This window comes from Sunxiuqinia sp. sy24 (assembly GCF_052677165.1).
Genome location: NZ_JBQYLH010000014.1, coordinates 1 through 57671, shown reverse-complemented (window position 1 = coordinate 57671; position 57671 = coordinate 1). Strand labels below are relative to the sequence as shown.

General features: G+C 43.3%; 40 protein-coding genes (1 of these 40 running past the window's edge). 10 read left to right on the top strand and 30 right to left on the bottom strand.

Annotated elements, in window-relative coordinates:
- From cas6 (ACUNWA_RS12885) to ACUNWA_RS12850, 8 genes are all read right to left on the bottom strand, one after another.
- Positions 1-292, bottom strand: partial view of a CRISPR-associated endoribonuclease Cas6 gene (gene cas6, locus ACUNWA_RS12885; protein ID WP_445592331.1) — the start only. Its footprint begins 365 nt before the window's first position; only the first 292 of its 657 coding nucleotides appear in the window; its start codon is at positions 290-292; its stop codon lies off the left edge, out of view.
- A 146-nt stretch (positions 293-438) separates the two neighbouring features.
- Entirely contained in the window at positions 439-1074 is a 636-nt protein-coding gene (locus tag ACUNWA_RS12880) for a transposase (protein WP_445592330.1), read from the bottom strand.
- Between the two features lie 68 nt (positions 1075-1142).
- A complete protein-coding gene (locus ACUNWA_RS12875) occupies positions 1143-1790 on the bottom strand; it encodes a hypothetical protein (protein ID WP_445592329.1) in 648 nt (215 codons plus the stop codon).
- Between the two features lie 131 nt (positions 1791-1921).
- Positions 1922-2797 (bottom strand): CRISPR-associated endoribonuclease Cas6, encoded by an 876-nt coding sequence (gene cas6, locus ACUNWA_RS12870; protein ID WP_445592328.1) that lies wholly within the window; start codon positions 2795-2797, stop codon positions 1922-1924.
- Between the two features lie 35 nt (positions 2798-2832).
- Entirely contained in the window at positions 2833-3156 is a 324-nt protein-coding gene (locus ACUNWA_RS12865; RefSeq protein ID WP_445592327.1) for an HIRAN domain-containing protein, read from the bottom strand.
- A 43-nt stretch (positions 3157-3199) separates the two neighbouring features.
- On the bottom strand, positions 3200-4111 hold the full coding sequence (locus ACUNWA_RS12860) for a helix-turn-helix transcriptional regulator (RefSeq protein ID WP_445592326.1): 912 nt from the start codon (positions 4109-4111) through the stop codon (positions 3200-3202).
- Between the two features lie 420 nt (positions 4112-4531).
- Positions 4532-4912, bottom strand: coding sequence for a hypothetical protein (locus ACUNWA_RS12855; protein ID WP_445592325.1), 381 nt, complete (start codon positions 4910-4912; stop codon positions 4532-4534).
- An 88-nt stretch (positions 4913-5000) separates the two neighbouring features.
- On the bottom strand, positions 5001-5870 hold the full coding sequence (locus ACUNWA_RS12850; RefSeq protein ID WP_445592324.1) for a LytR/AlgR family response regulator transcription factor: 870 nt from the start codon (positions 5868-5870) through the stop codon (positions 5001-5003).
- A 270-nt stretch (positions 5871-6140) separates the two neighbouring features.
- Between ACUNWA_RS12850 and ACUNWA_RS12845 the strand changes: the two genes are divergently transcribed.
- A complete protein-coding gene (locus ACUNWA_RS12845) occupies positions 6141-8927 on the top strand; it encodes an NPCBM/NEW2 domain-containing protein (RefSeq protein ID WP_445592323.1) in 2787 nt (928 codons plus the stop codon).
- A 152-nt stretch (positions 8928-9079) separates the two neighbouring features.
- Here ACUNWA_RS12845 and ACUNWA_RS12840 read toward each other — a convergent pair whose 3' ends face one another.
- The 18 genes from ACUNWA_RS12840 to ACUNWA_RS12755 all read right to left on the bottom strand — a co-directional run bounded on the left by ACUNWA_RS12840 (position 9080) and on the right by ACUNWA_RS12755 (position 40785).
- Positions 9080-11494: a PDZ domain-containing protein gene (locus tag ACUNWA_RS12840; protein WP_445592322.1), complete on the bottom strand. Its 2415-nt coding sequence runs from the start codon at positions 11492-11494 to the stop codon at positions 9080-9082.
- Between the two features lie 175 nt (positions 11495-11669).
- On the bottom strand, positions 11670-13157 hold the full coding sequence (locus ACUNWA_RS12835; protein WP_445592321.1) for a Gfo/Idh/MocA family protein: 1488 nt from the start codon (positions 13155-13157) through the stop codon (positions 11670-11672).
- Between the two features lie 5 nt (positions 13158-13162).
- The gene (locus ACUNWA_RS12830; protein WP_445592320.1) at positions 13163-14590 is read right to left on the bottom strand and encodes a sulfatase family protein; all 1428 of its coding nucleotides are present in this window, start codon (positions 14588-14590) and stop codon (positions 13163-13165) included.
- Positions 14591-14663: 73 nt separating this feature from the next.
- Positions 14664-16949 (bottom strand): glycoside hydrolase domain-containing protein, encoded by a 2286-nt coding sequence (locus tag ACUNWA_RS12825; RefSeq protein WP_445592319.1) that lies wholly within the window; start codon positions 16947-16949, stop codon positions 14664-14666.
- Positions 16950-17040: 91 nt separating this feature from the next.
- Positions 17041-18582, bottom strand: a complete 1542-nt coding sequence (locus tag ACUNWA_RS12820) for a sulfatase (RefSeq protein ID WP_445592318.1) — start codon at positions 18580-18582, stop codon at positions 17041-17043.
- A 125-nt stretch (positions 18583-18707) separates the two neighbouring features.
- Positions 18708-19760, bottom strand: a complete 1053-nt coding sequence (locus tag ACUNWA_RS12815) for an endonuclease/exonuclease/phosphatase family protein (RefSeq protein ID WP_445592317.1) — start codon at positions 19758-19760, stop codon at positions 18708-18710.
- A gap of 30 nt (positions 19761-19790) precedes the next feature.
- Entirely contained in the window at positions 19791-22022 is a 2232-nt protein-coding gene (locus ACUNWA_RS12810; protein WP_445592316.1) for an alpha-L-fucosidase, read from the bottom strand.
- A gap of 63 nt (positions 22023-22085) precedes the next feature.
- Entirely contained in the window at positions 22086-22991 is a 906-nt protein-coding gene (locus tag ACUNWA_RS12805; RefSeq protein WP_445592315.1) for an alkaline phosphatase family protein, read from the bottom strand.
- A gap of 20 nt (positions 22992-23011) precedes the next feature.
- Positions 23012-23968, bottom strand: a complete 957-nt coding sequence (locus tag ACUNWA_RS12800) for a metallophosphoesterase family protein (RefSeq protein WP_445592314.1) — start codon at positions 23966-23968, stop codon at positions 23012-23014.
- 139 nt (positions 23969-24107) lie between these two features.
- A complete protein-coding gene (locus ACUNWA_RS12795) occupies positions 24108-25688 on the bottom strand; it encodes an endonuclease/exonuclease/phosphatase family protein (RefSeq protein WP_445592313.1) in 1581 nt (526 codons plus the stop codon).
- Between the two features lie 153 nt (positions 25689-25841).
- A complete protein-coding gene (locus tag ACUNWA_RS12790) occupies positions 25842-28337 on the bottom strand; it encodes an outer membrane protein assembly factor BamB family protein (protein WP_445592312.1) in 2496 nt (831 codons plus the stop codon).
- A 105-nt stretch (positions 28338-28442) separates the two neighbouring features.
- The gene (locus ACUNWA_RS12785; RefSeq protein ID WP_445592311.1) at positions 28443-30209 is read right to left on the bottom strand and encodes a glycoside hydrolase domain-containing protein; all 1767 of its coding nucleotides are present in this window, start codon (positions 30207-30209) and stop codon (positions 28443-28445) included.
- Between the two features lie 34 nt (positions 30210-30243).
- Positions 30244-31788, bottom strand: coding sequence for an arylsulfatase (locus ACUNWA_RS12780; protein WP_445592310.1), 1545 nt, complete (start codon positions 31786-31788; stop codon positions 30244-30246).
- A 90-nt stretch (positions 31789-31878) separates the two neighbouring features.
- A complete protein-coding gene (locus ACUNWA_RS12775) occupies positions 31879-33516 on the bottom strand; it encodes a beta-N-acetylhexosaminidase (RefSeq protein WP_445592309.1) in 1638 nt (545 codons plus the stop codon).
- Positions 33517-33735: 219 nt separating this feature from the next.
- The gene (locus ACUNWA_RS12770; protein ID WP_445592308.1) at positions 33736-35481 is read right to left on the bottom strand and encodes a RagB/SusD family nutrient uptake outer membrane protein; all 1746 of its coding nucleotides are present in this window, start codon (positions 35479-35481) and stop codon (positions 33736-33738) included.
- Positions 35482-35501: 20 nt separating this feature from the next.
- Positions 35502-38876, bottom strand: a complete 3375-nt coding sequence (locus tag ACUNWA_RS12765) for a TonB-dependent receptor (protein WP_445592307.1) — start codon at positions 38874-38876, stop codon at positions 35502-35504.
- A 218-nt stretch (positions 38877-39094) separates the two neighbouring features.
- Positions 39095-40108 carry a FecR family protein gene (locus tag ACUNWA_RS12760; protein WP_445592306.1) on the bottom strand — a complete coding sequence of 338 codons (1014 nt, stop codon included), beginning with the start codon at positions 40106-40108 and terminating at the stop codon, positions 39095-39097.
- A gap of 119 nt (positions 40109-40227) precedes the next feature.
- On the bottom strand, positions 40228-40785 hold the full coding sequence (locus tag ACUNWA_RS12755) for a sigma-70 family RNA polymerase sigma factor (RefSeq protein WP_445592305.1): 558 nt from the start codon (positions 40783-40785) through the stop codon (positions 40228-40230).
- Between the two features lie 543 nt (positions 40786-41328).
- Between ACUNWA_RS12755 and ACUNWA_RS12750 the strand changes: the two genes are divergently transcribed.
- The gene (locus ACUNWA_RS12750) at positions 41329-42693 is read left to right on the top strand and encodes an NAD(P)/FAD-dependent oxidoreductase (protein WP_445592304.1); all 1365 of its coding nucleotides are present in this window, start codon (positions 41329-41331) and stop codon (positions 42691-42693) included.
- A gap of 334 nt (positions 42694-43027) precedes the next feature.
- Entirely contained in the window at positions 43028-43714 is a 687-nt protein-coding gene (gene gpmA / locus ACUNWA_RS12745) for a 2,3-diphosphoglycerate-dependent phosphoglycerate mutase (protein WP_445592303.1), read from the top strand.
- A 51-nt stretch (positions 43715-43765) separates the two neighbouring features.
- Here gpmA and ACUNWA_RS12740 read toward each other — a convergent pair whose 3' ends face one another.
- Complete coding sequence (locus tag ACUNWA_RS12740; RefSeq protein WP_445592302.1) at positions 43766-44620, bottom strand: formate/nitrite transporter family protein; 855 nt, start codon at positions 44618-44620, stop codon at positions 43766-43768.
- 402 nt (positions 44621-45022) lie between these two features.
- Here ACUNWA_RS12740 and ACUNWA_RS12735 point away from each other — a divergent pair, with 402 nt between their 5' ends.
- The 4 genes from ACUNWA_RS12735 to rplI all read left to right on the top strand — a co-directional run bounded on the left by ACUNWA_RS12735 (position 45023) and on the right by rplI (position 46963).
- Positions 45023-45730, top strand: a complete 708-nt coding sequence (locus ACUNWA_RS12735) for an SDR family NAD(P)-dependent oxidoreductase (protein WP_445592301.1) — start codon at positions 45023-45025, stop codon at positions 45728-45730.
- Positions 45731-45866: 136 nt separating this feature from the next.
- The gene (rpsF, locus tag ACUNWA_RS12730; protein WP_445592300.1) at positions 45867-46223 is read left to right on the top strand and encodes a 30S ribosomal protein S6; all 357 of its coding nucleotides are present in this window, start codon (positions 45867-45869) and stop codon (positions 46221-46223) included.
- Between the two features lie 3 nt (positions 46224-46226).
- Positions 46227-46496: a 30S ribosomal protein S18 gene (gene rpsR, locus ACUNWA_RS12725; RefSeq protein ID WP_299577335.1), complete on the top strand. Its 270-nt coding sequence runs from the start codon at positions 46227-46229 to the stop codon at positions 46494-46496.
- Between the two features lie 17 nt (positions 46497-46513).
- The gene (gene rplI, locus ACUNWA_RS12720; RefSeq protein WP_445592299.1) at positions 46514-46963 is read left to right on the top strand and encodes a 50S ribosomal protein L9; all 450 of its coding nucleotides are present in this window, start codon (positions 46514-46516) and stop codon (positions 46961-46963) included.
- 111 nt (positions 46964-47074) lie between these two features.
- On the opposite strand, the gene ACUNWA_RS12715 is transcribed toward rplI, so the two are convergent.
- Complete coding sequence (locus tag ACUNWA_RS12715) at positions 47075-47794, bottom strand: cytidylate kinase-like family protein (RefSeq protein WP_445592298.1); 720 nt, start codon at positions 47792-47794, stop codon at positions 47075-47077.
- Between the two features lie 162 nt (positions 47795-47956).
- On the opposite strand from ACUNWA_RS12715, the gene ACUNWA_RS12710 reads away from it, so the two are divergent.
- Positions 47957-49003, top strand: a complete 1047-nt coding sequence (locus ACUNWA_RS12710; protein WP_445592297.1) for a Gfo/Idh/MocA family oxidoreductase — start codon at positions 47957-47959, stop codon at positions 49001-49003.
- 7 nt (positions 49004-49010) lie between these two features.
- Here ACUNWA_RS12710 and ACUNWA_RS12705 read toward each other — a convergent pair whose 3' ends face one another.
- Positions 49011-49940: a DUF6807 family protein gene (locus ACUNWA_RS12705; protein WP_445592296.1), complete on the bottom strand. Its 930-nt coding sequence runs from the start codon at positions 49938-49940 to the stop codon at positions 49011-49013.
- 123 nt (positions 49941-50063) lie between these two features.
- The gene (locus tag ACUNWA_RS12700; RefSeq protein ID WP_445592295.1) at positions 50064-52052 is read right to left on the bottom strand and encodes a peptidase U32 family protein; all 1989 of its coding nucleotides are present in this window, start codon (positions 52050-52052) and stop codon (positions 50064-50066) included.
- Positions 52053-52237: 185 nt separating this feature from the next.
- On the opposite strand from ACUNWA_RS12700, the gene ACUNWA_RS12695 reads away from it, so the two are divergent.
- Positions 52238-53413, top strand: a complete 1176-nt coding sequence (locus tag ACUNWA_RS12695; RefSeq protein ID WP_445592294.1) for an AAA family ATPase — start codon at positions 52238-52240, stop codon at positions 53411-53413.
- Between the two features lie 82 nt (positions 53414-53495).
- Positions 53496-57056 (top strand): pyruvate:ferredoxin (flavodoxin) oxidoreductase, encoded by a 3561-nt coding sequence (nifJ, locus tag ACUNWA_RS12690; protein WP_445592293.1) that lies wholly within the window; start codon positions 53496-53498, stop codon positions 57054-57056.
- The last annotated feature ends 615 nt before the right edge of the window (positions 57057-57671 follow it).

Genomic DNA, 57671 nt, shown 5'->3' with positions numbered 1-57671 from the left:
TAATTTCCTCTACCTGCAGGCCATGAAACAAGCTTGAATCTTTCTGGATTCCTGCAATGAGCTTTTTAATCAATTCTTGTTCATGAGAACTAAAGAAAAATGAAGTTCCTTTTTCGAATTTCAAACCATCAGAAGTCGCTCTTCCTCTTTCGAGCCTTGAAAATGAGTATAGTGAAACACGTCCATGTTCTTTATTCCATCCCAACCACTTATGGATAGCTCCAGTTAGCAAAGGCTGATGATCAAATGGAATGAGCTCGCCTGTAGTCTTAATTTTTAAATGTATCCTCATATTTTTTCATTTTTGTTTTTTGCGCTGAAAACACATCGCCTGTTGGCCTCGTCAGCCAGTTATAGTCAATCGTCTTGTAATTTTGTTTCATATTGTTTCGCTATTAATCCCGTCAGGTTTTAGAAAGCTGTTAGGATTAGGTGTTATTAAATTTCCAGCCATTTTTCCATTTCAAATACGTCCACCTTTTGGTTATGCATTGTTTTAAAGTTCGCCTTATCATCAAACCACCCGATTACAGCTTTGCGGTGCAATTTGCTTGGTTTCATGGAAATACAGCTTAGGTAGCTGCTCCAAGGGTATTCGACCGGATGTTCGCAAAAGCCATGGTGAACGGGATTGTTGTGGATGTAAAGAATGATGTCGCGCAGGTAGGCTTTATTGTCGATAAGTTTTCGTTTAAAAGGCCTTTCGAACAGGGCTCCGCGCGTTTTATGGTATTTATTGTAAGCCTGGGCGTAGGCATTAAATAATTTCGAAAACTGTTGCGAAGGAGTACCTATTTTCAAGGAGTTGTCGTTTTTATCCCTGATAGGGTTCAGAACCCTGTCAGGGGTAGGAGAAGCAACAACTTCCTCTTCCTCTTTTATCCGCACCAATAAGTGAAAATGGTTTTTCATCAACACCCAGGCATAAGTCCGGGCTATTGGCGAAATGTATTTATCGTACAAGGCCAAAAAATAGTCGTAGTTGTTGCTATCCCGAAACAGGTCGCGCCCGCCTACCCCATGGCTGTAAATGTGATAAATCCCTCGGTGTTTAAGTTGTTCAAACTGTTGCATCGTTTCCTTTTTATCCTCTCCTTTTTAATCCTGACAGGTTTCCTAAACCTGTCAGGATTGCAATAAACCTAATAATCCACCACAATGCGGGCTTTCTCGTAGCCGGCGTAGAGTGCCGGGTCGCGCCGTTTAAAGATTTTCATGAGGTTGTCGAGCTGGTTGGTCAGCAAGTTGCTGGCTTCCGAAAACAGCTCTTCGAGGGTGAGGGTAGCCACGCCCGATTTAATCTGGTACTCGCGGGGCAGCCCACTCATTTCCAGAAAGCGGTCGTAATCGGCCTGCAGGTCGGCAAGTTGTTCGGCGGTAAGTCCATAGCCATCGGTAAGAGCCTGCTGGTGCTCGGTAGCTGCATCTATAATCAGTTTAATCTGCCGCAGCATGTCGTCGTTCTTCATCTTAAACAGGTCGGAGGCACTTTGCCCCATAGTTTGCTCCAGGGCCTTGTCACCGGTCATTACAGCAAACACCTCAACCATGTCGTTCAGAATATCGCCTTTCTGACTGATGGTGCGTTTCAGTTCGGTTTTCATCTTCCCGGCGTTTACCTGTGCCTTTAGCTGCTCGGCTGCGGCCACATCAATGGCCTGGTTTACTTCACTCAGCTTGTTTTTTACTTCGCCAATTTTGGCAACGCTCTGCCATAGCGGCGATTTTTCGTCGAGGTAGCTTAAAGTTGCCTCAATCATGTTCTTACGATTAATCTGCGTTTGTTTCATAGTCTATCATTTTAATTAGTAATTCACCGAATTCCGGCCTTTCGATCCGGTTAGCGGCTATTTCGGTTTTATCATCAGGCGTTTCGGTGCAGTCCGCACGAATTTCCATTCAATCCGCAAGCATTTCCATATCATTCGCTGGTATTTCGGATCGATCCGACAGTATTTCCGTGCAATTCGGATTCATTTCGGTGCCAATCGCGGCCATTTCGGTTCGAGCCGGGCAAAAAGTCGGTAGGAACAGTTTCGACCCACCCAAAACCACTCGAACTTTTTTCGCTCACCCCGGCATTCCATATCATTTGGTGAAGCTCGACCGGAGCCGTTAGTTGAAAGTCGAACAGGTTGCCCACCACACGCGTCTCGCGGTGTTGACCATTCTTTATTTTGAATCCACCTCGCTTGTACTTTTCCGAGGGTTTAAAATGTAGTTGATCCAAGTCAATCAACTTGTTGCGTGTGTTTTTAAATTTTTCAACCAGGTGCTTTACTGAATAATATATGAATTCATTATCAACTGGCGATAGGTACTTCGGATGCTTACGCCCTTCCATTTTCAGGCTAACCACCCAAGGCGTTTGCAAACGGTAGTGGATGGTTTCAGTAAAATCCGGCTCGGGTAAAGCCTCCACGCCTGTCACTTTAAAATCGATGCCATTGAATTTATCACCCAGATAAAATTCCTGACTCATAAATAAGCCTTTTATAAAATGAGTGGCTGCCTCCGTAGTATCGAAACTAATTTGCAGGGTAATTTCCTGTTTCCTGAGTTCAAACAGTTTCTTTTCTTTCCATAAAATGGGGCTTCCAAAATTCAGCCACGAAAAACAAAACAGTTTATATAGCTTTGTTTCACTGGCTCCGTAGCCTTTTTCGTGCAAAAAACCAGCGAAATCCCTATCCGCTTGATGAAGTACTTTGTAGATCCAGGCACTGATGTAATACTGATAATCCATGGGCAACATGCGCTGCTTGCTGGTGCGGTTAATGGTAATTTGAAATCTCATACTGATGCGATTATTAAGTTTATTGTTTATGTCGATTACTGTTTTTCCAGCTGTTTTAAAAATACCACCACGCCCAACTGATCTTCAGGCGTAGCTGTTTGGTCAATGTATTGAACCCTCGTTTCGAAGATATGGTGTCCGGCCTCCAGCAACTTGGCCAGCGAATAATTGGACGAACGAGGGACGTACCCAAGTTTGTAACCACCATAATAAATGGCTACAGCCAGCGGATCGTATTTATTGTCCGGCTCCGCTTTCAGCTCCAGTTCAGTACCAATTTTCAGTTTGTCAAAAATCAATACTCCTTCGTAGTAGCTAAATCCTGCTACCGCAAAATGTTTGTAATGTATCCGTTCCATAGGCTTATTTTTTGTTTCTACTCAAATTTCGCCCAAGAAACTGTCAACTCATGTCATTAGCTATTTTTTCAACCCGCTTTTTTAAAAAGAGCCTGAACTCCTGTGGTTCAAGCACCTCCACCTCATTGCCAAGTCCTAATACAAAACGGCCAACCCCTTCGAAACTACAAACAGGCGCTTCAAACAAAAATTGATGCTCATTTAGTGCCTGGATGTATTCTTCAGCTAAAGGGTATTCTTCTTTCAATAATTCGCAAGCCCGAATGGAAAGCATCAGCTTCACCTCCACTTGCTGGTTTGAGCTTATCCGAAAAACATCCATGGGCAGCTTTCGATGGTTCGATTCATTTTCCCAGGGTTCATTCAGTACCTGCACCGAGGTAATTCGTGTGTTTTTGAAGGTTTTACAAGTATTATCTTCCAAGTCATAAGCCCAGGTAGCCACATAGCTAGTCGTAAACTCAAAAGGCTCCACCAGGCGGTCTTTTTTATCGCTGCTATTGGCCGAGTAATAATCGTGAAGGATCACCTTCTTTCGGGTTTTTATGGCTTGCATGAGGTGGTGGATGTTTTCTGAATTTTCTTTCTTAACGATGGTGTCTGCTACACGGTCGAAATCGTACAAGGCATACAATTTTCGAATCAGATTTTGTTTCAGTAGGTTTTCATCGCTAATGGAATGAATGGCTTTTTGAAGAATGTAAGCCTCTTCTTTCGAAAAATGAAGCAATTCGCTGATCTCGCAAAAATACGGCGAATCTTTATCAATATAATAATAGCCATCAATCGGTTTGGGAATAATAAAGCCAGCCTCCCTAAAGCTTTGAATGTATCGAAAAGCTGTTCGTTCGGAGATAGTAAACCGATCAGATATTTCAGAAAGTCGGCGTCGGATTCCACTGGAAAGGAAAATCATCATCTCCAACATTCGTTGTAATTTATGCTGATCACTCATTGCTTTTATGTTTTCAGGTCAGACACTTACTGCCTTGAAAACATAAATATACTAATTTTCACTATCGACATATGCCCAATATCGGCAAAACGTACTATGTTTAGTAACAGTTTTCCAGAGCGTACCGTACTTTAACCGATTGTTTTATTGGCTTAACGCATAACGACCGCTGAAACCTTCCAGGACGCAGCAGCAAACCAATCATAACGTATTGACATGAAAAAGTATTTAATTTGATGGTTATCCATGCAAACTGCATTCAAACCACCTTCACAATCTATAATTGATAAACTGACTGACTATAGTGTACGCCAGAACTTCAACCCATGAATGGCATAAAAATAAAAATTCTTCCTAGCCGCGACTAGGAAGAATTTTTATAAACTAAAATACGAGTACCGTTTTGTACTTAAGACCAGCTTACTCTTTCGCTTTTACTTTTGTTGCAGCCAGGTCCATATCACCTTCAGACGATTTTACGGTTCCTGTCATTTTTTGGTCTTTAACTTTTACACTAAGATTGATATATTCATAATCCACGTACAATCCGCATTTAAAAACCCCATCAGTAAACGTCAAATCTTTCAGTTGAATTTTGTACCCATCAGCAAACTTAACTTCTCCAGCTAGTTTATCTTCCTTTTCGGAGATAATTATAGTACCTTTTTCGTAGCCATAAGGAGCCGAAGGAACCTGGAAAGCCCATTCGCCAATTACCTCTTTAGCGGAGGTAGTTCCTAAACTTTTTCCTGACATAGGAATAATCGCAATCATAAAAATAAACACCAATAACTTTTTCATTCTATTTGATTTAAAAGATTAACTGATGCAAAAGTGATTGAGATTTTTCTTTTATCAAAAATTTAGGGTTTAAGCCCGCTATTTGGGGCTAAACAGACTCTTGCTGGGATAAAAAGTCTAAAAACAGGGATGAATATTTCTCAGAAACAGGTATTATTTTATCATGATGACTTAGTTTGAGCTGTAATTTTTTCCCATTTAGCTGAACCATCTCAATTTGATTCCAGTTCACAATAAACGAACGATGACAACGAACCACCCTGTTTTTAGCGAGCATCTCTTCCACCCTCTTGAGCGAGTTCCTCAGAAGTTTCCGCTGTACTTTCGCTTCAGCCCAATAATACACCGAAATATAATTATCGGTCGATTCCAGAAAGAGCACATCTTGTGTTCGGAGTGAGAATTTTATCCGGTTATATTCATCTTTAAAAACCAGCATCTCCTTTTTTTCCGGATTACCTATTTTATCTTTCAGCATTCTGATTTCTGCACGTTGATTTTTATAATAAATAATAAACAGAGAGAACGAATAAGGCAGCAGAATTCCGAGCAAGGTGTACTTTAACGAAAAAACAAAATCATTGATAAAATTACCTATCGGGTTTCCGTACAGAAAAATGTAGACCAGGCTAATCAATAAGATTTCAATAAGAAGCCAAATGACATAACTTTTTATACTGAAAGCATTCACCTTAAACAATTTCCGCAAAGGAAACTGGGTAAACAAAAGCACTAAAGACACAATCAGTCCGTAACTTGAAAGTCGAATGAATTGAATAAAGCCCGAATCGGAAAACCAACGATTAATATTAAACGGGACAAACACATTGATATACAACACACTGAATAACAAGCAGATTAAAATCAAAAGGTATCGATCCGACTTTTGATCAAGAAGTGTAAACCTTTTATTTAAAAAATTGAAACGCAAAAAAGTCAAGTCCATTGAATTTGTCATAAAAAGAGAGTAATGACTAAATATAGATAAAAAATCGCCCACCAAACAACGATAATCCCATTTCGCACAAATTTAAAACGAAACAAACGCCAAAAACCAATACGCATTTAGCATCCGCTCTTTTATCAAATCGCCAAACACGTTCCTATCTGACAGGAAAAGCCTAAGCAGACCGACTTTCTACTGACTATATGTGGACAGAAATACCAACAAAGTAATTATCTTTAACGGCTTCAATTAATAACAAACTACGTATTAACTCAACCTACCATGACAATAAAACGATTTGTTTCTCTATTAATCCTCTTTGTCACATTCCTAAGCACGCCAAGTGCCCAGGAAGTCGTAAATCTAAACAAGCTCGACATCACCAAAGCACAACAGACCTACAGTGCTCCATCCAAAAATCTGTCGGTTACCGGAGAGCAATTATCGATTGCCGGCGAAAAATTCAAAGAAGGCATTGGCGTTCATTCGCGCTCTGTGATCAAGTTAAAAATGAACAATGGCAGTCGTTTTACAGCTAAGGTTGGCGTAAACGATTCGCAGATTAATTACCAGGCAAAAACCATTGAAACAATTCCCTTAGCCGATGGGAAACGGGTATTTTACAACATTACAAATAACCAAAAGCAGTTTATAGGCATTGAAGGGAAAGACGGACAGGTGGATCAGGGCAGCGTTGTGTTTAAGCTCATTCATAATGGAAAAGAAATATACAACAGCGGCATTATGCGAAAAGGTGACCATGCAAAAGAAATCGATTTGCCGGTCAAAAGAGGCATCCTTGAGCTGGTCGTTGACGACGCCGGAGATAGCGAAAGTGGCGACCATGCCGTGTGGATCAATCCTCAAATCGAATACTTTGAAATTGCACCAACCATTGCAGAAGCCGATTATGTTGAGAACATTGAACAAGACGGAGCAACAAAAAGACAGCTGGAAAAACAGATCAGCCAATTGCCAGAAATGAACTATCCACTGTCTCAACCGGGGTACGACTGGCTAATCGATAATTCGAAAGCCAGAGCTGGAGTTTTCCGCGCAAACGACAATAAAGACCTGGTGCTTTCCAATGGCCTGGTAGCCCGTGTATTTCGTCTTTCGCCCAACCTGGCCACCATCGACTACATGAACCAAATGACAGGGGAAAGCATGCTGCGGGCGGTGTCCAACGAAGGTACGCTTACCATTGATGGGAAAACCCACACTATCGGTGGACTTAGTTCGCAACCAGAATATGCTTACACCCTGATGAGCTGGGTTGATCAGCTTGCAGCTACTCCAAATGCTTTTCAGGTTCATGCGTTTGAAGTGAACGATTTGGAAGACCGCATGCCGTGGAAGCGGGTGCGCTGGGCTGCCAACGATCAAATGCCTACCGGGAAAGAGCTGGTATTTACCCTGACAAAAAACGACATTGTTGTTAAAGTGCACTTCGCCCTTTACGATGGTATTCCAACCATCAGCAAATGGGTTGAAGTGATTAATAATGGTAACTTGCTGGTTCAGCTCAATCAATTCAAGCTTGAGCAACTGGCAATGGTTGAAGGAGAAAGTCTGGTTGGCATACCCGAAGAGTGGATCAAACCCAACATTCACATCGAAACAGATTATGCTTTTGGCGGAATGCAGCAGCGAAATTCTGATGTTACCACTTACTGGCAACCGGATCCGAACTACACCTCACAAGCCAACTATCCGCTGCAAACACCGTGTTTGCTCGAAGTAAAGCCACCTCTGGGCCCGGAAACCGCTGTTTTGCCGGGAGAGTCGCTAACAACCTTCAGGGTTTGGGAAACGCTTATGGATACGCGCGATCGGGAAAGACAAGGGTTGTTTATCCGAAAAATGTACCGCACTATTTCTCCTTGGACTACCGAAAATCCTATCTTTTTACACCTGACTAATTCGAAAGAAGAAGTGGTTAAAAAAGCCATTGACCAATGCGCTGAAGTAGGCTACGAAATGGTGATTTTGAGTTTCGGAAGCGGAGTGAACATGGAAGATGAGTCGGGAAAAAACTATGCTTACTTCCGAAAATTAGTTGAGTATGCCAACGCCAAAGGGATTGAGTTGGGCGGTTACTCTTTGCTGTCGAGCCGTTGGATCAGCGATGAGGTGGATGTGATCAACCCAAAAACGGGAAAACGTGGAGGAATGATTTTCGGTTCATCACCTTGCCTGAGCAGCGAGTGGGGCTACAACTACTTTCGAAAAATCAAGAAGTTCTACGAGAATACCGGCATGAGCGTTTTTGAAAACGATGGTTCTTATCCGGGGAATGTGTGTGCCTCAACCAAGCATGCCTATCACAACGGGCTGGGTGATTCGCAATGGAAACAATATGCTCAAATTCAGGGCTTGTACCAATGGATGCGCAGCGAAGGCGTTTACATGAATATACCCGATTTTTACGTCAACGCAGGATCGAATAAAACAGGCATTGGCTATCGGGAAGTGAACTGGTCGTTGCCGCGCGAACGACAGCTAATGTTGGGACGCCAGAATATTTACGATGGTTTGTGGGATCGAATCCCAAGCATGTGCTGGACGTTCACCCCACTCACTCAGTATCACGGCGGAGGTGCAGCCGCTACCATTGAGCCTTTGAAAGATCACCTGGATGCTTACGAAAACCAGATGATGCAAAACTATGGTTCAGGAGTTCAATCGTGCTACCGGGGACCACGTTTGTACGATGCTCCCGAAACCAAAGAGCTTGTTGAGAGTGTAATTGATTGGTATAAAAAATACCGTCATATTCTGAACAGTGACCTGATCCACCTGCGTCGCCCGTCAGGAAAAGACTGGGATGGCTTTCTGCATGTCAACCCTCAGCTGAAAGAAAAAGGGCTGGCCATGTTTTTCAATCCAACCAATGAAGATATGGTGCGTGAAATAACCTTACCGCTTTACTATACCGGCTTGACAAAAACAGCCACAATTAGGAAAAAGGAAGGGAAAGCCCGTCAATATAAATTAACCCGGGAATACGAAGTGAAACTAAATATTACCATTCCGGCGAATTCATACAATTGGTTGGTGATTGAGTAAACACCTTCCACTTTGTTTTCACAAAAAGAAATCCCCATCCTCTTTAAAAATCAAGAAGATGGGGATTTTATATTGATTCAAACCCACGGGAAAAGGATATCAGTGTTAGCCGATAAGATCTCCCCGCTAAAAAATTACTCTCCGCTCCATCGTTAGAAGCTAAGCACCATCTTTTTCATCTGCTGATTGCGCATCACCGAAACCTCTAGTCTTTGCCCATCCCTATTTTCTTTAATTACACGAAGTAACTCTTCAAAATTTTTAATACTTTTTCCTTCGCAAGCAACAATTACATCGCTGGCTTTAAACCCTTTTTCAGCCAATTCTGAATCCGCCGGTACTTCCAGCAACAACACGCCACTCATGGATGAAAGCCCGTTTGCTGACTGCTCGCCCAGCGTTTCAATATTCTTTACTTTACCGCCTAACCAGCTATCGATTTTCCCGATCATGCTGTTTTCGGAAATAACAATCCGAGGTGTTTCAGGGGTTTTGGCTATTTTCTTCAGTTTTTCAGAAACGACCCCAAACTGATCCATCTCAAAGTTCTGAAATCCAATTTTCAATGCAGGCGAATTTTCTTTCACCTTGAAATTTCCTTCAGCAGAATTCACAAACATGGGATCACCAACCATTGAATTCTGATCGCAACCATTGACCTGAAATTTCTCCAGATCTTCCTGAGTTGTCGCAAACAGGTTATAGTCTAGCTCTTGCCCCCACTTTCCATCGGCTGCAATGGCTCGTTGCATAACTGCCGGGCGATAGGCTCCAAACACAATGTTGTGCTTAAATACATCGCCACTTTCAGGGTACCAAACATGCGGATGTAAACTGTTATTAAGAATGATGTTATTGGTGGCAGTCCGATGATAGCCTTCACGCATTTTCAATCCGCCATTCAGCAAAAGGTTATTGTAAAGCTTGTACCACGAAGAGCCATCATCCAAATCAATATCCCACCCATGATCGCAACGCCAACGGCTATTTCGAATGATGTTTGGGGCAAGCATATCAAGCTTGTAAACTGTGGAATCTTTCTCCATTTCAGCATCAGTTTCCCGAATATCAGGTGTCCAGAAACGGTCGCGGCCCCACGAGTTAAAACTACCATGATCGCCGGTTTCCAGTACGGTATTGAAAACATCGCAATATTCAATGATGTGTCCACCAAAGGTGCCTTCGCTGATGTTTATTCCGGCACGCGGAACATCATAAATGGAACAATGCCGAACGGTAATTTTATGTGACATCGAAATCTGCACTGGTGATGTTTGTTTTTCATCGCGTCCGGTCATGGTAATCAGGCAATCTTCTACCAAACAATCTTCAGGAAAGTTATCCCCTTTTGGGCCAGGCGTACGATCTATCTTTTCAAAATCTTGTTTGCCATAACGGAACAACGGGCTTCTCACCATCGCCGGATCGCCAACAAAGGCAATTCCGTTTGCTCCTCCATGATGGATATAACAAGTTTTAAAGCTTAGGCGGCGATTATAATTATTCACGAAAATACTGTTGCCCCCAAGCTGGTCGAACTCACAATCAGAAACAGAGCAATCCTCGGCTCCATTAAAAACGAGTCCACCACCACGGTATACCGTCCAGTCGCTTCGCAATAACTGCTCTTTGTTCTCCATAAAACTGCGGGCAGCATGCTTGAACGTAAGACCCTGCAAATTGATAAAGCGTACGGGCTTTTCCTTGCTCCCCTGAAACTCAATTAAATGTTTTAATCTGACAATCTCAACGGTTGCCGAAGAAAGATTTACTTCACTCTGAGGATAATAATAGAGCAGTCTTTCCTTTTGATTGAAAAACCACTCACCCGGAACATCCAGTTCCTCAAAAACATTCTCAACCATCCGGTAACGTGGATGCATGGGCGAAGGACGGTTGTTCTGCCAACCACCTTCCAATACCAGTGTGCCATCATCATTCTTTCCTTTGACCAGCCAATGCATATCGCCCCACAAAGCAGTGTGCATCGCATGAACATAAGCTCCCTGAGGATTGCTCCACTGAGCCACTTTTTGGGGTGCCAGCGGGTCATTATCAATATCGGGTTCATGAGTGTGAATGAGCTCCCAAGTGTCAAAAACGTTTTTACCTTCAACGGCATTCGGAAAACGTGCCATCCGCTGGCGTTTTCCATTCACATAAAGCTGATCAATGCTTATATTTTCATTTACTTTGGCGCGATAAATGCCATCCTGATAAGGCTCCCAAGTCAGCATCAATGGTTTTCCACCACTGATCACGGCTTTCCCTTCGTGGGCAGCCAAATAAGTTACGGGGTATTTTTCTGAACCTGAATCTTCCGGAGTAAAGACCAAGGTTTCACTCAGGTAGTAGATACCATCCCCCAGAATGACGTTTACTTTTTGCTTACCAGCATAAGAAGCAGCTATTTCTTCTGCTTTTTGTAAAGATTGTATTGGTTGTTCTTTGGACCCAGATTGATGGTCATCTCCCCAAGGTGAGACATGGATCGTGATCGCTTCCTGCTGACAGGAAAGCAGGCCCATAAATGTAAAGACGACGAATAAGCGTACGAGTAGTTGCATTGTTTTATGGTTTAGGTTTTATCGTTTAGTCAGTGACCTTTTAAACCGAAAGAAAAACGTGCAAGGTCTAACACAAGAGGTAAGATGTTCCCAAAAAGCTTCCGAAGTGCATAACACTCAGAAGCTTCTTTGGAACAAAAGGGTTGATCATTATTTCACGATTTCTGAAAACTCATTAATGAACGTTCAACTGTCCTTTAGAGTCAGCATCTTTCAGGTTGCGAACACCAGTTGTGCCACCTCCGTTCAAGGTAACATCTAAAGGCTTGTTGGTTTTCCATGCGCCACGCGTAAAGTCAGGAATGTCAATTGGTTTTGAACCATTAGCAATTGACCATTCACTCAAGGGAGTAATACAGCTCCAGGCGGCTGCGTCATACACATCCATGTCCATAGGCAGACCGTTACGCAGACAGTCGATCAAACGCCAGTCCATCATAAAGTCCATTCCACCATGACCACCGACTTGTTTGGCCATTTCCCCTACTCTGCGCACAATTTCCGGTTGGTATTTTTCCTGAAGCTCTTTCATTTTAGCTTCATCAGCTACATTGTGACCGAATGCAATGTGTTGTAAAGGCCATTTTTGAGCAAAACACTTGGTTCCGCTTAACATGTGAATACGCGAATATGGACGAGGCGAGCTGATGTCGTGCTGAATCATAATGGTGCGTCCTTTCACGGTACGAATCATCTGCATATCCATGTTACCACGCATCTCCTTACCAACAAATTGTTTTAAATCGGGACGATCCGGAGCCAGTTCGTTGATACGATTAGCCAAGGTGAAGTCATCCGACATCATGGCAGTCAGGTAGTCCAAACGATCACCACGGTTAATGTCCATCGCCTGACAAATCGGTCCTAAGCCGTGCGTTGGGTACACATTAGCTTTACGGGTATTTTCGTGCAAACGCCACAACTTGTCATAAGCGCCATCACCACCTGGCTTATCATCCTTCGGCTTATTGAAATGCCAGTAATCCAGATCATGAATGTAGGCGCCTTCACCATGAATCAAGTCACCAAAAGCCCCTTGACGAACCATGTTCAAAGTCAACAGTTCGAAAAAGTCATAGCAACAGTTCTCCAAAATGACACAGTGCTTGCGTGTACGTTCAGAAGTTTCCACCATTTCCCAGCATTCATCCATGGTTTTAGCGGTTGACACTTCAATAGCTGTGTGCGCACCTGCATTCATAGCAGCCAGCCCAACAGGCACGTGCCATTCCCAAGGAGTAGCCGTGTATACCAAGTCTACCAATCCACTCTCACACAGATCCTTGAAAGCCGTATCACTTCCTGTAAATTCCTTCGCTTTAGGCAAACCTGCTTTTGCTAATTTCGCTTGAGCTCCATCTAAAGCAGCTTGACGGGTATCGCAGATAGCCGTAATCTCAACTCCTTCGATATAAGTCATGCGTTCCACGGCACCAATACCACGGTCACCAATACCAACAAAGCCGACCCTTACTGTATCCAGTTTAGGAGCTGCATACCCACACATATTGAATTTCATGGCAGGCACACGTTCTGCCGACTTCCGAATATGCTTCACTTCTTCTTTTGCTGCAGGAGACGTTGCCGACATCAGCGACGTAGCTGCTACTGCGCCTGATCCTAGGGCAATATTCTTTAAAAAATCTCTTCTGTTATTGCTCATTATCTCTATATTAATGGTTGATTATTTGCGATTGCTGTTTTGGCCTCTTCAGCCAGTTTTAAAATTTGTTTCACCACATCCGGATGTTCCGGTGCCACATTGTTTCTTTCTCCCATGTCAGTATTCAGATCATACAGTTGCGGTGCATCAAAGTTACCTGTCCAATGTTTTCCTCCCAAAATTAATTTCCAGTTTTTATACCGAACACTCATCAATTTTCCGTTGGCGGTAAAACCATACACCGCTTTATGAGGCGATTTGGCTCCCTTTTCTCCAAACATCAAACTTCGGATGTCTTTACCATCAATTACCCGGTCGGTTGGAATCTCGGCCCCGGCAATGTGTGCAAAGGTGGTAAACAAATCCATGCCGGTTATCGGTTCATCCGATTCGCTGGCTGCCGGAATATGCCCGGGCCATTTCATGATGCACGAAACTTTAATTCCACCTTCAAAACGTTCCTGGTACTTTCCTTCACGAAGTACATGTTCCCGCTCAGGATCCGTAAAGCCAAAGCGACCGTAGCAGTTCTCCAGCTCTTCGTCGCGATGCACCAACGGACCATTGTCCGAAGTGAAAACAATGATGGTATTGTCTTCAATTTTTAATCGCTTCAGTGTATTCAGAATAATGCCAACTGACCGATCCAGGTATTCAACTGCATCGCCATAGGCAGCTGCCTGGCTTTGGTTTTCGAACCCTTTAGGCACAAACCAAGGCGTGTGTGTTTCAATGTTGGCATATTGCAGGTAGAATGGTTTATCATCCTGCACCGACCGATAGATAAACTTGCAGGCTTCGCGCGTAAAAAGTGCCGGAAGCTCTGCGATATCATTGTTGTCGCATCGCTTAATAACCTGTGCCTGCTCAATCAAAGGAATCGCCGGATCGCTAATTCCATTAGGACGCCAACCTGAATTTCCAATACGCTCGGGTCCGTGGTCATTCGGATAAGGAATTCCCAAGAACTCATCAAAGCCATGCACACATGGCAGGTATTGTGGCAAGTGTCCCAAGTGCCATTTCCCGTACAAGCCCGTAGTGTAGCCCTGCTCTTTCAGCAACTCCGTGATGGATACTTCCAACTCATCTTCCAACCCATGCTTGGAATGAGGGAAAAGCACATACAAGCCAGTGTTGTTATTAACACGCGGGGCATATCGCCCTGTCAGAAGGGATGCCCGTGAAGGAGTGCAGGTACCATGCGGCGCATAAAAACTGGTGAATTTAATGCCACTTTCAGCCAGTGCATCCAGGTTGGGTGTGCGAATATCCTTTGAACCAAAACAGCTCAAATCATCATAGCCCACATCATCGGCTACAATGTGAATGATATTCGGTTTTGACTGCGTTTGTGCCGTGCCCGAAAAGCCCATGGCTGTAAGCGCAAAAACGCTTAGTGTCGCTTTCGTAAATTGTCGTGTAGTAGTCATGTAGTTTTATCGTGTTAGGTTGATAATATGTTCTTTTTCAGCTCTTACATCATTCTGCTCATTTATTGGCTCCTCAATTCACCTGAAGCAATTCAATATACCGAGCCAGCTTTCTGCGGTATTCCAACAAATCTTTCGGATTTTTAGAATAAGTCTTCTCGTCAGAAATGATTCCGACAGGAAGTTCCAATAGTTGCTCCGCCTCTTTAGCCAGCTTCTTCCTTTTTCCCGAAGCTTGCTCAATGGCCTTTTTCAACAAAACCAGGTAATCGTAATCTTCCAATCCATCCCGCAAGATTTCCAAGCGTAACGATGGAACTGGCCCTTCGATCCAGGCTTCACTTTTTACATTTGGTTGTTTGTTGGGCGGATAGAAAAATCTTCCGTCACCATTTCCCCAAATCGTTTGCTTTCCTTGTGGCCAGCCGTAACCGGTTACAAAAGACATCGGTTCATCCCATGGATTCTGCAAATAATCTTTCGGCGATGCTGATCGGGAGTTCCAGAAATTGGTTGACCAAATCAAGATACCTTTGAATTGAAACTTCCAGGAAGCCCAAACCCACATTCTCAGGTTAACAGCGTCATGGTCAATGAATTCAGAAATCCACGGCGACTTTGGCCAGCAACACAGATAAGTCCAGTACTCCAGTCCCCGTTCATTTAACTTACGCGCCTTTTCATGATCCAGCTTATGCCAAATGGTACAACTAATGTCCGTCACATCCGAAAGATCTTGCCCTGCCACATGTTCTGTAAGAAAAGTCGTTAGTTTGGGCGCATACTTTTTGATCATCTCATTTCCCTGCCTCACGAAAGGGTAATCCTTAGCATCAGGTTCATCAAACCAATAAATGTATTCTTTGCCTAACCAGCCTTTCTCTTCAAGATGCTGCTGAATTTGAACCAAGTATCGCTGCATGAGCTTTTCATACTCCACGGTTCCCTGTTCAAATCCTTCAAAAACACCCGGCGTCCGGTCATAATAAGTACCGCTCCCCATGCCTTTCAGAGCCAAACGAAATCCATTAAACCCAAATTCATCCAGGTAACGCTCCCCCGCTTGATCAAAATCCGTAAAATCCAGGTCGATGTTTATTTTTTCCAAATCAACTTCAAAATTTCCGGCAAACAAATGATTCTTCTCATTGCCATCTTCTAATTTTACTTCATCGAACCAGCATGTCCCCATGTATTCGCCGGTATAAGAATGAAAAGCAGGGTAAAGAAAAACCTTTACAAACCGGGTTTCATGAGAAAGCTTGCCCAAGTTGAGCGAATAGGTCTTCCAGGTATCGTCACCGGTAAACTCTTCCATCCGGTTTTCATAAACCAACAGCTCTTTTTCTGCGTTGTAACAGGCCACTTTCACGCAAAATTGCTGCTCCTTATCCTGTGTTTTAGCCCACCACGACAATTGAAACGGTGAATCACTAACTCCGATGAATTTTGATTCGGCATATGAATCTTCACTTCGACTCTGGTCTTCAACTTTATAGGCATATTTCCCTGCGTATTTTTCCTTGCTATCGAAAAAGCCTCCTTGCCAGAAAATGCCCGACACGGTTTCTTTGATTGGCGAAAATTCGAATGGATTATAAGGAGCTACTTTATATTTCTTAAACTCCTGCATATAAAGATCAAACACTTTTTTCGAATCCTCCGGATCAGTCAACTGGTGATATTCATTAACCGTATTCATATTTAAGCCAAAGCCCGAGCGCATGCTTGTTACTTCAGGCAGTGCAAAATCCCATACATTCAATTGAACGGGAATACTAGTATTCCAACCTTCAGCACTTAGGGTTAGTGTTCCATGATAAGTTCCTGAGGGTGTTCCATCTGGCGTTTTGATTGTCACCCAGAAAGGTTGATTCTCAGCTCCAAAAAGTGTTACCGGGCCATCAACCAAAGGTAACGGATCAGGCCACCAGCCGGGAAAACTATAATCATCCGTTGGCTTAGTCACCTTCACATAGTCAACCTTTCGAATACTTACTTGCTCAGCCTCGACCTTGCTCCCATCCTCTTTTGTCAAAGAAGAAACGGTCAAACGAAAATTCTCTAACCGCTGATTTGGTTTGACGACCACTAAAAATGATTCATACTCATTTTGAGCAGACCAGATCTTAATGGTGTCACCAACTTGTTCGGGGACGGGTGCATCGCGCATGACTTTATAGGCGCCTTCAGCCCACCAAACGGAACAGTTATCATTGCTGTCAATCAAGTGGCCAAAACCATTGGATGCACGATGATATGGATCAACTGTATTTTTTTCTTGAGAATACCCATTAAGGCCCACCACCATCAGGCTTAAGAGCAGGTACAATACGTTTTGTTTTTTGAAAATTAGCATCGTTGTCATTGTTAGTTTAAAAAAAAAACAAACCAGCCTGTGCAGTAAGCACAGGCTGATTTTCCAGACCTTATCGTCCGACATATGAAGTTTAAAGTGTTCTGGCCTCGTCCGGCCATGCCACTAGTTCTCCGGTAGCTTTTAGTGTTGGGCGCTGCGCCTCTACACTTCTTAAGTAATCGCCTAACTTTTGGGCCAACTCATTGACTTTTTCAGGCTTTGATTCCGCAAGATTTTGTTTTTCGCCAATATCCTGAGGAATATTAAACAGCTCAAAATGTTGATCGCGGTAATAATAAATCAACTTCCAATCGCCACTGCGAATGGTACTGGTTGCTCCAATTCCCGGGCCAGTTGGTCCCCAGTTGTTTGGGAAATGCCAAAAAAGATCACGACCATCTGCCGTAGTTCCCTCATTCAGCAACATGGGCACAAAGCTTTTTCCATCGACAATCTGCACCGTTTGATAATTGTTGACTCCCGCCATTTCCAGAATAGATGGGAAAAAATCTTCAATCAGCAGGTAGTCATTACACCTTGACTTCGGTTGTACTTTCCCGGGCCATTTAACAATCATTGGCTCCCGGATACCTCCTTCGTAAGCTGAACCTTTACCGCTTTGCAAGGGGCTGTTATGCGTATGTAATTCTCCTGCACGTGGACGAAGACTAAAGCCTCCATTATCGGACATAAACAGTACGATCGTATTATCGGCAATACCCTTTTCATCCAGGTAATCCATTAAGTCGACCAAGCTCTTGTCCATCGCTTCGACCATAGAAGCATATTTTGCTTCCGACTCCGGCAAGCCCATATCCAGATATTTCTGATAAAAACGCCGATCAGCATTCAACGGAATATGCACTGCATAATGAGCCATGTATAGGTAGAAAGGCTTTTCTGCTGCCAAGGCTTGATCCATCGCCTTCTTAGCTTCAATCGTCAAAGCTTCGGTTATAAAAATCGAATCGCCATGGTATTTCTCCAAGCCAGGAACTCCCCATGGCTCGGTATGAGCACCTTTTTCTCTATTGCCAAAGTTCTGCTCACCTAAATAACTTCCCAAGCCACCAGCTGCGTGCCCGGCAATATTCACATCAAACCCGCAGTTTAGCGGATTCGCTGATGGTGTTGTCATGGCTCCAAAATGCGCCTTTCCACAATGAATGGTAAAGTACCCATTGTCCTTCAATAATTGTGGCAGCATGGTCGCCTGAACCGAATTTTCGATACTATCAACCGATTGCACCCCATTGACATTCCATTCAGGATAGTCCAGCAGCTTGTGTTGCGCATCAACAGAGGCATTTCGGTGCAATGTCCAATTGGTTACCCGGTGCCTTGCAGCGTTCATTCCACTTATCAAACTTACGCGCGTGGGCGAACACACCGAGGAAGCATAGGCTTGTGTAAATAGCATTCCTTCCGATGCCAAACGCTCCATTCCTGGCGTATGATAGCGCTCATTAAATGCTGTTTTTTCTTTCCAAAAAGGGACCGAAGTATCCTGCCATCCCATGTCATCAACTAAAAACAAAATGATATTGGGTTGTTGAACTTCCGGTTCAGAACATCCTGACAGCAGCGAGGCAGCTGCCAAACACGCTCCGGAATAGGCTTTAAATAGTTTCATGTGTTTAAAATTAGAACCAAGACGCAAGAATCAAGACACGAGACAAATTTTTTAATCATTCTCCTATGTATCTGAAAACTTTTGTCATGATTGTTTCATCTGATTATTGGTTATTCTTCAGGAGTTTAATTCAGTTCAAATGTAGCTAAAACTGCTTTATGATCCGTTGGCCAAATACCCTGCGGAGCCACTATCGGATCTTCCGTTCTTTCGGGAACCCGCTGATTCCGTTCAATAGATCCTTCGGGACCCACAATGGTAGCGCTCTTCAATGTTATTTTAGGGTCCGGTTTGTAAAAAATGAAATCAATTCTGTCCCGATCGTCAGCATCCGGACTCCAGGCCAATTTACGAATATCCACCAAAGGATTATCTGCCGGAAAAGTAAAACCGGGATGCGTAACCGGATTGGGATACATTTCCCGATAGGCATCCTTAAACCCTGCTCGTTCCAGGGCTTTTGTATTGTGCCACTCCATGACAACACCTTGATGGTCAAACAAGTCTTTGGTAGCTTCTGTCCAATCGAGATGAGAAGGCTCATTAAAATCGCCCCCCAAGATTGCCAAGCGTCCGTTTCTTTGCTCCTTTTCAGCATCTTCAATTACCGCCCGAATTGCTTCATCACGCATCGACTTCAGGTTGTATTCAGCAATTACCGCCGTATCGGTAACAATCGCATCCAACTTCTCCCAGGTTGATCCATCGTATCCACGGGGCAGATAAAGGCTGCAATGCCTGTAATCGAGATGGGCACTGTAGAACACAATTTCGGTACCATCTACATCAATGATTGCTTTTGTTACCGATCCCTGATCATTTTTGACCGGAAACAGAGCCTCTTGCTTTACAATGGGATAGCGCGACAAAACTCCAGTATCCTGGCTTCTTTGGGAATAAAAGGTATAGCCCCGTTCTTTCAAATCCTTAACTAGCCGCCCTGCCAAACTGATGTCACCGTAATTTCGCACTTCACTCAGGGCAATCAGATCAGCATTCAAACGGATCACTTCGTCCAAAATGGCCGGATAACCGTTTTCCACAACTGTTCCTTCCTGCCAAATATTAAATTGCAGGACTTTGAGTTCTTTAGCCTGCTTGCTTTGGCTACATCCAAAGCCAAAAACAAGCAGGAATAAAAGAATTGTTCTATAAAAAGTAAAGTTTGCTCTTCTCATTAGAAAACTATTTTTCAGACATGGCTGCAACTATTCCTTTGAAAGGAAGTCAATTTCAGCAATCGCAGCACCTGATTTCCCTCCGGCAATAGCACGAGATTCAACCCGAATAAAACGTGTCGTTGTGGGAACACTGAAATAATGAGTCCGGGGAGTCGGGTCGTTAATCAAATTACCAAATTTAAAGGTTTCAAGCGTTTTCCAGCTTTTGCCATTAGTACTTGTTTTAATCAGCCCTTCTTCAATCATACCCTCAGCATTGGCTGTTTGAGGCGTATAAACAAAACCTGTCAGGGATTGCTCTTGTCCCAAGTCAATGGCCAAAAAGTGACTTCCTTTTCCTGCCGATTGCCAGTAAGTTTTACTATTCTCATCGAAAGCCATTGTTCCGGCATGTCCTTTAGTCTCCTGATCAGCTCCAACTAATTTCCAGGCTTTTTTTACAATTCCAAATGTCTTTTCAGCAACACTACCTGATTGATCTTTGGTAAACGAACGAGCTTTTACCTGACCTGATTCATGCAGAAATGGCGTGTTGTACAATTTTGAATCACGGGTTGGCTCACTTCCATCCAGTGTATAGCGAATTTCCAAATCGTTATTGATATTTTTTGAAATATCCTCTCCGTGAGGCTTCCAGCCAAAATCATGTTTTTGGGGTTCAATGGTCAATAGGCCATCAATGCTGCGAGAAAATGCAAGTTGTGGTGGGCGATTTTCATAATAATGAGCCGAAACTTTGGCAATAGCTGGTGCTAAGCGCGACTCCAATATCCGCAAGCGCCATTTTGAAGTGGTCACCGTTGGGAAGCGTAAAATACGCTTGTAGCCCACATTGGTTGCTGCTGCCACTTCTTGCCATTGGTTATCAATCCAGGCATCCAACGCGTGTTTTTCAATACGCTCGCTATGACTGGCAATGGCTTCCTGAATAACAAAGCGGTTGGCTTCCACTTCCGAAGCCATGGTGATTTCAATCGCCTTCTCTTCGCCTGCAAGCAGTTCGAATGAGTTTGGATCATTATCCAACACCTCGGCAGGACCTTTAGCTCCTTTCAGCAGATCAGCACCATAGGTTTGCTCAATGCGTTTTCCAACTTCTTCCAAAACCTGAACATCTTCGTCTGAAAAACGACCTTGTCGATTGGGAGGAATATTGAGTAGGAAAATAGAATTTCCGCCAACTGAACGCTCATACATGTCGAACACATCATCGGCGCTACGCACCTTCTGCTTGGTATCATCGCGGTAAAACCATCCTTCGCGAATAGACGTATTGGTTTCGGCCGGCTGATAATGCAGGAATTTCCCTTCAGCCAACTGATCAAGACTTCCTATTAATTTGGCTGTCATGTCAGCAAAATGGGTGGCCGTGTCAGGATTTTCGTGGTAAGGAATAATATTCCACTCCGTATCCCTGGTTTGTCCGGCTTCGTTACCGCACCAGCGAATATCTTCGCGACCAAAAATTACCGCCTCAGGCGCTAAGGTATGAATCAACTCTTTCCAGGCTTTATAATCGTAGGTTTGTCCGCCTTTGCGTTTCGGGTGAGCTCCGTCAAACCAAACTTCATGCACCGGGCCATACTCGGTAAGTAGCTCAAACAATTGATTCAGGAAATATTCATTGTAGTCGTCTACCTTAAACTGAAAGGTCGTTTTATTCTCGAACGGACGTCCTCCAACAGAACGGGGAATAGTGCGTTCCGTCTTTTTACTCAGGTTTCCGTACAAGCCTTCCGGATTTTCAATCTGGAACAAATCGGCCGGAGAAAGGTAAACTCCTAACTTCAAACCATACTTTTCGCACGATTCTGAAAGTTCCTTCAGCACATCTCCCTGCCCATCTCTGAAGGGAGTAGACATGATTCCATGTTCGGTATAACGGCTTTGCCACAAGCAAAAACCATCGTGGTGTTTGGCCGTAAAGATCACCTTTGTCATTCCGGCAGCCTTCATCGCCTGGCACCACTGGTCGGTATCCAGCTTACGGAGATCAAAAACTTTAGGATCTTCCATGCCTGTTCCCCACTCCATTCTGGTAAACGTATTGGGACCAAAATGGATAAACGCAATAAATTCGTCACTTAGCGCATCCATTTGGTTGGGCGTAGGAACAACATGAGCAGCTTTAAGGATAATTGAATCCTTAGTATCATCGCCATCAACTGCAATTGTATTGGCTGTCTTCATCATCAGCCCAGAGGGCTTTGTACAGCCCAAAACTGCAGCTAACAAAAAAAGAGAAATCGTTCTTTTCATTGATTAGTTTTTAAAATTGAATAGTTGTAATTTATTTAAGTCCATAAAACTATCGTTCTATTTCTAATTTTCAAAGATGAAAGAGGGAACTTTCCCAATCCAGGCAGCTGGCAGGTCACATTGAAATAAGTTTGCAATCGTTGCAGCTGTATTCACCGTATTATTAGGTGCTGTCATCTGCACCCCTTGTTTGATTCCCGGACCGGCAATACACCAAGGGACTTCCATCTCTGTCGGGCTTACGCCTCCATGACCATTTCCTCTTCCGCCGTGATCTGAAACAAACAGGAAGTGCGTATCCTCATACAATCCCTTAGCTTTGAGTTCATCCAGAAATTCCCCAACTTGTAAATCAGCCTCCTCAATAGATTGAATGTATTCAGGAGACATCCAGCCATGTCCATGTCCGGCATGATCGGTATGAACTGAATACAGAAACACGCAAGTTGGCAGTTCTTTATTCGCATCGATAAAGTCCAAGGCTTTCTGATAATTCTCCACATAAGCATCGTTTTCTAAAAAACTGACTTCATCCAAATAATTTTGATTGTATGGATATACCAGCGGTCCCCAGTTATAATAAAAGGCCGTTTTTGCTTCGGGAAGTTGCTTTTTTAGTACTTCAAAGATTGAAGGATAATAACCGGAATTGTCCTTCTGAACTGCAGGCAGTTTAATGTTTTCCAGCGTCCAATCGTTTCCAACAACACCATGCTGCTCGGGGCCACTACCCGTTAAATGGCTGGTCCAGTTGGGGAGGGTCACCGAAGGCATAACTGCACGTGTAGCCAGTGACAAAACTCCATCTTTAGCTAAACGGTCAATATTGGGATGTTTGGCTGCTTGATAACCTTCAATGCTAATACCATCCAGAGCAATCATCACCACCCGCTTTGCTGTGGGCTGTTTCGTACAAGAAGTCAGTATGGCTAAACCGACCAGTAGTAGTGAAAAAGTTTTTGTTCGCATTTGATTTATAGTTTATCGTTTTAGTACTTGATTTTCCGATCAGAAATTACCGGCACAACAGGGCTATTTTTCGGTTGCTGTGGAAATCCAATCTCTTCAGGCGTCGGACTAACAAACTGGCTCTGAACGCCTTCAATTTGAATCTTTCTTTTATCAAGCTCAACAAAAGCAAACAAAGGTTTCTCGTATGGGGCCGTATATTTTATCCAAGGATATTTTTCATCAATCTCTTTGCTGTAGCGAATCGTTTGATAATCGCCTCCCAACCAACTGTACGACATGCTGTTTATTTGGATGTAGTAAATCCCATTAATGGAGCAGGCATAGTCGGTATGGTGGTGTCCACTGAAGCAAGCCACCACTTTATTGGCTTTTTCCAGAATAGCCCGAACCTGCTCCTGATTTTCAACTCCAAAATCCTCGTTCTCAAAGCTTTGATGTGAAAATACCATACAAGGCAAATTGGTTGCTCCCAAATCGTTTTCCAGCCATTGAAGTTGTTCTTCGCCGATAAAGCGAGCATAACCTTTCGCTTTATCCGGAGATGGGTTTTGATCGTTTCCATCCAGTATAATGAAGTGATAGCCGTTGTGATCAAACGAGTAATACTTGGAGTCAGTCTCCAAAAAATCAAGAACCTGCTCCCGGGAAAAACCTCCATCCATATCGTGGTTTCCAATAACATGGTACTTGCTACCCGCATAGTGATTAAAGATATTGAGGAATTCCTTGTTTTGATCGTAAGGCCGGCAGAAGTCACCCAATTGAATGATAAAATCCAATTTTTGTTTCGAAGCCTCGTCAACAAAAGCTTGTAAGCGATTATCTGCATCATGCATGATGTCTTTGTGAACATCGGCACAAACACCAAATCGAACCCGTTTTTTGGAACCACTAGCTAATGCATTTACTCCAAGAGGCAGTATCAAAATACTTGCGCCTCCAAAACCATATCGTATAAAATCTCTTCTTTTCATATTACCCATAAAACATTAGATGTCGGATATTAGACTTTAAATTATCGAATTTTCGTTGAAAATCAACACGTTTGTCTTGCTATCCTAAGTGTTTTATTCTTTATTTCTTCGAAATTAATCTGCCCTTTGATTCGTTTAGTTAGTCCAACTCAAAAACAGTCAACACCGCGGCATGATCAGATGGGAACATGACTGGGTGATAATCAATTACCTTAGATTCAACTGGGCTTAAATTGCCTTGATAATAGATGTAGTCGATACGATCACGCAAGCCATACTTATCAGAAGAAGTAGCCGCACGGGGAGTCCATGTAAAACCAGGATCCAGCAACGGATTCACATGAAGTTCCCGGTAGCTGTCTTTAAATCCGGCTCTCAGCATTTCTTTGCTAACCGGCCATTCAACCGTGTAACCGTAGTGGAGCTTCTCGGTGGCTTCAGTCCAATCCAGATGCGAGCCACTGTTAAAATCGCCCAACATGATAACCGGCCTTTTGGATGCCTCAGCGTATATCGGCTCAATTTCCTTCAAGATACTTTTTACTTCAGCATGCCGTGTTTCGCCCTCCGCCTGAATCAACTCTTTAGAAGACTTTTCCTTTTTTACTACATCAGGCCAATAATCCGGCAAATAATGCAACCAGGTATCCAGAACTGCCAGCTCGCTGTTATTGCCAAGGTCAAGAATGGCTCCTCCGAAATTAAACGGCCGAAAAGCGTTCACGGTTTCTTTGATCGGAAAGCGGCTCATGATGCTAAGGTTAGAACTAATCAGATAGAAGTAATAGCCCAACGAATCGGCAATTGCCTCACCAGATCCGTAAGTCTCAATCAAACCAACCACATCGGGTTGAGCCTGTTTTATTGTTTCAATTACCCGCTCCAGGCCAACATGCTTGCCATAGCGTCGTCCGCCATGCCAAATATTCCATACCATCACCCGAATTGGAGCAATGAGAACTTCTTTCTCCTCCGATGCTTTAAATCGATTGTAATCTGTCAAAATCGTTTCAGCAGTCATCCACTCATTGTCAATCACCACTTCATCCAAATACCCGTTAAAAGCCGTCCACTGGCCAAAGGAACCATATTCCCAATACTCATCGGTTCCACCAACAATCGTCCTGTTTTTATTTTCCAGGCTTCCGATTCCCGGACTATTGTAAATGGCAACATTCTGCCCGTCCAGAAAAAACCAAAGCTCACCTTTATCCCGGTTCAGGGTAAATGCCAGTTGGTGCCATTCGCCATCATTAATGGCTTGTCGAGGGATATTGGGCTGATAAGTGTAGCTGTTCTTTCCATCAGAAATTACAGCACCCCAGGCCCCTGTCGGCTGTGTAAATATACTCCACCCCGCTCCTTTTAAATCTCCATCTGTCTTGTTACCGATAATCGCTGCTCCCTGTTTGGCGCCGGGCAAAGTTTTCACCCATACGCAAACTGACAAATCATTCGATGCGCTGTAATCCGACACCTCCAGACTATCAACAACCAAAGGCTGGCGAAGCACTGCATTTTCAGATAAATCGAGCGCACGGCCAGATACGCCAGCAGTCCAAGTTGGTCGCTGCAATTCGGTAACATATACAGCCGCTTCCTTTTCAACTTTGGGATAGTACTTTTCGGCATCGCCTTCAAAACCGGTGTAAAAACGTGTTTGAGCCGAACAATACATACCCATTGCAAACAGAATCGTTGTAAAAAGTAGCTTTTTCATCTATTTTTAATTATTTGTTTTTTAATGGTAACAGATAGAACTCCCATGACTATAATCATTTCCGTTTGTATGAAAAACGTCTCATGGTCGTTTCATTTTTAGTTAGATCCTAGAAATTAGAAACATATACCTTAGTCACCTCATTCTATCTTTTTAGTTTGCCTGGAAGCAATAAACATTCCCGGCAAAGTCGCAGATATAAAACCGTTTGCCATCGACTGCGGCCGATGTTACCACCGGGGCTCCCAGTTCCGTTTTCCACAACAGTTTTCCGTTGGTTGCATCCAAGGCATAAACCCGGCCGTCCATCGCTCCAAAAACCAGCTTATCGCCAATTAACAAAGGAGTTGATTCAAGACTTTGCTGACGATCGGCATAATACGAAGGCGTGTAAAGCAAGGCTGGCTCCACTTCATAAAGCCAAAGTTGTTCTCCTGTTTCGCGGCTAACAGCGGCAACTCCCGGGTGAGAACCGGCAACAATAAAACGATCCTTCAAAACAATTGGTGCGGATGTTCCGCTTTGCTGCATGCCCGTTTCATAGATCTGAATTGTTTTTCCGGTTTTCAATTCCAACTGGTGCAAAACGCCCGGGACTGCTTTATCCGTTCCCTTTCCACTTACCCAAAGCGAACCCTCTTTATAGCTTAAAACGCCATCGCGAAACCGCAAGCCTGCATCACTTCGTTTCCAGAGTAATTCACCTGTATTCCGGTTATGGGCGTAAATAGCACCCCATTGGCTCGATGCAATTAACACATCGTCAGCAATGGTCATGGTTGGCGTTGTTCCGTTACCTCCACCCCACGCCTTATTTCGCCATAGCTCATCTCCCGACTCCACATCCAACGCACAAAGAGCTTTTCCGAAGCCGGAGTAAACCAGTTGCCCGTCGGTTACGATGCCATTTACAATCCCCGGCAAACGATTATGGTTCAGATCTCGCTTCCAACGAAGTTTTCCGGTTAAAACATCAACCGCATAAGTAACTCCCTGCATATCTACCGCAACAGCGATTCCCTGTGCCACGACGACCTGATTTTTTATACTATTTTGAGTCTGATAGCGCCACCGCTCAACTCCGGTTGTTGCATCCATTCCGACCAGATAACAATTTTGAGCATCGCCATCATCAAAACTTGCCGTAACTAGCATGTTTTCGTACAATACTGGCGAACTCATGAAAATATTACTTCCGATATTGCTTGTCCACTTTAGTTGGTATGGCATTTTATGTTGTTCATCAACCACTGCATGATGAGCCGGATTTCCGGCCAGGTTAAACCATTCGCCATTTACATCGATTTCTTTCGATTGTTGAACCGAAAACGAATGCTTGGCATTGAGTATTTCGCCACTATGCAAAAAAGCATTGACCACCAAGGTATAGCTGTCGCTTTCTTCGGGTTTTAATGTTGTTCCCCACGCCCAGTCAGACTCCTGAGCCATCTTTTGCCATTTGCTTTGATCCAGTGCTGAGCTCCAATTAAGGCCTTCATCGCCATAAAGCGCATAATGTACACTATCAACAGCCGACCCGGTATGATAAACGTTCACCGCCAGCTGAATTTCTCCCGCTGCATTCTGAATCGCCACGTCTTTTTGTGGACTAACAATTTTAATTTCTCGATTGAGATTGGTCCACTTAAAATGCGAAGAGGTGTTTCCTTGCTCATCCACATCAACCACCCGAAACCCTGAAGGAGAATGATCAATACCTCCGGCAGCCAAGGTTGATGTTCCATACGACATCACACCAGACGAGCCGTGTTCTTTGGCCATGTTGGTATGCCAATGCCCATACAGCCACGCTTTCAGATTAGACTCATCCAGGCTGATTATTTCTTGCTCATTTACCTTAAAGTCAAACGCTTCACCATTGGTCAATAAATCGTGATTGAAAAAGATTTTGGGCTGTTCTACAGGATAAGCTTTCAACAGGTTTTTCAACCAGGTCCCAATTTCGTCCCGGTTGAAGGAAGGTTTGTAGTCTCCTCCCATCATCGGTGTAACAACGAAGAGGGTGTTTGCTTCTTCAAAAGCATACCATGCCGGCCCGAAACACTGTTCGAAAAATTGCTCACCATAATCGCCTTTAATCATGTCGTGGTTTCCCAAACAGTAATACACAGGAACCCCAAAGGTTTTCTGATTGACATGCACAGCATGCCAGTCCATCCCACTTTGGTAACAAATATCGCCAGTATGAATGATAAAATCAGGTTGGTGCACTTCGGCATACTGCTTGAGTTGATCCGCCCAATCCCGATACTCAAAGGTTTCGGTATCGGAAATCTGCACGAAGCTAACTTCCTTTTTCCGCTCCTTTGGAGTAATGGCGAAAACATACTCCTGCTCATCTGAGTTAATGGGCAAATAGGACTGTGAACAAGTAAATTCTCCCCCAGGATAAAGGGTGACAAAGCGTTGCTTATCCCATCCGGGCAAACTAAAGTTTCCCTTTTTATCTGTTTTTACAATATGGAGACCATCCGACACGACACAGTCCTTTGCGCCACGCTCTCCAGCATCCATTTTTCCATTGTTATTCGTATCGACAAACACACGCCCATTGAGTTGTGCCAACGATACGGACACGCTCAAAAGGATTGATAAAAGTGTTAGAATTATTCCTGAAAGTTTCTTCATGATCTGTTTAATTGGTTATTAGACCTGACATATTCAAATGCTCAGATTGTCAGTTTGAAACGTTTTTGAAACGGACAATCCAAGCATCTGTTTATCTAAAGCTAGCTACTTAGAAAGGCTCTCCAATGTTTCTTTAGCGTCCTGCATCAACTCATTAAAATCAGCAGGCCGTGCGGTAACATTGCAGCGTGAAAGCAGCTCGTTCAACTGTCTTAATTTGTCTTGAGACTCGGCCGATGAATTATTCTGAAATTCGTCACGCAACAAGCGGATTTTTTCAGCATCCTGAATACCTTCACGCAAACGCTCGAAGCGGATTGAGCTGCGGGCATCAGGATAAACAATGAAGGTATCGCCGGCAGGCCAGGTCCGGAAACGTGAGTCAATCAACGGAGCTTTCACCCAGCTGTTATAAGCCCAGCGCAAGAAACCATCGAAATCAGCCGCCATGGTGTACCAGCCAATAAATGCAGCTTCGGCAGGCTCTGAGAAAGTAAAAACATTTGGAAAAACATCCGAACAGCACACATACCAAGTTGAAATATACCCTTGATCTTTGCGGTATTTTCTGATTTTTGGTTCAATTTCGGCACCAAAAGCAATGCTGAGATCAGTCAGTTGATCCGGGAATTTCATGTAATTATGATGATTGTCTGCAAAGCCAACGCCCAGCTCCGGTGCTTGCTCTGCCAATAGTTTCATGGTGGCTGTCATTTCGGCTGGCGAGCGTTCATCCATTGACATACAGGCAATGTCCTTCCATCTTTTTTGTTCCAGGTGAATAAGAAAATCTTTCAGAAAAGGAGTCCACATTTCTTCGAACTCTTTGGTTCCGGCTTTAGCCACAATTTTCACCTCTTCGCCGCTGGCAACATCAAAATAGTAAAGCTCATTTCCCCATGGTACCATTGAATAGCAGCTAATTTGCTTATCAATTCCCAGGTCCAACATGAATTGTACCCACTGGTCAAAGATGGTGTAGTCGTAAGTCCAGCTTCCGTCAGCCTGCTTATTCCAGGCAATCATGGAACCAAAAGCGTCTTCGGTTTGTCCTCCCCAAGGGCGGTTATTTAAGGTTGCAGTAATCACTTTCTGACCAGCATCAGCCAGCATCTTCATCAGCGGTTTCAGCAAGTCCCAGTGCTCAGCCGACCACAATTCCACATTATGCACCCGAGCCACAGCATAAGGGTTTTGCCATAAATCCAAGTGGAATTTCCATTCCGATGCTTCTGGGAGAATGCGATCCCCCACTTCCAGGTTAAATGTGAATTTGCTGTGTTTTTTACCATCCAGCATCACCTGCAGGGTGGAAGTGTAAGTTCCGGGGGTAGCGTCAGCAGGAACATCAAACGTAAGCCAAACCGGACGAGTTGATTGGGCTTCCATTTCGAAAGCAGGAAGCGGGTCAAGTGCATCCGCCCTGGTCAGGGCAATAAAATCTTCAGGTTTGCGATACCCACATCCGGGGCCAAACTCGTCGGTTAATACATAACGAACAAAACGTGCCTGAGCAATTTCTGCTGGCAAAGTTTTCTCATCTGCTGATTTGAAATCAGAAAATTGGCACTCCACAATTCCTGCCGGTTCATTATTCCACAGGACCAGTTGTGCCGAAATTATTTCATTGCGCCAGGCAAATCCTTTCCAGGCTGTTTTTGGCTCCAAATCCGGAATCAGACTTTTATTATACCGATTGTCGATCGAACCAATTGTAGCATGCAAGCCCGGCTTAACCACACTCCAATCGGTCAGGGTATCGGCCGAAGGGTCAGGCGCCTCCGCATAGGTTTTTGGGGCCTCTACTTTTCCGGGAGCTGAACATCCCAGAATCAACACAAAAAATAAGGCAATTAAAGATAGATTCTTCATTATTATATCGATTTTAAAATAGTCATTACGCTTTTTAGTCAATGGCCGGGAACGGATGAACTTCGGAACACTCATGCTCCTGCTTCATGACCTGTTCCATCCTCTTCACAATTTCGGGATACTTTTCGGCTACATCGTTTTGCTCCTCTGGATCAGCCGCTAAATCGAACAGCTGGATCGTCAGGTTGCCCTTATTCATATTGGAGCGATAGCCTTTCCATTTCCCCATTCTTACAGCTTGTTGTCCGCCATAAGCTTTCATCGGAAATTCCCAATACAGGAACTCTTTCTCCTTTTGTTGTTCTCCTTTTAGTGTTGGCAAAAAGCTAATTCCATCTGTCTTCACCGTTGTTTCGAGTCCGGCTATTTCATTCAAAGTGGGCATCACATCCCAGAAAGCAAATGGACTATTAGTTTCTGATCCCGGGGCTACCACTCCGGGCCATGACACAATTAAAGGAACCCGGATTCCACCTTCCCGCAGAAAGCCTTTTCCCCAGCCATGCTCGCTTTTAAAAGGTTTGGCACTATCAAAAAATGGAGAGTCTGTGCCACCATTAAATGTAGGCCCATTATCGCTGGTAAACATGATTACCGTATTTTCATAAAGCCCTTCTTCTTTCAGCTTATCAATCAATTTTCCGACCTGCATATCGAGGTAACTGACCATGGCTGCATAAGTTGCATGTGGCGTGCGGTTCGGGAAATACCCTTTCTGCCCCAGGTAAGGCTCTTCTTCGCCAAACTGCTTCTGATAATAGCTCAGAAATTCTGAGTCGGCGGGTACTTGCAAAGGTGCATGAGGCAAGATTGGCGCGAAATACAGGAAGAACGGATTCGCATTATTCTGCTCAATAAAGCGAAGCGATTCGTCCAACATCAGGTCCGGAGCGTATTCATTGGAAGTGTATTTTTCATAGCTTGCCGGATCATGTGGGTCACTTCCTTTGTCCAGCGAAGTCCAAACTGGCGTGTACTCATTGTTCAACAAAACTTGCTGATCATTCTTCCACAAGTGCAGGTTGTAATAATTATGGCCTTGCCGCTGGCACATATCTCCATAAAAAAGATCGAAACCCTGCTTGTTGGGGTGTCCTTCTGTTAGCGGGCCACCCAAGCCCCATTTACCAACGCAGGCCGTGCGGTAACCAGCCTGTTGCATTAATTCTCCAACAGTGACAATACTATCCGGCAGAGGGCGTTGACCTTCAAGCGAAGGATCTTTGATCACTTCCCGAAAGTCCCAATTCTTTTTCTTAGCCCCCATCTCATCATTGTTCCTCACGTAAGCATGCCCCGAGTGTTTACCCGTAAGCAACACACCTCGCGATGGTGCACAGACTGGGCTTCCGCAATAATAATCGGTAAAGCGAATTCCTTGCGAAGCCAGCTTGTCGATATTGGGTGTCTTAATTTTTTGCTGTCCATAAGCCCCGAGTTCGGCATAGCCTAAATCATCAGCCAGAATAAATATGATATTGGGTTTAACCTCCTGCTTTTCCTGCTCAGCACATGAGCTCGTAGCCAATGCGAGAGGCACCATCAATAAACCTAATGAACTTGCTTTCTTTAACTTCATTTCTATCTATTTTTATTGGCCGGGAAAAACTCTTGTTTCTAATGTATCATTTAGATCCCAATGCATTTTCCCAGAGAACTTTTTTATCTTTTAATCCCAGCTAAAGTCATTATTCATCTCTTCCTTCAAACCAGGACCAATATCAATTCCTTTTTCCCTCAACATGGGGTATTTTTCTTTCACAATGCGATAAAACTCATCAAATGGCAGGCGTTCTCCCTTGTTCCACATTTGTTCGGCCAAGGCAAATATACGAGGAAAAACCCTTCGATCAACCATGTGTTCGTACACATGCCAGTCCGTCCATAAAGCACATCCCATACCTAAAACCAATGGATCAGGCTCATTTATGTCTGATGGATTATTTTCGTAAACCGTGCGCATATCAAATGTACGGTCGGCAAAATAGTTTGACCATGGGCTTACCGGAAAGTTTAAATAACTATAATAGTTGGTATTGGCGATAACCTGATGTCCGTTTCTGATCGCATTTTTTAATGCCAAATCCTGATGTCCGCGCCAGTTCCACCAATGAACAATTACGTTGTCCGGTAACTTAAAACCATCCTGGTAAATGACATCGCCCCAAAAGATAACCTTTTTATTTTTTGTTTTCATATAATTGGCCAGGTGGGATGAAAAATACATTTGTAGTTCATGACTGTTCGCCAGATTTTCTTGCTTAATTTTCCCCTGACAATGCGGACACTTGTTCCACTTTCCCTTCGGTGCCTCGTCGCCTCCCAAATGAATATAAGGCGATGGAAACAACTCACAAACTTCATCCAACACATTTTTAAGGAAGGTGTAAGTTTCTTCTTTTCCCCCACAAAATAAAACGTCCGAAAAGCTCATGACCGTTTTTGGGGCCTCGCCAAAGCAAGTCAGTTCCGGGTAGGCCGTTAAGGCAGCCTCTGAGTGCCCAGGAACATCGATTTCCGGAACAACGGTTATGTATAACTTCCGGGCATAGGCAACAATATCTTTAATTTCTTCCTGGGTGTAAAACCCTTGCTGTTCTTTCCCGTCTGCCACCTTTGAACCAATGCCGGTTAGCTTGGGATATTTCTTAATTTCAATCCGCCAGCCTTGTCCTTCTGTCAGGTGCCAGTGAAAAACATTCATTTTCAACATGGCCATGTGGCCCAGGTAACGCTTAATAAATTCAGGCGATTGGTACTGCCTGCCTGAGTCGAGCATGAAACTGCGCCAGGCATATTTAGGAGAGTCGGTAATTTCTATTCCGGGAATACGATAGCCTGCCAAATGAATAGCTTTTCCGGCCTGTATCTCCTCCGGAAGAAGTTGCAGTAAACTTTGAATGCCATAAAAAAGGCCGATGGAAGTGTTGGCCGTTACTTTAATTTGTTTTCCGGACACAGAAAGTTGGTAAGCTTCATCTCCCAAGTTGTTGGGAAGCGCAGCAAGCTGTAAATGAATATCCGCGTTTCGTTCATTCGAATTTTCAATCCGGACATTGTTTTGGAGCCGTTGGATTAAATAATCAGCCACCTCTTGCTCCTGGCTGGCACAGGCTATTGTTAACTTATTTCCAATAAGAAAGGAGCCAGCCCTTTTTTCAACTTTTAAAGGGGTGGGCAGAATAGTCTGGCCCTGAATTACGGAGGTGCTTAAAAAGAGAATTCCCAGAAGAAATACCCCTTTGATTGCCCGCTTACGTAGTTTCAAGAAGCAATCAATAATCGATCTGTTTTGAGTAGGATACATTTGTTTATCTATTTAGAATTAATCAACCATTTCAACATAGATTATTAAACATAGCAAAAGGATGAGTCTAAAAAACTCCTCCTTAATTACGGTATCGTTTATTCAACCAAACAATACTGGCTCCACCCCTATCTAATTATCAATACCGGTTAAATTACAATCCAGCAATAAAACCGATAAGTTAAAGAGGGCTTAAAAGCCCTCTTTAACTTTGAAGATTTACTTATCCCAGCCCGGATTTTGACCCAGTGCTGGATTAAGCGTCAATTCGTTAGTAGGAATTGGGTTAAGATAATCGCGCTCAGGTTTAAACTGATAACCTGAAGGAATTACTTTCAAATAAGGATCGATATAACCATCGCCATCAACCAACAAGGTTTCACCAATCACAATATTATATTCATTTTCCAAATCGCTTCCGATAAATTTAAACCCTTTCAGGCGTTTTCCCACGAAAAGCTCGTGTGCACGCCAACGCATCAAGTCATCAAAACGGAAACCTTCACAGGCCAATTCAACTCTCCGCTCTCTTCTGACTTCATTGATAATAGGACTCAGTTCAGGGAATTGCCAGTTTGGATCATTAGCAATATTCGATAATTGCAGGTGTGGCATATTCACACGATCACGCAGTTGGTTCACGGTCATATCCAGGTCAGCCTGAGTAATTGTTCCCAGCTCAGCTTTGGCTTCTGCATAAATCAAAAGGATTTCAGCATAGCGATAGATGATTGCTGCAGTGGTTCCAATTCCTCCGGCTTTTTGCTGTTCGAAGTCAGGACTGCCGCCTTTTCTCAACTGAAAGCCACTGGTATTTCGTGCACTTCCGGTTAAATCCAGGTCAGGTTTTTCAAAAGAAACGGTCAACTCACCATTTTTGATTTCTTTGGCAGCTCCGGGCAAGTAAAGCGTTTGCGCCAGACGCGGGTCACGGTTGGCAGCAACATCTTCCAGACTTCCTTCGCCCGCATATAAGTCACTTTGTGAGATTGGCAATCCGTCCGTTGCCAGGTAGCTGTCGACCAATGACTTTGACAAGCCTGTATTTCCACCAATACGTGGGATGTAACGATGAACATTGTGTGTTACCCCCAAGTCAACGTCATACTTTTTCCATAAGATCACTTCGCTATTGGCAGACAAATCAACCTGGTTAAACAAAGAGTAGTAGGTATCATTTACATCGCCATTATTGTATAATGCATAATGACCTTCGTCGATAATCTGTTTTGCAGCCTGAGCAGCTAACTCCAGGTATTCACTACCATCAGAACCTGTCACTCCGAAATCTGTTCCGGAATGGTATTTTTCCCATGTTCCTTCAAAAAGGCAAATGCGTGCTTTCAGAGCCAGTGCTACATCTTTGTTAACACGGAAAGCTTCAGCTTTATCCACAGCTGGAAGTTTCGCAATGGCAACATCCAAATCTTTGATAATAGAATCTACAACAGCCTTACGAGGCGTACGGGCCATATACAGTTCTTCTGAATCAGTCGATAATGGTTTGCTGTAAAAAGGAACATCCCCAAATGTCTGAACCATGTTGAAATAATGCAGTGCCCTGAAAAAATACCCTTCACCCGAGTAGTTGTCAATTAAAGTCTGATCGCCTTCAACAGTAGATAGGTTATTCAGAAAATAATTTACCGAACGAATACTACCCCAGCTCCAGCCACCACCAGATGAAGGGATGGTCCAGTTACCGGCCAAACGGCTATTGTAAGTTCCGGGAATCATGTTGTCACTGTTATTGTCGAACCAAAAGATTCCCCCACTCCAGCCACTGTGAACCGGGAAAGCACCATAAAAGCTATTGGCATACAGTTTTAAATCGTTGGGTGTTTTCCAGAATGTTTGCGGGGCAATCTCATCCAGCGGATAACGATCTAAATAATCTTCGTTACATGATGACATGAGCGCCATAACCGCTACAGCTAAACATATATATATTCTAATTCTTCTCATAATAATCTGATTTTTCAAAATTAAAAGGATACATTCATTCCAACAGCAAAACTTTTCTGCAGCGGATAAATTTTACCAGCTCCCCAAGAACCGCCAGTAGTTTCCGGATCGAAAATATCTATCAAGTCAGTCAATACAAACAGGTTTTCTCCGGTAACATAGAAGCGTACCTTGGATAACTGCAACTTTTTCACAAACATTTCCGGCAATGTGTAGCCAAGTTGAACATTCTTCAGTCTTAAATAAGCGCCATTTTGCAGGTAACGCGTTTGAACTTGCTGGTTTTTCGTTCCATTAGTCAAATAGGGACTTGGATAATAGGCATCACGATTGTCTTCAGACCAATAATCTAAGTGTGCCTTAAAGCCTGCTGACTGCCATACACCGCCAGTGCCGCCCCAAAAGTAAGAACCACCAATCGCCAGGTCACGCTTGGCGACACCTGTCCAAAGCATGGAAAAGTCCATTCCTTTCCATTTTCCTCCTGCTGAAAATGCAAATTGATACTGAGGCGTACTATTTCCTATAACCTTCTTATCTCCGGGATTTTCAACAGTATTGTCTCCCCAGTCAATCACCCCGTCATCATTCAGATCCTGGTACATAATATCACCGGCTTTCCACTTCTGTCCGCTAATTTTTGACTGATCATACCAACCATCAAAAGCTGCATCTTCCTGAGCAATGCCCTCAGTTACATATCCCCAAATTTCGCCTAGTTCCTGACCTTCATAATAGGTTGTTAAAATTCCGGTTGGATTGCGGTACTTCGCTACTTTGGTTTTGGCATTTGAAAGTGTGGCTTTAGCATGATAGGAGAAGTCATTAATTTTATCCTCCCAACCAATCACCAATTCAAATCCATTGGTTTGTAACTCCGTATTATTAATTTTTGGGACACCAGTTCCTAATACACCTGGCAAAGCTTCGGCCGGACCAGGCAGGTCGCTGGTATAGCGCTCAAAAACATCCAATGAACCGGTAAGTTGATTATTAAAGATTCCCCAATCAACTCCAATATTTTTGGTTTTCACTTTTGCCCAAGTAAGCGTTGGACTAATCAGTCCAGGTAAAGAAGCATAGTTTGGTCTGCTATCTCCCATAATCCACCAGTTGTTGGTACGGACTGGAATTGTAGGAACATACAGGTAAAGGTATTCATTCTTATTTCCAAGCTGATTACCCAAAGCTCCCCACGATCCACGGATTTTTAAAACATCAATTTGTTCAACATTGAAAAAGTCTTCCCTGGCCAGGTTATACCCCACAGAAACGGAAGGAAATAGTCCCCAGCGCTCATCGCCAGGAAATTTTGAAGAACCATCGTATCGAGCATTCACTTCAAGCAAATATTTCTCCTCAAAATTATAGTTCAACCGGCCAAAAAATCCACGAGTTGCCCAATGCCACTTGCTATCGCCTACATCGTCCTGCTCGCTTGTTGCAGTGCTGATCGAAGGAACTTCGTCGGTAATCAAGCCTTGTTTAGAGGCGTACAGCCATTCGTACTGCTCTAGTTCCTGCTGAAAACCAGTCAATATCTTAAAGGTATGTCCTGAGTCAAACTCTTTCTCGTAAGAACTATAGATGTTCGGAGATGAATACGTTTTTTTACTGGCGCTGGCAGAATAGCTTGTATTAGGGCGCTCGGTATAAGTAATATCATTTGGTCCATGAAGAATAACTGATCCATAGTGGTTGTTACCAATATTGCTTTGAACCGTCCAGTTGTAGTCAAAATTAATTTTCCAATCCTTGATCGGTTCAAGAACAGCTCCCGTTGAAATCAGGAAGTTATCAGACGTACTTTTACTTCTTCCGGACAACAGGTAAGGAATCTCCGAACTTTGATGATAATCTCCGTCTGGCGTATACAGAGGATTGGTAGGCCACCGACGAGCAATATTATGATAAAACAGATAGCGATTATAACTTGGACGATCAGTAACTCCACGAGTATACTTAACATTGGCACGAAGTGACAAAAAGCTATTCACATCGCTTGAAACTTTCGAGTTCATCGTATAGCGCTTGTACTCATCATCTCCATATTTCAACAGGCCTTTCTCGTCATAAAAACCGCCAGATACGTAATAGTTTACTTTATCCTTTTTCCCTGAGACACTAACCGTATGCGTCTGACGTGGTGTCCAGTCTTTATAAAAGACCTCAAACCAATTGGTGTTGGCATTGGCAGTCATGTAAGACCCCCAACGATCCGGATTTCCCGGCTCAGGAAAGGTTCCATCAATACTGGAAGGATCTTTCATATATTGCTCAATACGCCCCATAACTTCATCTGAAAATACAGGAGCAGAATCACCATCATTCAAGCCAGCCTGATTAAAATAATTGGCAAATTCCAAGGAATTCATCATTTCAGGCAATTTCAGCGGTGCCGAATACGTAAATACATTCGAATAGCTGACATGCACGCCTTCCTTGCCCTCTTTTGTCGTAATCAGTACCACTCCGTAGGCAGCACGCGCTCCGTAAATAGCAGCCGAAGCAGCATCTTTAAGTACTGAGATACTCTCAATATCATTGGGGTTGATATCGTTAATACTGTTGACAGGAACGCCATCAACAAGAATATAAGGAGCATCGGTTCCATCCAGCGATCCTACACCCCGAATATTCATGGCCATCGACGAGCCAGGCTCTCCTCCAGTGCTACCAACCGAAAAATTCATACTCGGCAAAACCCCTTGAATAGCCTGCTGAACGTTGGCCACAGGTCGGTCCTCTAATACTTCGGAAGTAACCTGCTCAACGGCACCTGTCAGGTTTATTTTCTTTTGCACACCATATCCGATAGCAACCACTTCTTCAATACCGAAAGTTTCCTCTTCCAGGATTACATTAACAACAGCGTTTGAACCAACAATGGTTTCGTAACTCCGCATCCCAACAAAGGAAAACATCAAAGTTACTCCGGGGCTTACTCCTTTAAGTACATACTCTCCGGCATCATTGGTGATGGTTCCGGTAGTCGTTCCTTTCACCACAACCGTTACACCGGGTAAAGGTAAACCTGCTCCATCTGTAACAACCCCCGATATGTCTTTGGATTGTTGAACTGACAGCCAGGCCTTTTCTGTACTCAGGGCTATTTGGCGGTTATTGATGATGTAAATAATGTCTAAATCAAGAAACAGTTCATCCAGGACTTCTTCAATTGTTCTGTTATTGACAGAAATCTGAGTCTTCTTATTAACATCCACTTTACTAGCTTCATACATGAAGTAGTAGTCCGTTTGATTTTCAATTTCATTCAGCACATTTCTAATGGACACATCAGCCATCTTTAGGCTTAACCGATTGTTTTGTGAAAACGAATCGATGGCAAATGTTTGACCAATAAAAACGAAAAGCAATATCAGCGTTGTTCTCATTACCTTGCACGGTTTAGATTCCCAGAAACTTCGTCTTTCCGGGATCGGTAAAAATTCTTTTTTTTTCATAAATTTGTTTCGATTTGGAATAATAATTCAAATTGAGTTATGCCTTTTGTTCGTTCAAAAGCTAAAGGCACTACGAAATCAAGAGGAGGTGTTGGCGCATCTCCTTTTTGTTGTCTCTTCTTTTTCACATAAGCAAATTAATTTAAGTATTAGTACATTGTTATTTTAATAGGGGTATCGGGGTCATTACTTAAAACAATATCGTAATTAATGGCGCAGCTGAATTTGATCAGTTCCATGATATCCTCAATGTCTTCATGCAGAATCGTTGCATTGAATAAAAGATTGTTGATTCTCGGATTTTTCACTTCAATAGAAACATTATACCAGCGCTCCAGCTTTTTAACCACCTCGCTCATGGTTGCATCGCTGAAAATGAGTAATCCTTTCTTCCAGGATGTATACTGTGAAGTTTCTACTTTCTTGATGGTTAAACCCTTTCCATTTCTTTCGTAATCCGCTTTCTCTCCCGGGCTTAACTGGTGCGTACTGAATTTTCCGGCGTTCGTTTCAAGTTCGACCGCCCCCTTTTCCAGCACCACACTGACCGTTTCATCTTCTGCATAATTCCGAACATTAAAGCTTGTTCCTAAAACACGAACTTTCAAGTCATCGCAATGCACAACAAATGGGTGTTCGCTCTGCTTGGTAACCTGAAAGAAAGCTTCTCCATTCAGTTTAATTTCACGGTTTTGAGAAAAGAATGCGTTATTATAGGCAATTGTAGTCCCCCCGTTTAACCAAACCGTAGATTGGTCGGGCAAGGTAATTTTTGAATGCTCACCATTACTGGCAGTGATGGTAGTGTAGTTTTCCGGCACTTCATTATAAACAAAATCAACAATCGCATTGCCCACAAAGCCTCCAAGGCCAACAATAAAAAACAAAATTGCTGCAATACGCCATTGTGCGAGACTTTTCTCAAGCTTATAGCGCCTTATTTTTTCGGTGTATCTATTCCAGGCTCTCGGCGTATCAACTTTGTCGTAGGCTTCAATTTGACTGGCAATAAACGAATGATTGGTTAACTTGTCAAACAGCTGTCTATTTTCATAGTCTCCTTCGACCCATGTTTTCAGGTCAAGCTCTTCATCCTTGCTTTCTGTTTCGGTAATATACTTTCCGAGAAAAGTTCCTTTTTTTATCGCATCCCTTAAATTCATACCTAACAAACCTGAATAAAACTAAACTTGAAATTTCTGATTTCGCAACTACAACGACATGGAGGAATAAAATGACTACACGAAAACAAAAAAAATTCACATTCGTTAACACACTAGACTTACTTCCCTTTAAACCAAGAGGTAAACAAAAGTAATAAGTTATCCACTTTTTTTCGAAGTATCTTGTAAGCACGGGCTTTTTGCGTCCTTACCGTACTAAGAGCAATGTTCAATTTTTCAGCAATCTCACTATTCGAATAATCTTTTAAGGACAACAAAAGGACTTGTTTCATCGCTTCGGGCAATTTATTAACTTGCTCATATACCATATTAAAAGCCTCAACGCGTATAATTTCCGAAAAAAAGTAATCAACCTCTACCTCCTCTTTTAGTTGGTAGTTTTTATACTTTTCTTTTACTTTTTGATGTTTAAGGTGATCCAAACAATGATTGCGTATGGAAGTGTAGAAAAAGGATTTAACCTGAAACAGATTCTCAAAGCTTCGGGGTTTCTCATAGAAAGCTAAAAAGACATCCTGAACAATATCTTCACAAATGGCAATATCCTGAATATACTTGGATGCGAATGAGGTAAACCCAGCATAAGTATCATAAAAAAAGGCTTGAACATCCAACTGTTCTCCCCCCTTCAACCGAATGTTGCTATTCGTAATCATATCAATATTCTCTTACTGAATTCCTCTTCTCCAATTTTATGAAGGAAAAAGCAGCGTCAAATATAATTTGTAAAAATTACTATTTAATCTTTTAGTGAATAAAAATTTGACCACGGCTTCTGCCAACAACTCAATTCTTATCAAAACACCCAGTCCAAAACTTGTAACGAGCAGAAATGAACAAATGCCCCAATCAAGTTCTCCGGGTGCACATATAGCTGCAGAATTTCCTATAAGAAACGTGTAATAAATCCACAAGCCTATCTATCAGGACGTGCCCCTTAGTCTTGATCTCGTTTGGAGTGCAATTTTCAGCTGACCCCAATTTCCCTATAACCAGCCCTCAATTATTAAGCAAGCACCGTTCCGGCATGAAGTTAGCACCCTCTAAAAATGAACCGACCAAAATTTTCCAATGACTGCTACCACAAAACAATCAGATCAATACAATCCGAAGTAATTTTTTGAAACCCACAGGAGAAAATTTTGTTGTTTCAGAATAGAACAATTTTCTCTCTTCTCCTTAATAGTAAAAAGACAACAATGAAAAACACGAATGATATATTCTCTGTAAACATTCCGGATAGCAATAAACCTCGTTTGGTCATTATTGGAGGTGGCTTTGGAGGTATTCGACTGCTGCGCAAGCTGAACTCCGATAAGTTTCAGGTGGTTTTGCTCGACCGGTATAACTACCATACCTTTCAGCCACTACTGTACCAGGTAGCCACTGCTGGCCTTGAACCGGATTCCATAGCCGGTCCGTTGCGAAAGGTAATCAAGCAGAAGCCTGACACCTATTTCCGAATGCTAAAAGTAAACCGAATCGATCCGGAAAATAAAACACTGGAAACCGTTGCCGGCAATTTGAGTTTTGATTACCTGGTGGTAGCTACGGGTGCTCAAATCAACTATTTTGGCAATAAAAACATTGCGAAGCATGCCTTTCCGCTCAAGCAAGTGACCCATGCGCTGGATTTACGAAGCCATATTTTTCAACAATTTGAAAAATCGGAGATTCTAACCAATCCGAAAGACAAAGAGCGCCTGATGACTTTTGTGGTTGTAGGTGCCGGTCCTACGGGCGTTGAAGTGTGCGGAGCGCTTGCTGAATTAAAAAATAATGTTTTACCCAAGGATTATCCTCAGTTGAATGTCAGCAGCATGCAAATTCATTTAATTGAAGGCCAGGATCGGGTGCTTCCCGCCATGTCGGAGCAGTCGGGTAAACGTGCTTACAACTACCTAAAAAAAATGGGCATCAACATCAGCTTAAACACACTCACCGATGACTATGACCGCATTGTCGTAAAACTCAGCAATGGACAAGAAATTCGAACCGGAACGCTCATCTGGGCTGCCGGAGTAAAAGGCAACCTGGTGGACGGCTTCGACGAAAAAAGTATTCACAGAGGTCAGCTACTGGTAAACAAGACCAATCATATCATAAAAGACAAGGACAGTAATGAAGCATACAACCATTTGTTTGCTATTGGCGATGTCATGCATATGCTTCATGAGGATTACCCCACCGGCTTACCCGGATTGGCACAGGTTGCGATACAACAAGGAGAACAGCTTGCTGTAAATTTAAACCGCCTTTCAGAAAACAAACCATTTAAATCCTTTCAATATACCAACAAAGGGGCACTGGCAACCATTGGCCGAAACAAAGCGGTAGCCGATCTTCCCGGCAACATCAGGCTAAGCGGCATCATTGGCTGGATGATCTGGATGTTGGTACATCTGCTGTTTCTAATTGGCTTTAGAAGCAAGGCCGTCGTGTTTGCCAACTGGTCGTGGAATTACTTAACCTACGATCGCGGCATTCGACTGATTCTTCGCCCTTCAAGCAAGAAAAAAGACTTGGTAAGTAAAGAAATGATTGAAGCCATGAACGAAAAATAAGAGACGAAGACGATGGAGAAAACCAAGCGCTATGCAGATAAACCCCCAAAAACAGAGGTAAGCAGCAATTCTGTCCTAAGTAAATATTAAAACAGAGCATGTTGTGTTCTCGTACTCATGGAAACTTAACGCCATCAAATGCAGTATATTTGAAAGAGACGCAACTTGCTGGCGCTTCGCTTTTTCATCGGGGCCATAAGATATTACATAATACATCTAATCCACTCCTGCAGAATTAAGCGATCCGACTACGGAAACAAACGCCAGCACAAACATTGCTGCTGACTTCATGAAGCAATAATAGATGAAAAATGAATACTAAATCAGATCAATCATGCACAAACTAGTTTTATTACGGCACGGAGAAAGCGAGTGGAACAGACAAAATTTATTTACCGGGTGGGTAGACGTTTCGTTGTCCGAAAACGGAATCTACGAAGCTCAAAATGCAGGCATTACACTCAATGTAAATCATTTTCAATTCGACATGGCCTACACATCCTTATTAAAAAGAGCCATTCAATCATTATGGTACACGCTGGAAGCTCTGGATCAACTTTGGATACCATGGGAGAAATCGTGGCGACTGAATGAACGTCATTATGGCGCGCTACAAGGGCTCAATAAAAAACAAATAGCCTTAAAACACGGAGAGAAACAAGTACACCAATGGCGGCGCAATTATAAAACCAGACCTCCTTTGCTCGACCGTAATAACTCGCTCTCACCCTGCAACCACCGGCGATACCAGAACGTTCCCAAAGACGAACTTCCTTTAGGAGAAAGCCTGGAAGATACTTACCTCCGCTTTTTACCCTACTGGCACCAGGAAATTGCTCCGGCAATAAAGAGTGGCAAAAAAGTATTGATCGCTGCCCATGGGAACAGCTTGCGGGCACTCATCAAGTATTTAGACAACATCATGGATGACGACATCGCTTCACTGGAAATTCCTACCGGGAAGCCCTTGATTTATGAATTGGATGACGACTTAAAACCGATCAAGCATTATTATTTATAATTTGCTGTTACCGATCAAGGAAGTTGAAAGAAACGGTATCGATAAACCCAATCATCCATTACCCAAATGCTTGCTGCGTGGGTTTACGTGACTGAATTTCACAAAAGCGACAAATACCACCCCGCCAACAATGTTGCCCAAGGTAGCCCAAAGTTGAACCCAGCCGTAGTCGGCCAAACCGATTGCTTCACTTGTCAATACGGCTGTGAAAATCTCAATCGATCCGACAATGGAGTGATGCAAGCCTCCCATTCCAATGACCGATGTGATTAGTACGATGATGATAATACGGGAAATAGTTTCCTGCGAGGATGTAACAAGCCACGACAATAGGCCCATGAGCCAGCCGGCTAACAAACCACTCAGTAAAATGATGTACCAGGGGAAATCAATCAGTTTTTGGGCTAAAGATTCAAAGGCATTTAAGCTGATTACCTCAACGGCCGATGGGAGAACCGACAAAATCAGACTAAAAGCGTAGCCACCCAAGAGGTTGCCAACATAAATAACTCCCCATAAAAACATCAGGCTTTTTAGGGAGACATCTTTATTTAGCACCGGAATGACTGCCAGCGTAGTATGCTCGGTGAATAATTCCGACTTTCCGATCACGACAAAAATAAAGCCCAACGGATAAGCGAGAGCCAAAAGGACGTGCAATACCGATGGGTTAACAACTCCATGAAACAAGCTGTACACTACCGCCATGAGAAAAACGCTAAAGCCAACGTCCAGTCCTGCAGAAATAGCCGATAGAAACAGATCCTGACTGGATCGGTTATGCTCATGCATGGCCATTTCAATCTGTTCCTTCAAAATCTCATCAATCTGTTTGGGCTTATTCAGCACATCTTTGAGGTCATTTCTTCTGTTGCGCATGGGTTGTCCTTCTCTTGTTATTTTCAAAAATTCATCCTTCTTCTAAGCAGGAAGCAGCATGCTTCAAGCGTGTTGTTATTCCACAGTTTTCCTATAATTTCCACATGCCCAACTAAGTTTTTAGGCTGCCCCGCAGCTCTATCTTCTGGTCAGGAACACGAGATCATGCCTGTTTCGGAGCTTCCAACCAAACCAATGGCTTTTCAGGAATAGGACTTGTGGTTTCATCTCAGTACTAAAAACAATTATTAAACCATGAAAACACATCGACAGGAGTCGCTCTCGCACGAACTCTCTATTTCTCTCCATACGTAGGCTATAACTACCCGTCGAACTGGCAGTAAAAATCCTAGTTTAAAAATAACGTCCGTTTTAACCACAACGACTATCTTTGATGATGGTTGATTCTTTTAACAAAAACAAAAACACATGAATGTATTAATTACCGGAACAAGCACAGGCCTGGGAAATGGCTTAGCCCAGTATTATCTGAAAGCAGGCTGGCAAGTTTACGGTATCAGCCGAAAAACCAGTACTGACCTGGAAGCTCATCCTCAATTTCACTTTCTGGCTCACGATTTATCAAGTCTGGAAGCAACGGCAGATAAACTTGCCGCTTTTGTCGAATTGGTAGATACTTTCGACTTGGTTATTCTGAACGCAGGTATTCTGAATGAAATAAAAGACCTGCATAACACCCGGCTGGAAGAAATCAAACACGTCATGGATGTGAACGTATGGGGAAACAAGGTATTAATTGATGTGCTAACCGAGCAGGTAAATCATTTGAAGCAAGTAGTTGCTATTTCGTCTGGAGCCTCAGTGAGTGGAGCCCGCGGTTGGAACGCCTACTCATTGTCAAAAGCAACACTAAACATGTTGATAAACCTCTATTCCAAAGAGTTTCCTGAAACTCATTTTTGTGCGTTGGCTCCTGGATTGATTGACACCGGCATGCAAGATTACCTCTACAATTTGAAAGAGGAAGAGAAATTTCCGGTGCTTAAAAAGCTAAAAAAGGCCAAGGGAACAAGCCAAATGCCGCGGAGCAAAGAAGCGGCCCGGATTGTTGCTACTGCCATTGAGCAAGTCCGATCGTTTGAAAGTGGTAGTTTTCAGGATGTACGCAAAATCTAAAACGCCCTCGCCAACAAGAAACTATGCACGAAAAAACAGCGTTAAAAAGGTTTTGTTTCCTCGTAAATAATTTCTAATTTTGCGCGACCATATTTTATGGGTATAGAATTTTAATGTTTAATTAATTAGATGTTTTATGAAAAACCAGTATGAAACCGTTTTCATTGCAACTCCCGTTTTATCTGATGTACAGATAAAGGAAGCGGTAAGTAAGTTCAGAGACATCATCACCGAAGACGGTGGCGAGATTGTCAATGAAGAGGACTGGGGATTACGCAAATTAGCTTATCCCATTCAGAAAAAAAGCACCGGTTTTTACCACTTGATCGAGTTCATGGCTGAGCCTTCTTTGATCGAGAAGCTAGAAACCCAGTACAGACGCGATGAGCGTATCATCCGTTTCCTGACTTTCAAGTTGGATAAATACGCTGCGGAGTACAGTGAAAAGAGAAAAAATAATTTGAAGGCTAAAAAAACTGAAAAGGAGAACTAAGCTATGGCTAACAATCAAAGTGAAATCAGGTACCTGACTCCCCCGTCAGTTGAAATCAAAAAGAAGAAGTATTGCCGCTTCAAAAAGAACAAAATCAAATACGTGGATTACAAAGATCCTGAGTTTTTGAAAAAATTCTTGAACGAGCAAGGTCGTATTCTTCCTCGTCGTATCACTGGTACTTCGTTGAAATACCAACGTAAAGTAGCCAGAGCAGTAAAAAGAGCTCGTCACTTAGCGATGTTGCCCTACTTAACCGATATGTTGAAATAATTTAAAGATTTAAAACAATGGAAATCATTTTATTACAAGATATTCAGAATTTAGGGAGCAAAGACGATCTTGTTAATGTAAAAGACGGTTACGGCCGTAATTTCTTAATCCCTAGCAAAATGGCGATTGTCGCCACTGAATCAGCAAAAAAAGTACTGGCTGAAAATATCAGACAACGTGCACACAAAGAAGCTAAATTGAAAGACGAAGCTTTGGCCATTGCTGAAAAACTGCAAAACAAGCAAGTTGTTATTGCAACTAAAACCAGTACAACCGGTAAAATCTTTGGTTCTGTTAATACCATTCAGCTTGCTGAAGCCATTAACAAAAAAGGATTCGAAATTGACCGGAAACAAATCAAAATTGCTGAAGACAGCATTAAAGAAATCGGTAAATACACTGCCAAAATCAAACTGCACAAAGAAGTCGTTGTTGATTTTGAGTTCGAAGTAATTACCGAAGAGTAATTTTAGATTCACACACACATCAGACACATTTTTTTCAAACAAACAGATAAAAAGCCATCTTGCAGTCGCAAGATGGCTTTTCTCTTTTAAGCCTAACCTTTCTTATAAACCTCACTCATTCTCGTGACTAACAATCATTCGCTTGTTCTTCATGATATTAATAACGGCATCGACAATATAATCATCCTGCATCGTCGCATAATTGAAGATCAGATCAAAATCGCTGTTGTTCATTCTTTGACCGTTCACATGCTCTACAAACAAATCCCGTTGCCGATCGATTTCCAACACATAATCCTGCGCCTCACTTTTGGTCATATTGCTGATCTGCATAATTCGGTTAATCCGCCAGTCCAGCGGAGCCTGAAGCCGAATGCTCAATTTTTGGGAAATATCACGGGCAATCGACCCGGCAGCCCTGCCCACGATAATGAAATTCCCAACCTCTGCAATGCGTAAAATAACATCTCTCACCGTATCAATGACTACCTGGTCATCCGCATCGTAAATTTTTTCCACCGAAAAAGCCGTGGTTACTTCGTGCAATTGCGATTTTACTTCTGATAAAAAAACATGTTTTATACGTCCTGGATCCATCTCCAGTTCTAAGGCAGCTTCCTCAATAATTTCCTTGCTTACCCATTTCCACTCTACATCGCTGCTGGTTTCGGCTCGGTAACTGTATCCCGAAAGAATTTTGGCCAGTTTAATGGCAATCGGCTTAGCAGAACAACCACACTCACGCGAAATCATAATCACCGGTCCGGGGTACTTCGTCTTCTTTTCCTGAGAGGACGAATCGGCTAAATAGTTACTCAAAAAGTTTTTCATAATCGGAAATTTTAAAAATGACCCGTTAGACACTATTAAAGCTACAACCTGAAATCCAAAAAAGTTGCAAAAGCTGCTCTACAATAGCAGATTTAGCTCATGTTTTACAACTATTCTGCACAACATGAAACATTTTACTATTTTCGTCTAAAACTTATTCGTATGGAAAAAATAATTCAAACAGCGCTTGCCTCTTTTGGCATGTCAGGCATGGTTTTCCATGGCCCAAGCCTGAAAGCTAATCCAAACTTCAACATCCATTCTATTCTGGAGCGAACTAAAAACCTATCGGCAAAAGACTACCCGCAAGCACACATTGTGCGTAACTTTGATGAGTTGATCCGGCAGCCCGAAGTCGATTTGGTCATCATCAATACGCCGGATCGCTTTCATTACACCATGTGTAAGCAGGCACTGGCAGCAGGCAAACATGTGGTGGTTGAAAAGCCATTTACCCAAACCGTTGAGCAGGCCAACGAATTGATCCAGCTGGCTAAAAACCAAAACCGAATGCTGTCCGTTTACCAGAACCGGCGCTGGGATGGCGATTTTCTCACAGTAAAGAAAGTGCTGACTGGAGGTATGATTGGACGCCTGGTGGAATTTGAGTCGCACTTCGACCGCTACCGTAACTTCATTCAGGAAGAAACCTGGAAGGAAGAAGGCGATAAACGACATGGCGTGCTATTTAATCTGGGATCGCACATGATTGACCAGGTCGTCCAACTTGTTGGCATGCCTCAGTCCATTACAGCGCATCTGGACATTTTGAGAACGGGCGGAAAAGTGAATGATTACTATGATATCCGCATGCAGTACCCCAATTTTGCAGCCATACTCAAATCATCGTACCTGGTGCGCGAGCCGGGGCCACGCTACAGTCTTCATGGTACGCTGGGCACATTCCACAAATGGGGAATTGATCCGCAGGAAAAACAGCTCAAGGCCGGCCATTTGCCCAACAAGGTCCATTGGGGCACTGAACCCAAAGAATACTGGGGGCAGCTAAATACGGAGTGGAACGGACTAAACGTCAAAGGAACCGTTGAAACCGTGCCCGGAAATTACAAGGCGTATTACGAAAACATCTACGATGTTCTTGCCAATGGAGCTGAACTGGCCGTAAACCCGGAGGAAAGCCGCGATGTCGTTCAGCTTTTAGACTATTGTCTGCAAAGTCACGAAGAAAAGCGAACGATTTTCCTGTAAGCCAAACTTAGTTCCAGGGTAATTTCTGAAGCGCTTTCAATACGCGTCCTTCATTGAATCGTCCTGAATAAAGGACAACTGCATAGCGCAACACTGTGGGCTTAACTCTTGAAATCGAGACAGGTGTTCTTCCCGGCCATACTGCATTCTGCATACTGTTTTGGCTACGCAGGATCCACTTATTCGCAGTTTCAAAATCGTTGGCCGAATAAATCAACATCCCACCACGATTTGCTTTTTTAGCCATTGAGCCATAAATATGCATTAACCTCCCGACTTCAAGCGCTTCATTCTGAGGCACCACTACATTATTTTCAGAAGAAAAAGCAACATCCTCCGGTAGCTTCATGCGAACCGAAAATCCGCCATAGCCTTTCACATCATCCGAGCCACCCAGCGCTACCCCATCGACCAACGCTTTCAGCTCAATTTCAAATTGAATGATCCGATAGTTTCTTTGTTGTTGGTGAAAATCAACCGTGGCCCTTTCTTCCACAAAAGGGCTTGCACCCGCTTTGTAATTTGGTGACTTCCATTCAACGATTGTTGTCAGGGTTCCCAATCCCGGTGAAGAACGAATAAATTCAACTGATTTTACGTCATGAATAAAGTCCTTCAATTCCCATTGATCAGCAATTGATTCTCCATCAATCAACACCTGATGCCAGGCCCAAAAAATTCCGCGATGATGGATATGGTCTTCCGGTGCATTTTCGGTTAGCATGGTGCCGTCAGGCAAATAAACAGGATGAAAAAAGTTGGTGCGCCCTTTATCCAGGTTCATGGCCGGAGGCTCTTTCGAATAGAAGGCAATTTTCTTTTTACCGTCAGTAAATAATATGCCTTCGTCTACTCGCTCCATACTAATTTGTGAAAAGCCGGAGTAATATAAAAAAAGGCAAAATAGAAGCAGGCTGAATGATTTCGAATTCGTCATGTTTGGGTTATAGGCTTAGTTCGTGTCCGACAAAATCGGTTGACTAAGATATAAAAATGCCCTATGACAAGGTCGACTTCAGCCTTAATATTTTGCAAAACACAAAAAACAGACAAGCTACACTTATTGCAATCCCTTTTTAAAGTTGAAGGTTGTTGAAGGTTGATATTGTTCTGAAAAACGGTATTTCATCAAAATCTTTTTAACCGTGTGCTTCGAAGGTTTTTCATGACTCAAATCAATCATAAAATTGGTAAACCCTTCTTTCACCAACTGACTTTTATATTGCAGAAGACTAACAGGTACTTCGGGTGTCACCACCGTAATGCCATCTTTGTTTGTTTTCTGAAACGTTTTATTCGTGTCGTCCACAAACTTTTTTTCATCATTGGCAACCTGCACCGGCATACGCGAATAGAACAACTCAGGATAGGCATGAAGCAACACCACACCTTGCTTGTTCTGCATGGTTTTCAAGTTGTCAAAATCATTCTCCAGCGGATAGCAGAAGTTACGAATACGGTTTTCATTCAGCATCTTAGCTGCAGCATCATTATAAACATACACATTTTCGTTGCTGCTTACCTGACTATCCTTACTCAGCAATAATTTTTGCGATAAATGGCTGATAAAAAACTGCCGAAATCCCTGCGACTCAATCTTCTTCAGCAATTTTCGATAAGCGTCCAGGTGCTCTTCCGAAATAAACTTGGGCAATTCAATGTAAACTTTATGCTTGTTTTGCTGAATAAACCGAAGCGAAAAATCAAAGCTTTCCAAGTCTTTACGCGTAAAAGACAGAATTACACCATCGGCCTCTTCCATACGCAACTTGCGCAACCAGTCGGGCTGGTCAACCCGAATAAACAAGCGTGGTTTCGATGGTCGGGATTTGATGATCAGCTGCTGGCGAAACTTCTTTTTCTCGCCATACGGAAGTGCTTTCATACGTGCATGTGGCAAATTGCCAAACTTACCCGGGAAACGCTGCTCGCGGCGTCCAACCCAAAACAACTCATCGCCCACATGAATTTTCTCCTGTCCGGTAAAGGTAAATGAATAACGGTTGCCATCCGCCTTCAAGTCTCGCAGCTTAACATTCACCGTACTATCGTCTTTCACATTCCGAATTCGAATGCGGTCGCCTTCCTGCATTTCAGTTTGCGATTCAAACGACACCTCACCTTTATTTAATCCCTTGATAAACCCAATTGAGATTCCGGTATTAGAGGTATCGGTAATACCATCTTTTACATCCTTACCTAAGAAGTAAGCGATTTTTTCACGACCAAAATCCAGCTTCAGCAACTCTTCGGCCTCCGCCTTCTTCTCCGGATGATCAATTGCCATTCGATAAGCTTTGGCTACCCGAAAAACATAGTCAGCCGATTTCATGCGCCCTTCCACCTTCAGCGAGCTAATACCCAACTCCTTCAGTTTTTCAAGGTTATTCAACTGCTGATTATCTTTCAGGTTGAATAAGAATTTGCTTTGCTGATTGTCCTGATAGATGCGGCGACACGGCTGGGCACACAAGCCCCTGTTGGCGCCACGCCCTCCCAGGTAACTGCTAAAAAAGCAAAGTCCGGAAAACGAGTAGCACAAAGCGCCATGCACAAACAATTCCAGCTCCGTTTTCGCCCGTCCGGCAATCTTGGTCAGCTCGGTCATGGTTAACTCACGAGCCAGAATCACCCGGGCAATTTTCATTTGCTCCGAAAAATCAACACCCAGCGAGTTATGATTGCCCATTTGAGTACTGGCATGAATCACCAATTTGGGAAAACGCAATCGGGCAATATAATATAAGCCCCAATCCTGAATAATGATGGCATCAACGCCAGCGCGTTCCAAAAAGGTAAGCACATCCAGCAAATCATCAATTTCTCTATTTTTGATTACCGTATTTAAAGTCAGGTAAATCTTCACCTGCCGTTTTTTCGCTTCTTGCAAGGCAGCCAGCAAATGACTTTCGCTGAAATTCGTGGCGCGTCCTCGCGCATTAAAATTCCGCATACCAAGAAAAATGGCATCAGCACCAGCTTCCAGTGCTGCGTAAAAAGACTCGGTATTTCCGGCCGGTAACAGTAATTCAGGTTTTGGGTTTCCCATAGCAATTTGAGTTTGTGCAAAAATAGGGATAATCTTCAGCAGCCCCAGTATTTATTTAAACAGAAGCTTAGCCCATCGCTTATTTTTACCAATTATAAATTACACAATCCACCCAAAATTGTTATCTCCAGATTGCAAAAAGTAAAACTTACTGTTTACTTTTGTTTGCAGAAATTAGATTACAAGTGGAAAACCTCATACAGATTCATCAGACACTTTTTGAACAACCGCGTAAGACTATCCGACGCGAATTAATCGATGAAATCGATTGGTCTCACCGACTCATTTGCATCAAAGGATTTCGTGGCGTGGGTAAAACAACCTTTCTGCATGACTTGGTGAGAGAGAAGTACCTGGAGGATAAATCCTGCCTGTACGTCAGCCTTAACAATTTCTATTTCACCCGCAGAAAGATTTACAATTTTGCCGATGAGTTTTACAAGAAAGGTGGTAAAGTTCTCATCCTCGATCAAATTCATAAATACCCGGAATGGTCAAAAGAGCTGCGCGCCTGCTATGACGACATGCCGGGCTTGAAAATTGTTTTCTCGGCATCTCCTGTTTTGCGGGTTATTGAGGGCAATGCCAACCTTAAGAATATTGCGAAAGTCTACCATCTGGAAGGCTTGTCATTCAGAGAATACCTGAATTATCGTGGGAAGTTCGAGTTTCCTCACTATACCTTGGAGGAGATTATCGCCAACCACCAGCAAATTGCGCAGGAAATTACCACTCAGGTAAAACCCCTGGCCTACTTTGAGGAGTACCTTCAAATTGGTTTTTATCCGTATTTCCTGAACAATAAGCCCTTTTACAACGAAACGCTGCTAAAGCATGTGAATCTGGCTCTGGAGCTGGATGTGACTTACCTTAACCAAATTGAGTTAAAGTACCTTCCCAAGCTTCGGAAGTTATTGCAGATTATTGCCAGCGAAGTACCATTTTCGCCCAATGTCAGCAAAATCAGCACCGATGTGGAAACCTCACGGGCTACGGTCATGAACTATCTGCGCTACCTGAAAAATGCGCGTCTTATTAACATGCTTTTCTCTAACGGTGGCGAAGATCAGATGAAAAAACCGGATTTGGTTTATGCACATAACACCAATATTTTATTTGCCGTAGAGCCCAATAACATTACGAACCGAAACTTGCGCACCACCTTTTTTTACAACCAGGTGGGTTATCTGCATAACATGAAAAGTTCGAACAAAGCCGACTTTAAAGTCAACGACAACTACCACTTCATCGTGGGAGGAAAATATACAGAAGCAGAAAAAGGAACATACGCAGCGGCCGACATGATTGAAGAAGGCAGTGGCGATAAGATCCCCTTGTGGCTATTTGGATTTTTATACTAGACACGAGTTGCTAGTCTCTGATTCGAATTTGAAACTTGGAATTTAAAATTAGAATATACATTTGAAATTTAACTTGAATAAAATGGCAAAAGAAAAAAAATTCATTACATGTGACGGAAACTATGCGGCAGCGCATATGAGTTACATGTTTAGCGAAGTTGCCTGTATCTATCCTATTACTCCATCATCAACGATGGCTGAGTATGTGGATGAATGGGCAGCAAAAGGTAAAAAGAACCTGTTCGGACGTCCTGTCCGTTTAGCTGAATTGCAAAGTGAAGGTGGCGCCGCCGGTGCGGTTCACGGTTCATTGCAGTCTGGAGCTTTAACTTCGACTTACACGGCTTCTCAGGGGTTATTGCTAATGATTCCTAACATGTACAAAATTGCCGGTGAATTGTTGCCGACTGTTTTCCATGTTAGTGCCCGTGCTTTGGCCGGACATGCTTTGTCTATCTTTGGCGATCACTCTGATGTTTATGCTGCTCGTCAAACGGGTTTCGCCATGTTGGCTGCCGGTTCAGTACAAGAAGAAATGGACCTGGCTGGTGTTTCTCACCTGGCGACCTTAAAATCACGCGTGCCTTTCCTTTCTTTCTTCGATGGTTTCCGTACTTCTCACGAAGTTCAAAAAATCGAAGTGATCGATCAGGAAGATATCCGTCCATTGATTGATTACGATGCGTTGCAAGCTTTCCGCGATCGTGCTCTGAATCCAGAGTCACCATTAACACGCGGTACTGCTCAAAACCCCGACATCTTCTTCCAGGCGCGTGAAGCGTCAAACTCATTTTACGATGCGGTTCCTGACATCGTGGAAGAATACATGCAGGAGATTACCAAACTAACCGGACGCGAATACCACCCATTCACATATTATGGTGCTAAAGATGCTGAAAACATCATCATTGCGATGGGTTCAGTAACAGAAACAATCAAAGAAACCATTGATCACCTGGCTGCTCAAGGGCAAAAAGTTGGTTTGTTGTCTGTTCACTTGTACCGTCCGTTCAGTGCAAAATATTTCATGAACGTATTGCCTGCTTCCGTGAAGCGTATTGCTGTGCTTGACCGCAGTAAAGAGCCCGGAGCAAACGGTGAGCCTTTGTACCTGGAAATCAAAGACCTTTTCTACGGAAAAGAAAATGCCCCTGTCATTGTTGGCGGACGCTTTGGTCTAGGATCAAAAGACACCACTCCATCACAAATCATGTCAGTATATGAAAACCTGGCTATGGCTGAACCTAAAAATGGTTTTACGCTGGGTATTGTTGATGATGTGACCTTCAAATCACTTCCTTTAAAAGAAGAAGTAAAAGTTTCTCCCGAAGGTACTTACGAAGCTAAATTCTATGGATTGGGATCGGATGGTACGGTTGGTGCAAACAAAAACTCCATCAAAATTATTGGTGACACGACCGATAAATTCTGCCAGGGTTATTTCGAATACGACTCGAAAAAATCGGGTGGTTTCACTTGCTCTCACCTGCGTTTTGGCGACAGCCCAATCCGTTCAACTTACCTGATCACTACGCCTGACTTCGTGGCCTGCCACGTTCCTGCCTATGTGAACTTGTACGATGTACTGAAAGGTCTGAAAAAAGGTGGTTCATTCTTGTTGAACTCGATTTGGAATGAAGAAGAAACCAAAAAACGTTTGCCAAACGCCATGAAGCGTTACCTGGCTGAGAACGAAATCAACTTCTACATCATCAACGGTACTAAACTGGGTGAAGAGCTTGGATTAGGAACTCGTACCAACACGATCATGCAGTCTGCTTTCTTCAAAATCACTGGCGTAATTCCTTACGACCAAGCGGTTGAAGCGATGAAAAAAGCAATTGTAAAATCATACGGTTCTAAAGGCGAGAAAATCGTTAACATGAACTTTGCCGCTGTTGAAGCCGGTGGTCAAAACGTAACCAAAGTTGAAGTTCCTGCTGAGTGGGTTGACATTAAACTGGAAGAAGAAGTTGCTGCAACGGATCGTCCGGAATACATTAGCAAATTTGTTGATGTAATCAACGCTCAAAAAGGAAATGACCTGCCTGTTTCTACTTTCAAAGGGTACGAAGACGGAACCTTCGAGCAAGGAACTGCCGCTTTTGAAAAACGTGGTATCGCGGTTAACGTTCCTGAATGGCAAGAAGACAACTGTATCCAGTGTAACCAGTGTGCTTATGTTTGTCCTCACGCTGCTATTCGTCCATTCCTGATGACCGAAGAAGAAGTGGCGAGTGCACCAGAAGGCACAAATACAAAAACAGCTACACCAACCAAACAATTCCCTGGCCTGAACTTCCGTATTCAGGTTTCAGTATTGGATTGTACTGGCTGTGGTAACTGTGCTGATGTTTGTCCTTCAAAAGAAAAATCACTTGTTATGAAGCCACTTGGTACACAAGAGGCCGAAGTGGCACGCTGGAACTACATGGACAAAAACGTGAGCTACAAAGAAAAAGTAGTTGACAAATACAAGTCGGTTAAAAACTCTCAGTTTGCTCAACCGTTATTCGAGTTCTCCGGAGCTTGTGCTGGTTGTGGTGAAACACCATACATCAAATTAATTACTCAGCTTTACGGTGAGCGCATGATGATTGCCAACGCTACAGGTTGTTCTTCAATCTACGGTGGATCGGCTCCTGCAACACCTTACTGCAAGCACAAAGAAAGCGAACAAGGTCCAGCATGGGCGAACTCCTTGTTCGAAGACAATGCTGAATATGGTTTCGGTATGGCCGAAGGTGTTTCGGCACAACGCGATCGTATTGAAGCCATCATGAGCGAAGCGCTTCAGACTGGTATCAGCGAAGACGAGAAAGCAGCTTTCACAGCCTGGATTGAAGGCAAGAACGAAGCCGAAGCATCAAAAGCAGCTTCAGCTAAAGTACTGGAAGTACTGGAAGGCAAAGAAGAAGCTTACGCTAAAGACATCGTTAGCCTGAAAAAATACCTGGTGAAAAAATCCGTTTGGGTATTTGGTGGCGACGGATGGGCTTACGACATCGGTTACGGTGGTTTAGATCACGTATTGGCTTCAGGCGAAGATGTAAACGTATTGGTAATGGATACCGAAGTTTACTCTAACACCGGTGGTCAGGCTTCTAAATCAACTCCGGTTGGTGCGGTAGCGAAATTCGCTTCTTCAGGTAAGAAAATCCGTAAAAAAGACTTGGGTGTCATGGCTATGTCTTATGGTTACGTTTACGTTGCACAAGTTGCGATGGGCGCCAACCAGGCACAATACCTGAAAGCACTACGCGAAGCAGAAGCTTACCCAGGACCATCTTTGATCATCGCTTATTCTCCATGTATCAACCACGGATTGCGTGCCAGCATGGGCGCTTCTCAGGCTGAAGAGAAAAAAGCAGTTGAGGCAGGTTACTGGTCACTGTTCCGCTACAACCCATTGCTCGAAGCGGAAGCTAAAAACCCATTTGTTCTGGATTCAAAACAACCAGACTGGAGCAAATTCCAGGATTTCCTGAATGGAGAAGTTCGCTATACTTCATTGAAAAAATCATTCCCGGAACAAGCTGCCGAGCTGTTCAAAGCTTCTGAAGAAAATGCCAAATGGCGTTATGCTTCATACAAGCGATTGGCTGCAATGGATTTCAATCCTGAAGCAGTTGAAGAAAAATAATAAACGAAAAAAACCGTTTTATTATATCACAAAAGCCATCTTCCTTCGGGAGGATGGCTTTTTTGCATAGGGCTTAGGGCATGAGGCTCGGTGCTTAAAAGCCTAACCTTTAATCTCGGGAAATTAACCCGAAGGGTTTAACAACAGTAGCCGTAGGTAAAACCTACGGAAAACGATCAATAACGCGACACACCAGAACCCTGGAAAAGCGTTCAACTAGTTTAGGTGTTTTTATTGTTGAATATCACAGCAAATAGCATTCATCAAATTCGATCTCCCTTGTTGCACCTACGGCTATTATTTTTGAATCCTATTCCGGATTCTAGCTTTCTTGGACTGACCCCCTCATAGATTCAAGCAAGGAGGAGTACTTTCACCCAGCGCGAAAGGGAGGTATTGGTTTTGTCGACCAACACCCTACCCCAACGGCACTTTTCATTTCTTTTCCGATGAAACAACCTTGTCCTTTTGGTTTGATCCAAAAGAACGAAAAGATTAAGGCTAACGATGCTTTTGAACGAAAACGGCGGATCAGTCACTCCCCGAAAACCAACTCCTCCCGCTGGTCGTCAAACAGGGTTTTCTTAGCGAGTGCCCACGCGGATTCCCTCCCTT

What these genes read in the sequence shown, in the direction of transcription:
- ACUNWA_RS12755 (WP_445592305.1), bottom strand. Translation starts at nt 40,785, where the DNA reads ATGATTACGAATAGCAACATTCGGTTGAAGGGGGGAGAACAGTTGGAT.
- ACUNWA_RS12865 (WP_445592327.1), bottom strand. Translation starts at nt 3,156, where the DNA reads ATGGAACGGATACATTACAAACATTTTGCGGTAGCAGGATTTAGCTAC.
- ACUNWA_RS12770 (WP_445592308.1), bottom strand. Translation starts at nt 35,481, where the DNA reads ATGAGAAGAATTAGAATATATATATGTTTAGCTGTAGCGGTTATGGCG.
- ACUNWA_RS12765 (WP_445592307.1), bottom strand. Translation starts at nt 38,876, where the DNA reads ATGAGAACAACGCTGATATTGCTTTTCGTTTTTATTGGTCAAACATTT.
- ACUNWA_RS12780 (WP_445592310.1), bottom strand. Translation starts at nt 31,788, where the DNA reads ATGAAGTTAAAGAAAGCAAGTTCATTAGGTTTATTGATGGTGCCTCTC.
- ACUNWA_RS12790 (WP_445592312.1), bottom strand. Translation starts at nt 28,337, where the DNA reads ATGAAGAAACTTTCAGGAATAATTCTAACACTTTTATCAATCCTTTTG.
- ACUNWA_RS12820 (WP_445592318.1), bottom strand. Translation starts at nt 18,582, where the DNA reads ATGAAACTATTTAAAGCCTATTCCGGAGCGTGTTTGGCAGCTGCCTCG.
- ACUNWA_RS12785 (WP_445592311.1), bottom strand. Translation starts at nt 30,209, where the DNA reads ATGAAGAATCTATCTTTAATTGCCTTATTTTTTGTGTTGATTCTGGGA.
- ACUNWA_RS12775 (WP_445592309.1), bottom strand. Translation starts at nt 33,516, where the DNA reads ATGTATCCTACTCAAAACAGATCGATTATTGATTGCTTCTTGAAACTA.
- ACUNWA_RS12705 (WP_445592296.1), bottom strand. Translation starts at nt 49,940, where the DNA reads ATGACGAATTCGAAATCATTCAGCCTGCTTCTATTTTGCCTTTTTTTA.
- ACUNWA_RS12825 (WP_445592319.1), bottom strand. Translation starts at nt 16,949, where the DNA reads ATGCTAATTTTCAAAAAACAAAACGTATTGTACCTGCTCTTAAGCCTG.
- ACUNWA_RS12880 (WP_445592330.1), bottom strand. Translation starts at nt 1,074, where the DNA reads ATGCAACAGTTTGAACAACTTAAACACCGAGGGATTTATCACATTTAC.
- rplI (WP_445592299.1), top strand. Translation starts at nt 46,514, where the DNA reads ATGGAAATCATTTTATTACAAGATATTCAGAATTTAGGGAGCAAAGAC.
- ACUNWA_RS12875 (WP_445592329.1), bottom strand. Translation starts at nt 1,790, where the DNA reads ATGAAACAAACGCAGATTAATCGTAAGAACATGATTGAGGCAACTTTA.
- ACUNWA_RS12815 (WP_445592317.1), bottom strand. Translation starts at nt 19,760, where the DNA reads ATGAGAAGAGCAAACTTTACTTTTTATAGAACAATTCTTTTATTCCTG.
- ACUNWA_RS12710 (WP_445592297.1), top strand. Translation starts at nt 47,957, where the DNA reads ATGGAAAAAATAATTCAAACAGCGCTTGCCTCTTTTGGCATGTCAGGC.
- ACUNWA_RS12835 (WP_445592321.1), bottom strand. Translation starts at nt 13,157, where the DNA reads ATGAGCAATAACAGAAGAGATTTTTTAAAGAATATTGCCCTAGGATCA.
- rpsF (WP_445592300.1), top strand. Translation starts at nt 45,867, where the DNA reads ATGAAAAACCAGTATGAAACCGTTTTCATTGCAACTCCCGTTTTATCT.
- ACUNWA_RS12850 (WP_445592324.1), bottom strand. Translation starts at nt 5,870, where the DNA reads ATGACAAATTCAATGGACTTGACTTTTTTGCGTTTCAATTTTTTAAAT.
- ACUNWA_RS12735 (WP_445592301.1), top strand. Translation starts at nt 45,023, where the DNA reads ATGAATGTATTAATTACCGGAACAAGCACAGGCCTGGGAAATGGCTTA.
- nifJ (WP_445592293.1), top strand. Translation starts at nt 53,496, where the DNA reads ATGGCAAAAGAAAAAAAATTCATTACATGTGACGGAAACTATGCGGCA.
- ACUNWA_RS12800 (WP_445592314.1), bottom strand. Translation starts at nt 23,968, where the DNA reads ATGAAAAGAAGAGATTTTATACGATATGGTTTTGGAGGCGCAAGTATT.
- ACUNWA_RS12840 (WP_445592322.1), bottom strand. Translation starts at nt 11,494, where the DNA reads ATGCAACTACTCGTACGCTTATTCGTCGTCTTTACATTTATGGGCCTG.
- ACUNWA_RS12805 (WP_445592315.1), bottom strand. Translation starts at nt 22,991, where the DNA reads ATGCGAACAAAAACTTTTTCACTACTACTGGTCGGTTTAGCCATACTG.
- ACUNWA_RS12760 (WP_445592306.1), bottom strand. Translation starts at nt 40,108, where the DNA reads ATGAATTTAAGGGATGCGATAAAAAAAGGAACTTTTCTCGGAAAGTAT.
- gpmA (WP_445592303.1), top strand. Translation starts at nt 43,028, where the DNA reads ATGCACAAACTAGTTTTATTACGGCACGGAGAAAGCGAGTGGAACAGA.
- ACUNWA_RS12845 (WP_445592323.1), top strand. Translation starts at nt 6,141, where the DNA reads ATGACAATAAAACGATTTGTTTCTCTATTAATCCTCTTTGTCACATTC.
- rpsR (WP_299577335.1), top strand. Translation starts at nt 46,227, where the DNA reads ATGGCTAACAATCAAAGTGAAATCAGGTACCTGACTCCCCCGTCAGTT.
- ACUNWA_RS12830 (WP_445592320.1), bottom strand. Translation starts at nt 14,590, where the DNA reads ATGACTACTACACGACAATTTACGAAAGCGACACTAAGCGTTTTTGCG.
- ACUNWA_RS12855 (WP_445592325.1), bottom strand. Translation starts at nt 4,912, where the DNA reads ATGAAAAAGTTATTGGTGTTTATTTTTATGATTGCGATTATTCCTATG.
- cas6 (WP_445592328.1), bottom strand. Translation starts at nt 2,797, where the DNA reads ATGAGATTTCAAATTACCATTAACCGCACCAGCAAGCAGCGCATGTTG.
- ACUNWA_RS12715 (WP_445592298.1), bottom strand. Translation starts at nt 47,794, where the DNA reads ATGAAAAACTTTTTGAGTAACTATTTAGCCGATTCGTCCTCTCAGGAA.
- ACUNWA_RS12700 (WP_445592295.1), bottom strand. Translation starts at nt 52,052, where the DNA reads ATGGGAAACCCAAAACCTGAATTACTGTTACCGGCCGGAAATACCGAG.
- ACUNWA_RS12795 (WP_445592313.1), bottom strand. Translation starts at nt 25,688, where the DNA reads ATGAAAAAGCTACTTTTTACAACGATTCTGTTTGCAATGGGTATGTAT.
- ACUNWA_RS12860 (WP_445592326.1), bottom strand. Translation starts at nt 4,111, where the DNA reads ATGAGTGATCAGCATAAATTACAACGAATGTTGGAGATGATGATTTTC.
- ACUNWA_RS12750 (WP_445592304.1), top strand. Translation starts at nt 41,329, where the DNA reads ATGAAAAACACGAATGATATATTCTCTGTAAACATTCCGGATAGCAAT.
- ACUNWA_RS12810 (WP_445592316.1), bottom strand. Translation starts at nt 22,022, where the DNA reads ATGAAAAGAACGATTTCTCTTTTTTTGTTAGCTGCAGTTTTGGGCTGT.